The following is a 55,268-nucleotide window of genomic DNA, read 5'->3' as shown; positions in this document are numbered from 1 at the left end:
TACGCACTACGCGCCGTGCGGCACGGGCCAGGATAAACAGCGCCCGATCCACCCGGGCACGCAGCAATTCACCCGCCTCAGTCAGGAACATGCCGGTGCTCTTGCGCAGAAACAGCGGCGTGCCGATGGCTTCTTCAAGCTTGGCCAGCGCCTGGGTTATCGCCGGCTGGGAAAGGAAGACCTTCCCGGAGGCGGCCGAAATACTGCCGGTAGCGGCAACTTGGGCAAAGGCGCGCAGGTGACGGAGGTTCAAACGGATCACAGGAGGGTCCCTTCATCGAGCCAAAACTAGTGTAGCAAAAACTTATGGGATCGGCGTCCCATTGAAATGGCAATTGCGAGCGAGAGGGGAGAAAAGAAAGCAGTATTTGTTGGAGGAGAGCCGACTTGACTGCGAATAGGACGGCATTGGTGATCAGCGCCCACGCGGCTGACTTCGTCTGGCGTTGCGGTGGTGCGATCGCGTTGCACCAAAAGTTGGGCTACGATGTAACCGTGGCTTGCCTTTCGTTTGGAGAGCGCGGGGAAAGCGCCAAGCTGTGGAAGCAGGAAGGCACTACGCTGGAGAAAGTCAAGGCTGCGCGGCAAAAGGAGGCCGAGGCAGCCGCCAAGGCGCTTGACGTCCACGATATCCAATTCTTCGACTTGGGCGACTACCCGCTGGATCTCGGGGCGGAGGCACGCGAGCGCACGGTGGATCTCATTCGGTCGGTGCAGCCGGCCTTCATGATGAGCCATTCCATGTGGGACCCGTACAATACGGACCATATGAACACGACGAAATTCGTGCTCGAGTGCCGCATGGTCGCGCAGGCCTGGGGGCACAAGCCGGGAGACAAGGTGCTCGGCGCGCCGCAGCTCTATCTGTTTGAGCCGCACCAGACCGAGCAGATGGGCTGGAAGCCCGACGTGTTCCTGGACATCACCGAGGTGTGGGACAAGAAGCGCGCCGCAATCGAGTGCATGGAAGGCCAGGAGCACTTGTGGGCGTACTACACGAATGTAGCGGAGAACCGCGGCAACCATTTCCGCCGCAATTCCGGCGGACAGGCAGGCGGCCGGCCGGCAAGATACGCTGAGGGTTTCCAGTCGGTGTTTCCTCGAACGGTGGATGAGCTCTGATGGCCGGTTCCACGATGGGAGCGGGCGTCGTCGTCCAGCATATCGAGCGTGCCGAGCAGGCCGTTATTGACGGCCTTGGCGAATGCGGAGTCGCTACCGTGCATGAGGCACAGGGTCGGAAAGGTTTGCTGGCAGCCCATATGCGCCCGATCTATTCCGGCGCCCGGATCGCCGCATCCGCGGTCACTATTTCCGCGCCCCCATGCGACAACTGGATGCTCCATGTCGCCATCGAACAGATCAGGGAAGGCGATATGCTGGTGCTCGCCCCCACTTCTCCGTCCGATGCCGGCTATTTCGGCGACCTGCTCGCCACTTCCGCAAAGGCACGTGGCTGCCGGGGTCTTGTGATTGACGCTGGTGTTCGCGATGTGCGCGACCTGACGGAGATGCGGTTTCCCGTCTGGTCGAAGGCAATCTTCGCGCAAGGCACGGTGAAGGAGACGCTCGGGTCCGTCAACGTTCCGGTTGTATGTGCCGGCGAGCTTGTCAATCCGGGCGATGTCATCGTCGCCGATGACGATGGCGTTTGCGTCGTGCGGCGCGAGGAAGCCGCATCGGTGCTGGAAAAAGCGCTCGCCCGCGAGGCCAAGGAGGCGGAAAAACGCGCGCGTTTCGAGAAAGGCGAACTCGGCCTCGACATATACGGAATGCGCGAGCGCCTTGCCGAGAAGGGCCTGAAATATGTCTGACGGCATTCGCGCCATGTGGATGCGCGGGGGTACTTCGAAGGGCGGCTATTTCCTTGCCGACGACCTTCCTTCCGACGCTGCCGAGCGCGATGCTCTGCTGCTTTCGATCATGGGATCACCAGATCCTCGCCAGATCGACGGCATGGGCGGAGCGGACCCGCTGACCTCCAAGGTCGCCGTCGTCGCCAGGTCGGAGCGCCCGGGGGTCGATATCGACTATCTGTTCCTGCAGGTCTTTGTGGATCAGGCGCTGGTGTCGGCCTCACAGACCTGCGGAAACATTCTGGCCGGCGTCGGCCCATTCGCCATCGAGCGCGGGTTGGTGGCGGCGTGTGACGGCGAAACGCCGGTCACGATATACAATGAAAACAGCGGTCAGGTGGCGGTGGCGCGGGTTGCGTCGCCCGGCGGGCGCGCGTGTTACGAAGGTGGGGCGCATATCGACGGTGTGCCCGGGCTGGCAGCTCCCATTCCCATCGAATTCAAGGATACAGCGGGCTCCAGTTGCGGCGCGCTGCTGCCAACCGGACATGCCGCCGACATGGTGGAAGGCGTTCAGGTCACCATGATCGACAACGGCATGCCCTGCGTCCTCATGGCGGCGCGGGACATGGGTATTTCCGGACGCGAGACGCCGGCTGAACTGGAAGCCAATTCTGCCTTGCGCGAAAGGCTGGAGGCGATCCGGCTTGTCTGCGGCAGGAAGATGAATCTCGGCGACGTCTCCGAGCAATCCGTGCCGAAAATGACGATGATTTGCGAGGCGCAAACGGGCGGTGCCATTTCCACGCGAACCTTCATCCCGCATCGCTGTCACAAGGCTATCGGGGTGCTCGGCGCGGTCAGCGTCGCCACGGCCTGCCTGACCGAGGGCTCCGTCGCCTACGAGATGGCCAAGCGGGGCGAAGGCAGAGAACGCAACCTTTCCATCGAGCACCCGACCGGCGAAATGACGGTCATCGCATCACTGGACGAAGTGGGTACTGTTCGATCCACTGCCATATTGCGTACCGCCCGCAAGCTGATGGACGGCATTGTCTTCCCCGCGCCATAGACGGGTGCCGAGGGCCGTTCGTGGGTTGCCGTCAGCCCATGCATCTGTTCGAAGTAAGGAAGAGCCTAGTATAATTTTCAGTTGAACGATGCCGCCTGAGAGAAAAACTTACCGATAAGTAATTTGACGTCCAAATAGCCCGCTTTTAACGTACAATTTCCTCTCGAGCGCTAGGAGATATCCATGAGACGTTTGTCGGCAAAGGACTTTCACCCTGGATTGCTAGAACTCTACGATTACTATGCTCATGGAAAGATCACCAAGCGCGAGTTTCTCGATCGCGCTGCAAAGTTCACCGTCGGCGGCATGACGGCGACAACGATACTGGCGGCGATGAGCCCAGATTACGCGTTGGCGCAGCAGGTGGAGTTCACCGATCCGGACATCGTTGCCGAGTATATCACCTATCCCTCTCCTGAAGGCCATGGCGAGGTACGCGGTTATTTCGTACGTCCCTCGGACGCTACAGGCGCTGTGCCGGGTGTCGTCGTGGTCCATGAGAACCGCGGGCTCAACCCTTATATCGAAGACGTGGCACGCCGTGTTGCGAAGACGGGCTTCGTGGCGCTGGCCCCCGACGGGCTGACCTCTGTCGGCGGCTATCCCGGCAATGACGACAAGGGGCGTGAATTGCAGCGGCAGATCGATCCCGAGAAGCTGATGAACGATTTCTTCGCGGCCATCGAATTCCTCATGGAGCATGATGCGACGACCGCAAATGTGGGCATCACCGGTTTCTGCTATGGTGGCGGGGTCGCAAATGCGGCGGCGGTCGCCTATCCGGAACTGGGCGCGGCGGTTCCCTTTTATGGACGGCAGCCGCGCCCCGAGGACGTTCCGCATATCCAGGCGCCCCTGCTGATCCATTATGCCGAGCTCGACACCCGCATAAACGAAGGCTGGCCGGAGTACGAGGCAGCCTTGAAGGAACACGGCAAGACCTACGAGGCCTATATCTATCCGGGCGTGAACCACGGCTTTCACAACGACTCGACACCGCGATATGACGAAGAGACGGCTGAACTCGCCTGGCAACGGACGGTGGATTGGTTCAGGCGCCATCTCTCCTGAGATCATAGCCCAACCCGAACGCGGGGCTGCCCCGATACGCGACAACCCTTCGGCCCGTGTTTAATAGAAGGTTCAATGCGGGGCGGGGTTGCCTGCCAATTTCCTTTGGGATTCAGCGGGTCGTGCGACCAGTCCCGTTACGTGCTGCATCGACGCTCCACGGCCCACCTCCTGCGAAAAAGAAATACAGGAAGATGAAGCTGAAGAGGATTGCTGCATCGCCTCCATTGTTAACCGGGAAGAAGTTTTGGGGCGCATGCGCCATGAAGTAGGCGACTGCCATATCACCCGACAGGATGAATGCGACCGGCCTTGTAAAGAACCCGAGCGCGAGTAGCACTCCGCCGATCACCTCGAGCCAGCCTTGAACGATCATCAGCGTCGGTAGCGTTCCCGACTCGGCGGCTGCCGGAAAATCAAACAGCTTCTGCGTTCCATGTTCGAGGAAAAGGAGCGCCGACATGATTCGCATGACACTTAGCCATTGCGGCGCCCAGGTCGAAATTCTATCGAAGCTCATTGCGTCACCTCCGTGTTCGGTATCGATGACTCCTTTCTTGATCTGACCTTTACCGTTGATCCCACCCGTCGGGATTGTGCAGGTCGGCCAGCGACCAATAATGCACGCTGGAAGGCTCCAAACCAAGCCCTGTGCACCTTCCCAGTTGCAAGGTGCAATTGCCGTTGCCGCCGGAAGCCGAGCCGGGCCTTCTCGGATTTCTGTGTCGAAAACGGAAGTCTTGCCCCACCTGCGACCTCCAATCGGTCAGGCTGAACCACGGCTCGACGGCCGGGTCGCGGTCGATACGGCGATGATGCCGTCAGCCCGTTCGGCCGGGCGATAGCGGTTCCATCGTTCTGACGAGGAGGGCCATCCATCGGTCTTCTCTTTGCCGGCTCGGGTTCGGCGTGAGCTTGTCTGGGGATCGGCAGCGAAAATATTCGATGAAGGAAGCGGAAGCGATACAGAAGGCCGCGCGGAGGGGCTGACCGGCTCGGAATCTGCCTCAGCCCTAGCAGCGACGACCTGGCTCTGAACGTCTTCATTACCGAGAGCAAAGAAGCCGGCCGCTTGCCGAAGACGTTCGCTGGCCTCGACATCCTCGTCGAGGCCACTGGTTCGGTACGCGCCTTTAGGTAGCCTTGCCGGCGGCAGCTTCAGGGCTTCGGATCAGCCTTCAGATAGGCGATAACATTGGCGATGTCCTCATCGCTCTTCAGGCCTGGGAAGGCCATCGTTCCTTTTGGGATGACCGCTTTCGGGTCACGCAGATACTCCGTCAGGTTCTCTTCGTTCCAGACGAGTCCTTCCTCACCTGCTTGGCGCATACTTTCCGAATAGCGGGATTCGAACGATTCCAGCGAGCCGGCCGTGCGGCCCACCACGCCAAGCAAGCTGGGGCCGACCTTGTTTCGGTCGGTCTCGGCTTCATGGCAGGCCCGGCATCTGTTGAATACCTGCTTGCCCGCCGCCGGATCGCCTTCTTGGGTCAATGCCGCGGTCGGTGCGAGCAACAGGGCTATCAGCCCGGCAGGAAAGATGTGAGAACGCAGTTTCATGGCGACGGTCCCTCCTTGCAAAAGCGGCGCGCCCGTCGGTTTCCTCCCTGCGGGGCGGCCTTCCTAAAAAAGCCATCCTACACCCGATAACGGCATGAACCGGCGGACGGTTCCACAGATCCTAAAGGGGAAACACGCCAAACCCGATCAACAATAGAGCCGCCAGGGCGACTGCAACCACAAGCAACGTTTTTGGGTCCATTGCACGACCTCCCGGCAGCATCGCCGCAGTCCTCCCGAACGCGGCGCGCGCCGTCGACAGGTTACAAAAGAATGCACTACGGCGCCAGCTTGCTCCCATCGGAACGCGAAAACCAAGGACAAGAGCCGTATCCTGTAGTAGTATGCGCACCACGGCAAAGGTTGCGGTATCGCGTGACCAGCCATTCGAGGCAGCGTGTACCGCGACCCACCGGATCTGATCTCGGAGGAGTGGTCATGGCAGGCTTTCACGTTATCGCAGGCGCCCAGAAAACCGTTGCGCATCCCAAGGTGCGCAATGTCGATTTCGCCGACATTCTCGATGCACTTCGCAGTGGTCTGAATGATTTTTGGGACAAGCCGTCCCACTATTTTTTCCTCTGCCTGATCTATCCCGTTGTCGGGGTTATCCTCATCACATGGGCGTCGAGCGGCAACGCGCTGCAGCTGATCTTCCCTCTGATCGCCGGCTTCGCCCTTCTGGGACCTTTCGCGGCAATCGGGCTTTACGAGATCAGTCGCCGGCGTGAACTCGGCATGGACACTTCCTGGAAACATGCCTTCAGCGTGCGCAATTCACCTGCCCTTCCATCCATTGTGGCTGTCGGGGTCATGCTGCTTGCAATTTTCCTGGTGTGGATCTTCACTGCCCAGGCGCTGTACACTTGGCTTTACGGCACCACGGTGCCGGAGGCCATCTTCGGTTTCATCTACGAGGTCCTGACCACGCAGCGAGGCTGGACGCTGCTTCTGGTCGGCAATCTGGTTGGTTTCATTTTCGCCCTGGTCGTCCTCAGCACCACGTCCGTTGCCTTTCCGCTGCTGCTTGACCGGGACGTGGGCGCCTATGCCGCCATCGAGACATCGGCCCGCGTCATGCTGGCCAATCCGCTGCCGGTGCTTCTGTGGGGTTTCATAGTCGCTGCCCTTCTGGTGGTCGGTTCGCTGCCGTTTTTTGTCGGCTTGGCGGTGGTCATCCCAGTGCTGGGTCATGCCACCTGGCATTTCTACCGCAAGACGGTGGTTTCGCCCGGCGGAAAGAAGAAGCGGTCGGCGGAATAGCGCCAGCACTTTTTGCCCGGGCCTGATCCAATTGCCGGTTACCCGCCGTTCGAGAACGCGTTCATGCGGGTGAGCGCGGTGTAGTCGGATTCGATTGCCATGATGGCGACGAAAACAAGCACGGCAATAGGTGGCAGCAGGATAGCGTAGGCCAGCGCCAGCCGCTCCCATACCATGTGCATGAACACGGCAACGATCAGCCCGGCCTTCACGATCATGAAGGCCAGGACCAGCCCCCAGCGCAGATAGCCCTCGAATCCGACATAATCGACCATATAGGAACAGGCGCTGAGCACGAACAGCCAGAACCAGACGACCAGATAGATGCGGATCGGATGCTGCTGGCCCTCGGCGTGCTCCGCAATGGCCGTCTGTGAGTAGCGTGCGTGTTCTGAATGGGAAGCCATGATTGTCCCTCACCACAGATAGAAGAATGCGAAAATAAAGACCCAGACCAGATCAACGAAGTGCCAGTAGAGGCCCATAATCTCCACATGCTCATAGTCGCCGGGTCGGCTGGTGAAAAAGCCTCGCCTGCCGTGATCGTAATCGCCGCGCCAGACCTTGCGCGCGACGATGAGGAGGAAGATAACGCCGAAGGTGACATGGGTGCCGTGGAAACCCGTGATCATGAAAAAGCTGGAGCCGAATTGCGCCGCGCCCCAAGGGTTGCCCCAGGGCCTGACGCCCTCGCTGATCAGCTTGGTCCATTCGAAAGCCTGCATGCCGACGAAGGTGGCACCGAGAAGGGCCGTCAGGACGAGCAGGATCACGGTCATGTTGCGGTTGCGCCGGTAGGCGTAGTTGACGGCGATGGCCATGGTGCCGCTCGACGAGATCAGCACGAAGGTCATGATGGCTATCAGGATCAGCGGAACATCCGCACCGCCGATATGCAGCGCGAAAACCTCGCTGGCGTTGGGCCACTCCACGGTGGTCGACATACGCGCCGTCATGTAGGCAAGAAGGAAGCAGCCGAAGATGAAGGTGTCGGAAAGGAGGAAGATCCACATCATGGCCTTCCCCCACGAAGCGCTCTTGAAAGCGCGCTGGTCCGATGACCAGTCGGCGACGACGCCGCTGAGACCCTCCGGCCGGGTTTGTTCGTCAGGCACACCGTTCAGTGTTGTCTCAGCCATTGCCCGATCCTCCCTCACGTCAGCAATTGCCGGCATATGGCAATCAGGTCCCCCGCCCACCCGGCCAGAAGGACGAACAGGCCGAGCCAGACGAAGAGCAGGAAATGCCAGTACATGGCGCACAGATCGACGCCGAGACCCAGCCGCTCCGTCACCTGCTCTTCGCTCCATGCCATCGCCGCTACGCGGCCGAGGCCCACCAGCCCACCCAGAATGTGCAGCCCGTGCATGCCGGTCAGCAAATAGAAGAAGCTGTTGGCCGCGTTCACATTCATGAAATGGCCGCCGGCCGACAGCTCCTGCCAGGCAACAAGCTGTCCGGCCAGGAAGACGAAGGTTGCAAGCCCCCCCGCGGCCAGTGCGAGCCGTGTCATGTCCAACCGACCCTCGCGCGCGGCATGCACGGCGCATTGCAGAGCGACGCTGGCGAGCACGAGGACGACCGTATTCACCCACAGCACGTTCGGCAGCGGCGGCGCCTGCCAGTCGGCATATTCCATGCGCATGAAATAGGCGCTGGAGAACAGCGCGAAGAGGCTTCCCACAACTGCCAGGAAGATGCCCAGCGCGATTTTCGCGGTCGGCATGCCCGCTACGTCCGTTTCCGGCAGCGCGGTGTGAACGCCATGTTCCAGCCAAGGCTTCGACATCAGCCGGTGGCGTGAAAGCCACCAGAAGGAGAAGCCTGCGACCACCAACAGGAAAACGAGGATGACGCTCATGCCGGCCTCACGCCCGCCCTTTGCGGTCCCGGATCGTTTTGCGCGATAAAGTCCTGCTGCGCGCCAGGGACCGAATAGTCGTAGGCCCAGCGATAGACCACCGGTCGCTCATCGCCCCAGTTGCCATGCGGCGGCGGCGTCGTCGGCGTCTGCCATTCAAGGCTGGTAGCCCGCCACGGATTGCCACCGGCCTCACGTCCGTAGCGCAAGCTCCAGAGCAAGTTGAACAGGAACACCATCTGCGCAAACCCGACGATCAGCGCGGCCACCGTGATGAAGGCGTTAAGCGTGTGCACGGAATCGGTCACGAAGGCGGCGTCGCCGAGCTCCGGATAGCGGCGTGGGACACCCACCAGCCCCACATAATGCATCGGGAAGAAAATGGCGTAGGCACCGATGAACGTCACCCAGAAATGGAACTGGCCCATCCCCTCGTTGAGCATGCGCCCGGTGATCTTGGGATACCAGTGATAGAGAGCTCCGAAGACCACGAGGATCGGCGCCACGCCCATGACCATGTGGAAATGGGCTACGACGAACATGGTGTCGGACAAGGGCACGTCAACCACCACATTGCCGAGGAAAAGCCCGGTAAGCCCGCCATTGACGAAGGTGACGATGAAGGCCAGCGCGAACAGCATCGGTACTGTGAGGTGAATGTCGCCGCGCCACAGTGTCAGCACCCAGTTATAGACCTTGATCGCCGTCGGGACCGCTATGATCAGCGTCGTCGTGGCGAAGAAGAAGCCGAACCACGGATGCATGCCCGACACATACATGTGGTGCGCCCACACGATGAAGGACAGCGCACCGATGATGACAATGGCCCACACCATCATACGGTAACCGAAGATGTTCTTGCGGGCATGGGTGCTGATGAGGTCCGAGACGATGCCGAAGGCCGGCAGTGCCACGATATAGACCTCCGGATGGCCGAAGAACCAGAACAGGTGCTGGAACAGGATTGGGCTGCCGCCGCCATAGCTCAACTGCTGGCCCATCTCCACCAGCGCCGGCATGAAGAACGAAGTGCCGAGCAGGCGGTCGAACAGCATCATCACGCAGGCCACGAACAGCGCCGGGAAGGCCAGAAGCGCCATGACCGTGGCGGTGAAGATACCCCAGACGGTGAGCGGCATGCGCATCAGGGTCATCCCGCGCGTGCGGCCCTGGATTACCGTCACCACATAGTTCAGCCCGCCCATGGTGAAGCCGATGATGAAGAGGATGAGCGAGACCAGCATCAGGATGATGCCGGCACTCTGGCCGCCAGGCGTGCCGGACAAGATCGCCTGCGGCGGATAGAGCGTCCATCCCGCGCCCGTCGGTCCGCCCGGCGCAAAGAAGCTCACGACCAGCACTAGCACGGCCAACAGGTAAATCCAGTAGCTCAGCATGTTGACATAGGGGAACACCATGTCGCGTGCGCCGACCATCAGCGGGATCAGATAGTTGCCGAAGCCGCCGAGGAAGAGTGCCGTCAGGAGATAAATCACCATGATCATGCCGTGCATGGTCATGAACTGGTAGTAGGCCTCCGGCGTGATGAAATCGAACGTGCCGGGAAAGCCGAGTTGCAGGCGCATCAGCCAGGAAAGCACCAATGCCACCAGGCCAATGGCGATGGCCGTGCCGGAATACTGTATGGCGATGACCTTGGCGTCCTGCGAGAAGACATAGGTCGTCCACCAGCTCTTCGGATGGTAGAGCTCAAGCTCGGGCACTTCCGCAGGTGGAACGCCCTGTTCCGCGTGAGGTGTGGCATCAACCATCGCGTCACCTCCTTGTTACATCGCCGCGCCGCAGTTCCTCCCGCCATTAAGGCAGGGGAGGGGATCGGTGCGCGGTGGGGGTCTCATGCAGATCACGGTTCCACTCCGTCCGCCGAACCGAGCGTCGAGGGAGCGGAAAGCTGGGCGAAGGTGGATTGTCCCTCGAGCCACGCCTCGTAGTCCTCATCCGTATCCACAACCACGAAACCGCGCATATAGGAGTGACCCGTGCCGCAGAGCTCGGCGCACAGTACCTCGAAGGTTCCCGTTCTCGTCGGGGTGAACCAGAAATAGGTGATCATGCCCGGAACCATGTCCATCTTGGCGCGGAACTCGGGCACGTAGAAGTCGTGCAGTACGTCGATCGAGCGCAAGAGCATTTTTACCGGCTTGTCTTGGGGCAGATGCAGATCGGCCGCCTCGATCACCACATCGTCCTGACCGTTCGGGTCGTCCGGGTCGATACCTAGCGGGTTCTCGTAGCTGACGAGCCGGCTGTCGGATTTGCCGAGCCGGCCGTCCTCGCCGGGCAGCCGATAGCTCCACTGCCATTGCTGGGCGACGACCTCGACCTCGGTCGCGTCGTCGGGCACGGTGATGAACTGCGACCAGACATAAAGGCCGGGCGCCAGCATGGCCGCTACGCCCACCGCAGTGACAATGGTCAGCCACCATTCCAGCTTCTTGTTCTCGGGATTGTAGTCCGCCTTGACGCCTTCGCGATGGCGGAAGCGGAATACGCAATAGGCCATGAACAGAACCACGGCGGCAAAGACGATGCCGGTGATCCAGAATGTGATGACGAGAGTGTGGTCGATATAGTTCCAGTTGGAAGCGATGGGCGACCACCACCATGGGCTCAAGATATGGAACAATATCGAGCCCACAACCACAAGGACGAGTATCAGCGCAACCGCCATCCTCCGTTCCTCCCGGCCTCCGCGGATCCTCCAACCCGTCGGAAAGCCGCACTCATCATAGACTGAAACGGGGGGAGATTGCCAGAGCCTGGCGATTTCCGGCGGCTCCAACCGCTACCATGACGGAAATGTCGGAGACGAAGACTGGCATCCTATAGTCTAATTCTCCCGAGGCCCCTTGAATTGGGAGTGCTCCTGAGAGCCCAGAGTCATCAGGAAAGCGCGGCCTTGGAAACGTGGAGCGGTTCGGCAAGGCCGGGCAGGGCGGTTATGGTTTGGCGGCTTGGGCGCCTGTTCTTGCCGGGGCTACTCGAAAAAATCCCTATTGGCCTGGATGAGGCTCGACAGGGCGCCGAGGATCGAGCGCAGATGCACCCGCGTCGCAGCCAGCGCTGAGCCGGTGTCGCGCTCGCGGATCGCATTCAGGATCGCACGATGTTCCTCCAGCAAGCAGGTCATGTGCTTGACATCGCTAAGCGAAAACACCCGAAGCCGGTCCAGCGCCGCCTTCTCGCGCACCAGCAGCGTCTCGGCGCGGGCAAAGCCCGTGGCGCGCGCCAGCATGATGTGGAACAGGTCGTCCTGCTCCTGGAACTCCAGCAGGTCGCCGCAGGCGACGCAGCGGCTCTGGGCGTCGAGAATACTGGTCAGCGCGCTTGCTGCCGTGTCGCGCAGGCCGATCTCGCAAAGCCGCTCCACATTCGCCAGTTCCAGCCCTTCGCGGATGAACTGCGCCTCGCGAATGCGCACCTCAGACAGGCGCGAGACATAGTTGCCTCGGCTAGGAAGGGTCACGATCAGCCCGTCGGCGCGCAACTGCGTGAAGGCTTCGCGCACAGGGGTTCGGCTCGCACCGAAGCGCTGGCCGATCTCGCTTTCCGAGATCAGGCATCCCGGCGGCAGCTCGGTTTTCAGAATTGCCGATTTGAGCGCCGAAAAGATCTGCTCGCCGGCCGGCCGGCCCAGGTCGAGCGGTGGAAAGGCGACGGCCAAGAGGTCGGTTGCGGTTTCGTCGGTCCGGGAATTTTCGCTCATGCTTGAGGCTCATTTCCTGTGGTTCCCAGGTTTTGTGAATCCTGGTCGCGCAGACCCGGTATACCGGTATCCTGGACGGTTGACAACCGGCATACTGGTATGCAAGATGATCCTGATCTACGAAACGGGGAGGATATGTTTCCGTGGTCGAAAGCGATCGATTGACCTGCGCGCTGGTGGGCACGGGTATGGTGGCCCGCACTCATCTGGCCGCCCTCCGGGCTGCCGCGCCGCGTGTCCGGCTCAAGGGGGTGGCAGCCCGCCGCATGGAAAGCGCGCGCGCCTTTGCCGAAGCGGCGGGGGGCGAACCCTTGCAGGTCTACCCGGATATCGCCGCCATCGCCGCCGACGATGAAGTGGATTTCGCCGTTATTGCCACGCCGCCCGATGCCCGAGTGGCATTGGTTGAGCCGTTGGCCCGCGCGGGCAAGCATATCCTGCTGGAAAAGCCTGTGGGCCGCACGTCTGCCGAAGCAGAAGAGGTTGTGCGGATTTGCGAGGAGGCGGGGGTGGCGCTCGGCATCTTCTTCCAGCACCGGATGAGGGCAGCCTCGCGCAAAGCTGCCGAACTGGCGGCCTCGGGCGATCTGGGCGCGTTTGGCCTGGCCGAGATCACCGTGCCCTGGTGGCGCGAGCAGGCCTATTATGACGAACCGGGGCGCGGCAGCTATGCGCGCGATGGGGGCGGGGTGCTGATTTCGCAGGCGATTCACACGATCGACCTGGCGCTCGGCCTTGCCGGTCCGGTTGCCGAGGTGCAGGCCATGACCGCGACGTCGCGCTTTCACCGGATGGAATCGGAGGACTTTGCCACCGCGGGGCTGCGCTTCGCAAACGGCGCCGTGGGCTCGCTGGTAGCCAGCACCGCCAGTTTCCCCGGCGGGGCCGAAACCATTACGCTGCATTTCGACAAAGCCAGCCTGCATCTCGGCTCCGGAGTCTTGACCGTACGCTGGCGCGACGGACGCGAGGAAAGCTTCGGTGCCACCGCCGGCACCGGCGGCGGAGCCGACCCGATGGCGTTTACCCATGAATGGCACCAGGCGATCATCGAGGATTTCGCAAGTGCCCTGGCCGACGGGCGCCCGCCTGTCGCTTCGGGCCGCGCGGCGCTGGCCGCTCATCACTTGATTGACGCAATTGCCCGCTCTGCTTCGACGGGCCGCATCACGGAAGTATCTGAATGACAAGACCCCTCAAAATTGCCGCGCTTGGCATCGACCACCGTCACATTTTCGGGATGGCGGGCAACATGATGGCCGAAGGCGCCGAGTTTAAATGCTGGTGGACCGAGGGCGAGCCCGAGACACTCGCGAGCTTCGTCAAACGATTCCCCGACGTGCCTCGCGTGGCCAGCAAGGACGAGATCCTGAACGACCCCGAGATCGACCTGATCCTGATTTCCTCGATCCCGCGCGACCGGGCCGAATTGGCCATCGCCGCGATGGAGGCGGGAAAGGACGTGATGGTGGACAAGCCCGGCTGCACCACCATGGCGCAGCTCGATGCGATCCGCGAGACGGTGGCGCGCACGGGCCGGATCTGGACCATCGACTTTTCCGAGCGTTTCGAGGTGCCCGCCGTGACCCGCGCCGCAGAGCTGGTGGCCGAGGGAGCCATTGGCCGCGTGGTGCAGACCTTGGGGATGGGGCCGCATCGGCTCAACCGTCCGACCCGGCCCGTCTGGTTCTTCGAGCGCGAGGCCTATGGCGGCATCCTGACCGATATCGGTAGCCACCAGATCGACCAGTTCCTGTTCTTCACCGGTTCGACCGATGCCGAAGTGACCATGGCCAATGTCGCCAACTACGCTAATCCCGACGACCCGGGCCTGCAGGATTTCGGGGAGGTGGCGCTCAAGAGTGACAAGGGACACTGCTATATCCGGGTCGATTGGTACACTCCCGACGCGCTGCCTACCTGGGGCGACGGGCGACTGACCATTCTTGGAACCGAGGGCTATATCGAACTGCGCAAATATGTGGATGTGGGGGGTGCCGAGGGCACCGATCACCTGATCCTGGTCAATGGCGAGCGTTGTGAGAAGATCGCCTGCGCCGATGCCGGATTGCCCTATTTCGCGCGACTGACCGCTGATATCCGTAACCGTACCGAAACCGCAATGACACAGGCCCACGCCTTCAAGGTTTGCGAACTGGCGCTCAAGGCGCAGGCCATGGCGGAAGGGGCGGGCGTATGATCCGGGTTGCAATCGTCGGTGCCGGGATCGGTGCGCAGCATCTGGCGGGCTACCGCTCGCTACCCGCGCGCTTCGAGGTGCGGACATTCTGCGATCTCGACACCGACCGTGTCCGGAGCGTCGTTGGCGAGGATGACAGCATCACCGTGACGGGCGATCTCGACGCCGTTCTGGCCGACCCGGAGATCGATCTGGTCGACGTCTGTCTGCCGCCGCATCTGCATTTTCCCGTCTCGGAGAAGGCGCTGACTGCCGGCAAGCACGTGGTGTGCGAGAAGCCGCTGGTGCGGTCGCTGGCCGAAGCCGACGCGCTGATCGAGGTCGCCCAGAAGACCGGGCGGCAGGTCTTTCCAGTATTTCAGTATCGCTATGGCAAGGGCACGGCACAGCTGAAGGCGCTGATCGATGCGGGTCTTGCCGGCAAGCCTTTTGCCGCCAGCCTCGAAACCCACTGGAATCGTGACTCCGTTTATTACGCCGTGCCATGGCGCGGCACCTGGGCAGGGGAATCGGGCGGTGCTGTGCTGGGCCATGCGATCCACAACCATGATCTTCTGTGCAGCGTATTCGGACCTATAGCGGAGCTGTCCGCCAGCACCGCCACCCGCGTGAACGCGATCGAGGTCGAGGACTGCGGAGCGATCCTGATGGTGCATGAGAACGGCGCGCTCTCGACGAGTTCCATCACGCTCGGCGCGGCTATGGACACGACCCGCCTGCGCTTTGCCTTCGAGGGCCTGACGGCCGAGAGCGGCACCGCACCCTATGCGCCGGCCGAGGGTGGATGGCGCTTTACCGCCCGCGCTCCCTACGATCAGGCAGCCATCGACGAGGTTCTTGCCGGACTGCCCGTCTCGCTGGCGGGGTTCGCAGGTTTTTTCGACGCCATTGCCGACGCGCTGGAGGGGCGCGGCGGTCATGAGGTGACATTGGCGGACGGACGGCAGTCCATTGAACTGGTGACCGCCGTCTACCACGCCACACGAACGGGGCAGCGCGTATCACTGCCGCTGAGCAGGGCTGCCCCGCTCTACGAGAGCTGGCTGCCTTAACCGGGGCCATGGATCCCCAACTGGAAGACCTGCAAATCAGGGAGGAGAACGGAATGAAACACAAAATTTTGGCGACAACGGCATTCGCGGCCGTGTTCAGTGCCGGGGCGCTGAGCGCCAGCGCACAGGAAATTCGAATCATGTGCACATCGGACGGTGCCGAATGCGAGGTGCTGGACGAACTGACCACCCGCTTCGAAGCCGATCATCCGGGCGTCGATGTGGTCATGGACGTGGTTCCTTATCAGGCGGTTCTGGAAAGCCTGCCGGTGCAATTGGCCGCAGGGACCGGCCCGGACCTTGCCATGGTGACCGATCTGGGCGGGCTGAACCCCTATTACCTGGATCTGGCACCCTACGTGGACCGCGACTATTGGGAGTCCAGCTTCGGCGACGTGCTGGGATGGTATCGCGCCAGCCCCGATGACGACGGCATTTACGGTCTGCACATGTTGCTGACCATCACCGGCGCCTACATCAACCGCACCTTGTTCGAACAGGCGGGTGTTGAAGTGCCGGGCCCGGATGCCTCCTGGGACGACTGGGCCGAAGCTTCGCGGGCGGTGGCCGAGGCCACCGACACCACGTTCCCTATGGCGATGGACCGCTCCGGCCATCGGATCGCCGGGCCGGCGATTTCCTACGGAGCCAAGATCTTTGACGAGGACGGCGAGCCGATCCTGGTCGATGACGCTTTCACGGCCTATGTGCAGAAATTCGTCGACTGGCATGAGGACGGCACCATGGCGCGCGATGTCTGGGCTGGACAGGGCGGCGACAGTTACCGTGACGCGGCGCAGGAATTCATCAATGGCGAGCTGGTCTACTACTACTCGGGAAGCTGGCAGACCGGCCGTTTCGATGAACAGATTGGCGACTTCTTCGACTGGCAGGTCGTGGGGTCCCCCTGTGGCGAAGGCGGCTGCACCGGTATGCCGGGCGGCTCGGGCCTTGTCGGTTTCAAGCAGACCAAGCATCCCGAGATCGTGGCGGCGCTGATGGACTATCTCGCACAGCAAGAGATCTATGCTGAGTTCTCGGGGCGCACCCGAAATATCCCCGCGCATCGCGCTGTGGCGTCGGCAGGCGCAGACTATGAGGGCGCGTCCGAACCGGCCGCTACCGCGCTGAAAACCTGGGGCGCTCAGGTGGGGCGTGTCTCTCCGATCGCCTTTGCCTATCAGGGCTATCGCAACAACCGCGCCATGTTCAACATCACGGTGCAACGTGCGACCCAGGCCGTCGTCGGCGAACTAACAGTCGAAGAGGCCATGGAACGCGCCGAAGCAGATCTGGCCGCTGTGCTGGCCGAAACCAAGTAAGACCGATAGCTGCAAGCGACCGGCGGGGCCCGAGGACTTTCGGGTCCCGCCACAGCACAGAACGGGCATCGGAGGGCTCGGACCATGTACAGCACTGTCGCACCGGTGATGCGGATCATCGAGATTCCTTTCGCCTTCGTGCAGAGCCGTCTCGGTATCCAGCGGCTTGCCTGGCTGTTTCTCGCGCCCAACCTCATTCTCTTCGGCGTCTTTGCGTTTTTGCCGATCATCTTGAACTTTCTCTATGCGCTGACGGGGGGCGATCAGGTATTGCTCAACGACCGGCCCTTTGTCGGCGGCGCGAATTTCCAGAGCCTCGCCAACTGCGAGAATGTTTTTGACCCCAATTCCTGCGAGCGTGACCTGTTCTGGCGCGCGATCTGGAACTCCGTCTGGTTCGTGGTGCTGCAGGTGGGCCTGATGGTCGGTTTCTCACTGCTGACGGCGCTGGTTCTGAACCGCGATATCCGCGCGCGCGGCTTCTTTCGCGGTGTCTTCTTCTTCCCGGTGCTGCTCTCTCCCGTGGTGGTGGCGCTGATCTGGAAATGGATCCTGCAGCGCAACGGCTTGCTGAACGCAGGACTGGAGGTCATGGGCTATGAACGTGTGCTGTGGCTGTTGGACCGGCATTGGGCTTTTGCCTGGTCGGTGTTCCTATCGGTCTGGGCGCATATGGGATTCTATACACTCATCCTGCTGGCCGGGCTGCAGGCAATTCCACGCGATGTCTACGAGGCCGCGCTGATGGACCGCGCGAGCCCCTGGCGGACATTCCGCAAGATCACTTTGCCACTGCTCGCCCCCACCATGCTGGTGGTGCTGGTGCTGGCGCTGATCAAGGGCGTGCAGACCTTTGACGAGATCTACGCCTTCACCGGCGGCGGTCCCGGTTCTGCAACCACCTTCATCATTCAATATATTTACCAGACTGGTTTTGCCGGAGCACCGCGCCTCTTCGGACTGGCTGCGGCCGCCTCGATCCTGCTGGCGCTGGTACTGGCCTTGCTGACCGCCGTGCAGCTCTGGGCCAACCGGAGGAATGTCGATGGGTAAGATCGTGTCTTTCATGACCCGCACCCGCGCTGGAAAAGGCCAGATGGACTGGACCGACTGGCTGACCTACGGCTATCTCTGCATGGGCATCCTCTTGATGTTCGGTCCGGTGGTCTGGCTGGTGTTGTCCTCGTTCAAGACCGAGGCCGACCTGCAGCGCTTCCCGCCGCGGCTTCTGCCCTATGCTCAGGAAACGGTCGAGGTCGAGGGCTATGACGAGCCGCTGGCGCTGTTCGATATCGTGGGCGGCGACCATGAGGGCAGGAAACTGGCGCTTATCCGCCGCGTGGGGCTGGTGGCGCAGATGATCGACCCTGCCGCGCCCGACGAGAGGCTGCGCGTCAATGTGGCCGACTGGCAGCCAATCGAGCGGGTTTCGCTGGCGGTCGAGAACTACACCCTACTGTTCGAGCGCTTCAACTTCCTGCGCTTCCTGTGGAATTCCACCTTCATCACGGTGATGGCCACGGCGATCATGCTGCTGGTGAACTCGATGGCGGCCTTTGCGCTCTCGAAATATAAGTTCCGCGGCCGGACCACGGTTTTGATACTGGTGATCGGCACGTTGATGATCCCGCAGACGGTGGTTCTGGTACCGCTCTTTCTGATCACGCGTGAATTGGGAATGCTGAACAGTCTCTGGGGCGTGATCATTCCCGGCGCAGCCACGCCGACAGGGGTGTTTCTGCTCAGGCAATACATGATCACCATACCCGACGAGATCCTTGACGCCGCGCGGATGGACAAGGCCAGCGAGTGGAAGATCTTCTGGCGCATAATCCTGCCGCTCTCGGCGCCCGCCATCGCAGTGCTGGCGATCCTTGCGATCATGTGGCGCTGGAATGATTTCCTCTGGCCGCTGATCGTTTTGAGCGAGACCGAGAACTTTACGCTGCAACTGGCGCTCAATTCGTTCCAGGGCGAGATGTCCACGCAATGGAGCAACCTGCTGGCGATGACCGTGCTCACGCTTCTGCCGATCGCGCTCGTTTTCATGTTTTTGCAGAAATACATCGCCACCGGCATTGCGTCGACCGGCGGCAAATGACCGGGGAAGGGAGGGTCTGACATGGCCAGTATCCAACTGAAGGATGTCCGCAAGAGTTACGGCGCTGCAGAGGTGATCAAGGGCGTCGATCTGGACGTCAAGCATGGTGAGTTCTGTGTTTTCGTGGGGCCGTCGGGTTGCGGCAAGTCCACGCTTTTGCGAATGATTTCCGGGCTCGAGGAGATCACGGGCGGCGAGATCGCCATCGGTGGCGAGGTGGTCAACAACATCGCCGCCGCCGACCGGGGTCTTGCCATGGTGTTCCAGTCCTACGCGCTCTACCCGCATATGACCGTGCGCCAGAACCTGAGCTTCGGGCTAGAGAACATCAACACGCCCAAGGCCGAAATCGCCGAGAAAATCGGCTCGGTCGCTAAGATGCTGCAGATCGATCAGCTTCTGGAACGGCGTCCCAAGGACCTGTCCGGCGGCCAGCGTCAGCGCGTGGCCATCGGGCGCGCCGTGGTGCGCGAACCCAGGGTGTTCCTGTTCGATGAACCCCTGTCCAATCTCGACGCCGAGCTGCGCGTCGACATGCGTGGCGAGATCGCGGCGCTACACCGCCGCCTCGGCAACACGATGATCTATGTCACTCATGACCAGGTCGAAGCCATGACCATGGCCGACAAGATCGCCGTGCTGCGCCTTGGCGAGGTGGAGCAGTTCGGCGCGCCGCTGGAGCTCTATAACCGGCCGCGAAACCTGTTCGTGGCGGGCTTCATCGGCTCGCCCAAGATGAATTTCCTCGCGGGCCGGATCGACGAAGGGGACCGCGGTGTGCTGGTCCTGCCCACGGGTGAGCGCGTGGCGATTCCCGAGGACGGGTTCGGTCACCGGCCGGGGCAGGAGGTCACGCTGGGCATCCGCCCGTCCGAGATGCAGCCGGCCGCAGACGGTCCTGTCACCATCGAAGTGCGCAGCGTTGAGCAACTGGGCGGTGAATCCTACCTCTACGGTGTGATGAACGACGGCACAAAGGTGACCGTGCACAGCCCGGGCCAGACAGGTGTGCGCATTGGCGAGACGATTGCGCTCGGCCTGCCGCCGACGCGGATACACCTCTTTGACACGCAGGGCGGCCTCAGCCTACGAGCGGATTAAGACCCCGCAAAGGGGCTTCGGGAAAGGACGATAGATGAAACAGACCTGGCGGTGGTTCGGACCCGCGGATGAGATCTCGATTGCCGAGATCCGCCAAACCGGGGCCGAGGGGATCGTATCGGCGCTGCACCATATTCCGCCCGGCGACGTCTGGACACCCGATGAGATCGCCCGGCGGCAGGATCAGGTCGCGCGGCCGGACGGCAAGCCGTCGGGGCTGGCGTGGGACGTTGTCGAAAGCTTGCCGGTTTCGGAGGCAATCAAGACCCAGACCGGCCCGGTCAAGCCGCATCTTGATGCCTACCGCGAAAGCCTGCGCAATCTAGCGGCCGCCGGTATTTCCACGGTCTGCTACAATTTCATGCCGGTGCTCGACTGGACCCGGACCGAGCTGTCGGCGCCCATGCCCAATGGCGGGCGCGCAATGCGCTTCGATCTGGTGCAGTTCTGCGTCTTCGACCGTTTTATCCTGAACCGGCCCGGCGCGGGCGAAGACTACCCCGAGTTTCTGCTGTCCGAAGCCGAGGCAGTCTTTGCCGGGATGTCCGACGCCGCCCGCGCGCAATTGGCCGACAACATCGTGGCCGGACTGCCGGGCGCCAACGATACGTGGACACTGGAGGATGTTTGCCACCATCTGGGCACGTATGACGCTATCGACGCTGACCGGCTGCGCGGGCACCTTGTAGATTTCCTATCAAAGGTCGTGCCGTTGGCTGAGGAGCTTGGGATCCGCCTTTGCTGTCATCCCGACGATCCGCCGTTCTCGCTGTTGGGGCTACCGCGCGTCATGTCCTGCGAAGACGACTATGCCCGCGTGATGGAAGCCGTCGACAGCCCCGCGAACGGCATCACCTTCTGCACCGGTTCGCTCGGCGTAGCCGAGGATTTCGATGGCGCGCGTTTCGTGACCCGGCTGGGACCGCACATCCACTTCGTCCACCTGCGCAACACCCGCCGGGTTGGCGCCGGCGTCGACGGGCGGCACAGTTTCTTTGAATCCGAGCATCTGGACGGCGATACCGACATGGTGGCCACGATTCGAGCGCTGCTTGCCGAAGAGGCACGACGCAGGGCCGAGGGCCGCGCCGACTGGAAGATCCCAATGCGGCCGGATCACGGGCAATCGCTGCTTTCCGACCTCGACCGCCCCGTGATGCCGGGCTATCCGCTGATTGGGCGGCTCAGGGGATTGGCCGAGCTGCGCGGCGTCATGGCGGCGCTCGGAAATTGAGGTGCGGCTGCTTTCGATCACGGTAAACAACCGGAGTTTGGCCTGACACGTTCTGTTGTTGGAGCGCGCCATGATCCAATGATGGCCCGACCATAACTCTTGCGGGAGCGCGATTAGGAGTCGGGAGCTTTGGAAGCTGGGCTCTAGGCTTTACGCCGGCTACCAGGAACATCGCCGGCTCCAATGCGTTGTAGTGCTGGAGGTCGAAATGGTGTGGATCATTTGGCTCGGCGCCGTTCTTGTTATTCTCGGACTGCTCTACTCAGCGCGATCTGTCATCTTTCGTGGTCGCATGAGTGACCCTCACTCGTCGCCGTCAGCAGCACGGACGCTTGAGCCTAAACGCAGCGGCATTCGGATGTTTGGCCTTAAGGACCATTGGCCTGGACTTGCGCTGATCGTGGTCGGCGCGGTCATTCTGCTGTTCGGATTTTTCGGTCTCCGCGCATTATAGTGTGTTCTGGAGCCGAGGTTGGACTGTTGCGCGTAAAACTGCCCGATTATGCCTGCGATTTCGGGTTTCAATGCAACCCATGTTCCCCGCCCTCGGAACTGCTCGTTGAACGCAGTTCCCAATCATAAATGCAGGGCCGAATACTAATCGGACCAGGGGTTTTCCTTCCGCGCAGAATCACATGAAAACAGCGGTACGCCGGATCATGGACAGTGCCCGATCGATCAGACCAGATGCTGTTTTAGCTCACCAAGCTTGTAGGCGACCTCTGTCCGGTTCGTTGCTTTGAGCTTTTTCATGATATTGCGAATATGAACCTTCACGGTGCTTTCGCGTATGTTGAGCTCATAGGCGATGATCTTGTTCGGCTTGCCCTGCCGAAGCGCTTCCACGACCCCTATCTCGCGGCGCGTGAAGATCGCGTGCAAAAGCTGCGCTTTCTTGATCTTGTCATCGATCAAGTGACGCATGGCCAGCACGCTGCTGGCAGGAATAAAAGTTCCGCCTGACATGGCCAGCGCGACTGCTTCGATGCAGACATTGATGCCAACCGAAGCCGGTATGTAGCCGCGCGCTCCATATTCAAGCGCCATCAATATCTGTTCCAGCTTTTCGTTATCGGCCAGAACAACGACCGGAACGGGGTGGAAGTCGGCGGAAAGTTCCCGGATCTGTTTGGCGATGCCGCCTTCCATCACATTCTGCTCGCCAACATTCAGGAGTATTGCCCCTAGCGGGGGATATGTTTTCTCTTTATCTCTCCATTCGGTGACCGAGCCAACGGCAACGATGTCCATTCCAGGTTCGTGGCTGATCAGCGCTCGGCGCAGGTATTCGCATCTGAGCCTCGTGCTTCCCATGAGCAGAAGACACGCTGTTCGCTCCTTCCGCTTGTCGGCGGGTTTTACGCCTCGGTACAGTTTCGCTTCAACCGTCCGCTTTTCTTGATGGAGGCAAAGAAGTAAACCGTCATCAAGATTAAGAGCCCTTTTGTTCATGCCGAAGCCCACCTCTCCTAATAAGGATTCTTGGGGGAGTCGCGCGAACTATCTTGTGTCTCTACGCCTTTGATGATTCTGATGGCGTATACTCCACCGACACTGGTAGTGCTTTCTCAGCAAATAGTATTTGAGAGCAATTACCATGTGACGCAAGCGCCCCTGCCAAATCCAATCTCATCCAAATCTTAGCCAATGAGACCGCGTAGGGCGTTAGCACCGCGTACTAAAAGTTATCGCAGCGTACATAAATTCGGTTTAGATGCCGCGCAATGAGCCGGCACACCTCTTTGCCATAAACGCGGCCGTCTCTCAGAGTGAAGATGTTGAGACGGATCCGACTGAAGGGGCTCAGGTCGGCCGGTTACTTTTCTCCCGCCGCCCGCCAAGATCGCATTGTCGCGCCAATCGAGCCGACAACCTGCCGCATCCGTGTCAGGATGGATCAAACGGTTGGCGTGGACGTTGGGCGCCGAAAGCTGTGCGACCGAAATGCCGGCCGCGGATTTTCGCTTTGCCGTGAGTTCCATAATACATATTACGCTACTTACCCATAAATCTGGCAGACAGGCAAGTTGGAGATACGACAGATGCCTCAGCCCATCTTCCTGGTCTTTTCTACGAAGGAAGGAGGTTGGCGTTCGGTTTTCCAAGAGCATATTCGACTTCCAAGGCGTAGCTGGAGGGGATGAAAAAGCCGGCCCAGAGCAAGATCATGCCGCCCCCCCCCCAAACTCCCGAATGCCAGGTTCGCCGAAAGCCCAGTGACAGCAGGAATAGTCATACAGCCGACGGATGTTGCCGCTCTGCAGTGATCTGGCCTTCCGGCGCCGTGCGGACGCTCTGGAACGCGAGCGGCAAAGGAGGGAGATTTGCGCACCCGGTACAGTTGCCCAACGGCGATGATTGTTATATGTAACACATAACAGCCGTGGGAGGGGTGTGATGGCGGCATATGCGCCGGGTGAAGTGATCAAGCAACTTGCACTGGAAGTCGGTGCAAGCGCTGCACTTGTTGGCACCGATGTCCCGGACCGCAACCGGATCGATTGGAGTTTCCTTCCCGCAAGCACACCTTTGGCAGTATTTCGGCCCTCCACCACCGAGGAGGTCTCCACGATCCTCCGAACCTGCCATAAGGCCGGGATCGCCGTTACGCCACAGGGAGGATTGACCGGTCTTTGTGGCGGGGCGCGGCCGCTCGATGGTGGTGTTGGCCTGTCAATGGAGCGTATGACCGGCATCGACCAGATCGATGCCGACGGCATGACGATGACCGTGAGGGCGGGCACTCCGCTCGAGACTGTCCAGCAGGCGGCTGAGGAGGCAGGACTCTTCTTCGCTCTCGATCTCGGCGCGCGCGGTTCCTGTGCGATCGGCGGCAATCTCTCGACCAATGCGGGTGGCAATCGCGTCATCCGCTACGGCATGGCGCGTGAGTTGGTGCTCGGCCTCGAGGTCGTGCTGCCTGACGGCACCGTCTTGCCGATGCTAAACAGGATGCTGAAGAACAATGCCGGCTATGATCTGAAGCAGCTTTTCCTCGGGGCCGAGGGCACACTCGGCGTCATCACACGCGCCGTGCTGCGCCTGCATCCGAAACCGGGATGCGTGGCGGCCGCGCTTTGCGTGGTTACCGGTTATGACAAGGTGCTTGAATTGCTTGGCACCGCGCGTAGGAGCCTCGGACCGTTCCTTTCGGCTTTCGAGGTGATGTGGGCGGACTATTGGCATCAGGCGACCGAGCGGGTTCCGGGCGGCAAGGCGCCGGTGTCGATGGGCGACGGGACCCATGTGGTGCTCGTCGAGATGCAGGCGCTCGATGACGAGATTGACGTCGTGCGATTCGACGCCTGGCTGGAGCGACTGTTCGACGACGGTGCTATCGAGGACGGTGCCGTCGCCCGAAGCCTGACCGACATTGCCGATTTCTGGGGCACGCGCGACGCCGCGGCCGAATTCGCCAATCCTGATGTGATCGGGCCTCATATCTCGTTCGATATCGGCCTGCCGATCCGGCGGATCGAAGAATTCGTAAATCGTTCCAAGCCCCTGCTGCTGGAACAGCTCGGCTGTCATTCTGTACACTATGGTCATGTCGGCGACGGCAACATTCACATCGTTGCGTGGGTGCCTGGCGCGGCCTCGCAGCCGCTGCCAGCGGTCAGCGAGATCGTCTACGGGATCGTCCGGGATCTCGGCGGCACGGTTTCGGCCGAGCACGGAATCGGTTTGCTGAAGAAGCCGTATCTGAAGTTCACAAGGGACGAAGCCCAGATCGACCTTATGCGGCGGATCAAGCGCTGCGTCGATCCGAACGGAATACTCAATCCGACGAAGATCTTTGACTGACCCTGTCGCGACATACGTCGTGGAGGGCCAAACCCTGGGAGGAGAAAAGCATGAACTCGAACAGACGTAGCATTTTATCTCTTGTAGCCGCAGTGGTGCTCGGCGCGAGCCTTCCGGCTGCAGCGCAGGATTGGCCAAGTGGGCCGGTCACCCTGATCGTGCCCTGGAGCGCAGGAGGCGGCACCGACGCGACCGCGCGCATGATCGGCACGCTGCTGGAAAAGGAGCTGGGTGTGCCGGTGCCGGTCGTGAACCGCACGGGCGGGTCCGGTGTGATCGGCCATTCCGCTATTGCCGAAGCGGCACCGGACGGGCAGACGATCGGCATCGCGACGTTGGAAATCGGCTCTATGCACACTTTGGGCCTGACCGATCTCACCTACAAAGCCTATACGCCGATCGGCCTCTACAACTCGGACCCCGCAGCGATCTTCGTCCGCACGGACTCCGGTTTTGACGACATCCAGGGCCTATTGGCGGCGCTGGAGTCGGCCCCCGATCGCGAGTTCAAGGCGTCGGGTTCGGCGCAAGGCGGGGTGAACCATCTGGCTCTGGCCGGAATGCTTCTGGCAGCAGGCCTACCCGTCGAACGGGTCGCTTGGGTTCCCTCGGAGGGCGCGGCTCCGGGCCTGCAGGACCTGGCCGCCGGCGGCGTCAAGATCGCAACCGCGTCGCTACCGGAAGCAGCAGCGCTGATGTCGGCCGGGCTGATCAAGCCGCTCGCTGTATTTGCGAATGAGCGCCTCGACTCGGCACCGGACCTGCCAACATTCACCGAGGCGACCGGCCATGATTTCGCGCTCGGATCCTGGCGTGGCGTAGTTGCTCCCGCCGGCGTTCCCGACGACATCGCTGCCAAGTTGGTGGAAGCCGTCGGCAAGGTTGTCCACGATCCAGAGTACATGACTTTCATGAAGGATCGTGGCTACGCCACCCAATGGACTCCATCGGGTGAATTCGAGGCTTTCATGGGAAGTTCGGATAAGGCGCTCGCGCAAAGCCTCAAGGCCGTTGGTCTGGCGAAGCAATAGGATTCGCAAGGGGGGGGCAACTGCCCTCCCCTGATGTCGGCTTCCAGGGAGGCTTGGACGCGATGAAGTTTCACGACAGCCTGATTGGGGCAATTCTGCTTGCCTTCGGATTCTGGGTGGTGGTGACCGCCCTGGGGTATCCGCAAATGCCCGGTCAGAGCATCGGACCGGGAACTTTTCCCAGCGTGCTGGGCGCCTTGTTTATCGCCGGAGGAGCGCTTCTGACGATTTCGGGGCTGCGCACGCGGGGCACGACGTTACTCGATATTGATCCCGGCTGGCGGCATGCTGATCGGCTCGCCGCAGCTCTGCTGGCAACTGTCGGGGCCGTACTGCTTGCTTTGGTGTTCGAGAGCGTTGGCTTTCCGCTCGGTGGCTTCGTGCTGGTTACTGCGCTGTTCGTCCTTTCGGGATACCGGCATCCGATCTGGATCGGGGTGTCGGCGGTTTTCGTGCTGGCGGTATATCTGTTGATGACTCGCCTTCTCTACGTGCCCCTGCCGGCCGGACTTCTGAAGGGAATTCTGTGATGGTCCTTCAGCATCTCGACGCGGCGTTGGAGCTCGTTCTGACTTGGGACATGTTCGTCGTCATGTTGTCGTGTGCGCTCTTCGGCCTGTTTGTCGGGGCGGTGCCTGGGCTTTCGGCAACCATGGCGACGGCCTTGCTGGTCCCTCTCACATTTTTCATGGACCCCGTGCCAGCCATCGCCGCCATTGTTGCCACAGCGGCGATGGCAATCTTCGCTTCCGACATTCCGGCCGCCCTGATCCGCATCCCGGGGACGGCGGCATCGGCAGCCTATGTCGACGATCTCAGCGCCCTGACGCGCATGGGCAAGGTCGGCCGCGCTCTCGGCATTTCTGTCGCGGCCTCGGCCATCGGCGGCGTTTTCGGTTCGCTTGTCCTGATGTTCGCCGCGCCGCAACTGGCGCTGGTGTCACTGAACTTCACGTCGTTCGAATATTTCTGGCTGGCGCTTCTCGGCCTTTCCGCGGCAGTGATGCTCGGTTCGGCATCGATTCTGAAGAGCCTGATCTCGCTCGGTCTCGGCCTCATGATCGCGAGCGTCGGCATGGACACGACGTCGGGCCTGCCACGCTTCACCTTCGGACTTCCCTCGCTTCTGGATGGCGTGGCGTTCGTGCCCGCGCTCATCGGCATGTTCGCCATTCCCGAGCTGATACGCACTTTCGTCCATCGCGACACCGTGCCATCCGTCGCTCCGATCGGCAACCCGTTGGTGCTGTTCCGAGGGCTTGGCGGAGTCCTGTGGCGGCACAAATGGAACCTCGCGCGAAGTTCGACGATCGGCACGACCATCGGCATCCTGCCCGGTGCCGGATCGGACATCGCAGCGTGGATCTCCTATGCGGTCTCCAAGAAATTCTCGAAGTTTCCGAAGACCTATGGCAAAGGTAGCGAGGAAGGGCTGGTCGATGCATGCGCGGCAAACAATTCGGCGCTTTCCGGCGCCTATGTGCCGGCCCTAGTCTTCGGCATCCCAGGCGACAGCATCACGGCCATCGTCATCGGCGTGCTCTACATCAAGGGTCTCAATCCAGGACCGATGGTCTTTCTGACGAGCGGCGACAAGATCACGGCGATTTTCCTCGTGTTCCTGTTGGCGAACTTGCTTATCGTGCCGCTGGGACTGTTGGCCGTTGCCCTGGCGGCGCAAGTCCTTCGGGTCCCCAAACTCGTGCTTGCACCACTGATTCTCTGTTTCTGCATCGTCGGTTCCTATTCGATCGACGCCAGTGCTTCGGGGATCGTCATCATGGTGGTTCTTGGCGTTCTGGCCTATCTGATGGAAGAGAACGGCTTTCCTGTTGCTCCGACGATCCTTGGGATCGTCATGGGGCTCCTCGTCGAACAGAATCTGGTAACCTCTTTGATCAAGTCAGACGGTTCGTTCGTCGGCTTTGTCGAACGCCCCATCGCAGCCGGGCTCGCACTTGTGGTCGCGATAGTCTGGACAGTGCCGCTCTGGCTATGGTGGAGGCAAGGACGGAAACGATCCGAGGAATTGCACACATGAATGTTCGCAGGATCAAACCGCCGCGTTCACTTGCGGAGATCGCGGCCGATCAGATTCGGAACGCGATCGTGACCGGTGCATTCAAGCTCGGCGAAAACATTTCCGAGGATCGTCTCGTCGCACAGATGGGAATCTCCCGCACGCCGATCCGGGATGCGATGGCGATCCTGTCGCGCGAAGGGCTGGTCGTCGTGCGACCCAAGCGGGGGTCGTTCGTATTCGAGACTTCGCTGGAGGATCTCGGTGCGATCTGCGAGTACCGGCAAATGCTGGAGGCGCAGGGAACGCGGGCGGCCATGCGGGCGGATCGAACGGGGTTCCTCGATACTCTTAACACCCTCGTCGAGCAGATGGAGATTGCGCTGTCGCAGGGTAAGGTCGTGGAGTATGGCCAACTCGACAGCGCATTCCATCAGGCGGCTTTCGATCACTGCGGCAATTCCTATCTGCGCGATTCCTACGCTCTGGCAGCAGGCCGCATTGCCGCTCTGCGCGCCAACATCACGGCGCCCTACAAAGCGCGGCGTGCGGAGTCGATGGCCGAACACCGAAAGATGTTGGACATGCTCACGAGGGAAGACTTCGCCGCTTACGATGCGGCGCTCGCGGTGCATGTGCAACGGACGGCAGATGTCTACCAGAAGGCGCTGGCGGAGGGGCATCTGGGACCGGTGCGAGATTCTTCCAAGAGGTTAGCTACATGATCGCCAAAGCACCGACACCGCTCATGTCCGGAGCGGCCCGCCTGAGGGAACAGTTGTCGCGAGGGGAATTGGTGGCCGCACCCGGCGCGCCGGATTGTCTGACCGCGCGATTGGTGGAGAATGCCGGGTTCACCGCAGTCTATATGACGGGCCTGGGGGCGACGGCCATGCGCCTGGGACAGCCGGACCTCGGGCTCATGACGCAAACCGAGATGGCCGCTCACGCCCGCGCCATGGTTCGTGCGGTCCGGATTCCCTTGATAGCGGATGCGGATACCGGCTACGGCGGACCGCTCAATGTGCGTCGGACGGTTGAAGAATACCTGCAGGCCGGCGTGGCCGCCCTGCATTTGGAAGACCAGGAAAGCCCCAAACGGTGTGGGCAACTGGCCGGAGTCCGCATCGTTCCAAGGCGCGAGGCGGAATTGCGTATCGCCGCGGCAGTTGCGGCCCGTACGGAAGCAAACGCCGATCTGGTCATCATCGGACGCACCGACGCACTTCAAGCCGAAGGTCTTGAAGCGGCGCTTGACCGGGCGCGAAGCTATCGTGACCTGGGTGCCGACCTCGTCTTTGTCGACGGCGTAAAGACCCGCGCCGAGGCCGAGGGGATTGCGCGGGGACTGGAGGGACCCAAGGTTATCTCCCAGGTGGACGGAACCGATGCCTCCACGCTGACCCGCGCCGAATTGGCCGAAATGGGATTTTCGATCGTGCTCTATGCGGTGACCACACTTTTTGCCGCATGCAGCGCCATCGAACGGGCGCTGGCACATTTATCCTCGGCGGGATCGCCCGACGGTCTCACCGGACAGATGAGCTATGCCGAATATTGCAAAATCGTCGGTCTCGATCGTTTCCAGGCGTTTGCGCATGACCATGAAGCTCAGGATCGCAGGTGATAGCAACTACTCCATGGAACCGGGCTGTGCACAGCACATGCTCCACATGCTGGAGGCTATGATCATCCACCGGCGAACCGTGGAGCATCGTCGCGCTGACTGGCCTCCCCTTCCCGCTCCTTGGTAACGGGCGGCGGGCCGGAAAGCGCCATCTCGCCAACATAGGCGCTGGGAAGATTATGTTCGGCCTCGTGCTCCGTCTGGAACCACTGCTTGTATCGATAGAGAACGAGATGGTCGCGGCCAAGCGCCCGCAGAAGGCCGTACATCATCACCAGGATAACGAAGGCAAAGGGGAATCCTGCCACGACAGCCGCCGCCTGCAAGGCCGCCAGGCCGCCTGCCGCCAGCAGTATGGCAGCGATCACCCCTTCCGTGGTCGCCCAGAACAGGCGCTGCACCTTCGGCGGGTCGATATGGCCGCCAGCCGTCAGCATGTCGATGACGAAGCTGCCGCTGTCCGAGGACGTCACGAACCATACCACGATCATCACGATGACGACCGCCGTCACCAGACGCGTCAGCGGAAAGTATTCGAGCAGCTTGAAGATGGCGTTGCCGTACCCCTGGCGCGTTGCCTCGATCAGACCCGGATCGCCGGCAAGTTCCATGTGGATGGCCACGCCGCCGAAGGCGGTGAACCAGAAGAACAGGATGAAGACGGGAATGAACAGGACGCCGAGCGTGAATTCGCGCACGGTGCGCCCGCGGGAAATGCGGGCGATGAAGATGCCCACGAACGGCGCCCACGATATCCACCAGGCCCAGTAGAAGATCGTCCAGTTCACCTGCCAGTTGGTACCGGAATAGGCCTCGCTCCAGAAGCTGAACTGGACCAGATTGCCGATGTAGTTACCGACATTTTCGATGAAGCTGTCGAGGATATAGAGCGTCGGCCCGGTGATCAGGATGAACGCAAGCAGCACGAAACTGAGTTGGATGTTGAAGTTGCTTATACGTTTGATGCCGCTGTCGAGGCCGAGCATGACCGAGACGGTCGCGAAAGCGGTGATGATGGCGATCAGCACAATCTGGACAAAGAGGTTGTCCGGTATGCCGAACAGGCTGTTGAGCCCGGCGCCGATCTGCATTACGCCCAGCCCCAGCGTGGTGACGATCCCGAACATGGTGCCGAAGACAGCCAGAATGTCGACCGCGTGTCCCCATGGCCCGTAGATGCGCTCGCCGATCATTGGGTAAAGCGCGGAGCGTATCGAGAGCGGCAGGCCCTTGCGGTAATGAAAATAGGCGAGGGACAGGCCGACGATGCAGTAGAGCGCCCAACCGTGAATACCCCAGTGCAGGAACGACAGAACCATCGCCTGCTCGGCCGCCTGCACGCTTTCGGGCTCCGCCATCGGCGGCGAAAAGAAGTGGAACAGCGGCTCGGCGACTGCCCAGTAGAGTAGGCCAATGCCGATACCGGCGCTGAACAGCATCGCCGTCCACGAGAAGAGCCCGTATTCCGGCGCTTCCGTCTGCGCGCCGAGGCGAACTCTTCCGTAAGGTCCGAAAGCCAGGTAAAGGCTCATCAGAACCGCCAGATTGGTGACGAGGATGAGAAACCAGCCGAAGTAGTCGGCGATAGCCGTCTGCGCCCCCGTGAAGAGCGACGCCGCCGTTTCGGTAAAGACGGCACCGAAGATGATGAACCCTACTATCAGAAGAGCCGAGACTGAAAAAACCGGTATGCTCACGTGGGGAAAAGGCCCGAGCGGGCCCACTCTCACTTGATGGGTCATGTCTGTGCCTCCATGGGTATGCCGCTTCGTGCGGCTTCTGCCTCCGTTCGTCGCGCCGCTCGACCGGGCTTCCTCGATCGCTAATGCGGCAAAGAACGTGCCGTCCGCACCCGAAGCAGACAGCTAGGCGTGTTTATCGTTCCCCGTGTTTTCCCGTGCTGCTGGCCGCAAGGCGGGTGGGCTGCCGGCAGCGCCGATTACTCCCCGCGTGGGAAGCGCTGATTCTCCTCGATCTGATTGAGATCCATATGATTGCGCATATAGCGCTCCGAGGCCTTCTGGAGCGGTTGGAAGTCCCACGGGAAATAGGCGCCGTTCCTAAGTGCAGGGTAGACGACCCAGCGGCGCGCCTGGCTTTCGCGCACCTCTGCGTCGAAGCGGGCCATGTCCCATCTGAGGCGGACTTTGGCCATGAATTCGGCTACCCTCTCGGCATGTACCGGATCGGCGGCGAGATTGGTCATCTCCGACGGATCCGATTCCAGATCGAAAAGCTGCGGCGGGTCGAGTTCGCAGTGGACGAACTTCCAATGTCCCTCCCGAATGGCAACCAGTGGCGCGTGGGACCCCTCTGCCGCATATTCCATCAACACAGGTTCCGAGCGGCCTTCGCCGCACATGAGCGGCACCAGTGACATGCCGTCGGTCCACGGCATGATCGCGCTCATGTCGATACCCGCGAGGGCGCAGAGCGTCGGCAGAACGTCGAGATTGGAAACTGGCGTTCGGTGAAGACCCGGCACGACGCCCGGCCCCGCTATCATCAACGGGACGCGCGATGACCCTTCGAAAAAGCTCATCTTGAACCAGAGCCCGCGCTCGCCGATCATGTCGCCGTGGTCGGAGCAGAAGACGATGATCGTGTCATCGAGCATCCGCGTGCGCTCGAGCGTGTCGATCAACTCGCCGATCTTGTCGTCGAGATAGGAGATGTTGGCGAAGTAGCCGCGCCGGGCGCGGCGCACGTCCTCGGACTTGATATCGAAGGAAGCGTAGTCGCTTGCCTTGTAGAGACGCTGCGAATGACGATCCTGCTGGTCGTAAGGGATGAACCCGATTTGCGGTTCGAGCTGTGCACAGTCCTCGTAGAGATCCCAATACTTGCGCCGAGCGACATAGGGGTCGTGCGGATGGGTGAATGAGACAGTGAGGCTCCACGGCCGGCGCCCGGTGTCTTGGGAAGTGCGAGAGAACTGGTAGAGCTTCTGCACGCCGTGGAAGCAGACTTCGTCGTCGAATTCCATCTGGTTGGTGATCTCGGCTACGCCGGCGCCCGTAACGGAACCCAGATTGTGGTACCACCAATCGATGCGCTCGCCCGGCTTGCGGTAGTCCGGCGTCCAGCCGAAGTCGGCTGGATAGACGTCGGTTGTCATGCGTTCCTCGAAGCCATGAAGCTGATCGGGACCCACAAAATGCATCTTGCCGGACAGGCAGACATGATAGCCGGCCGAGCGCAGGTGATGCGGATAACAGGGAATATCGGACTTGAACTCGGCCGCGTTGTCGTAGACGCCCGTGCGCGAAGGCAACTGGCTGCTCACGAACGCCGCGCGGCCGGGCGCACAGAGCGGCGAAGCGGTGTAGTTGTTGGCGAATCGGGCCGAACGAGCTGCGAGCGCTCTCAGGTGCGGCGCATGGAGAAAATCGGCCGGGCCGTCGGGAAAAAGCGTCCCGTTGAGCTGGTCCACCATGATGATGAGGATGTTGGGACGGTTCATCACGCGCAGTGGTCTCCGCGGTAGACTTGAACTGGTGAATGGTCCGGTGCCACGGTCGAAAGGTCGTGGCACCGGCTCCGCTCCGGGAGCCTAGAGGCCGAGGGATGCTCTGACAGCTTCGAGCCCGGGCTTGCCGTCGAGCGTTGTAACCTTCGCGAGCCAGGGCTCGATCACCTCTGGGTGCGCCTTCAGAAATTCCACCGCCGCAGCACGAGCTTCTTTGCCCTCCTCCAGGATCTTGCCCATCATCTCGTTCTCCATATCAATGGTGAAGACGAGATTGCGGAAGAACTGTGCGGCATTGGGGCACTGCGCGGACCAGCCGGTGCGCGCCAGGGTGAATACTTCAGCGCCCCCATAGTTCGGCCCGAAATACTCGTCGCCTCCGGAAAGATAGGTGATGTCGAAATTGGTATTCATCGGGTGCGGTGCCCAGGCCAGGAAGACGATCGCCTGCTCCTCCCGTTCGGCACGCGCGACCTGGGACAGCATTCCCGTTTCACTGGATTCGACTAGACTCCAATCACCCAGGCCGGAATGATCTGAATCGATCATCCGCTGGATGTTCTCATTTGCGGGCGCGCCCGGCTCGATGCCGTAGATCGTTTTGTCGAAAGCGTCGGCATGGGCATCGAGATCCTTGAAATCGCGCACGCCCATCTCGGCCACATAATCGGGCACGGCCAGGGTGAACTTCGCCCCGGTGAGGTTCTTGACCAGTACCTCGACCGCGTTCGTGGCGTTCAGTTCGTCCACGAATTTTTGTTGCGCCGGCATCCAGTTGCCAAGGAAGACGTCTATGTCCTTGTTCTTCAGCGACTGATATCCCACCAGCACCGACAGGATTTGAACCTCGGGTGCGTAGCCGAGTTCTTCCAGGAGGGTTGAAGCGATGGCGTTGGTCGAGTTGATGTCCGTCCAGCCCGGGTCGGAAAGGCGGATGGACTTGCAGCTTTCCGGGTCGGCGGCCAGCGCCGGAGCACTAAGCAAAAGATAGGCGGCCGCTGCAAGGCCGAAACAACGGTGCGTTGTCATGGCGTGGTTCCCCTGGCTCTATTTGTTTTTGATTGTTTCCATTAAACGCGCAAATTGGGCTATCTTTAAAGCCGCTGATTTTCGATCACGATCATAAAGGTTATTTATGACTCGCCGACCGCTGGACATAGGCTGGCTTCGCATCTTCGACGCGGTTGGAAGGCTTGGCAGCCTCACCCGCGCGGCGCAGGAGCTGGGGCTGTCACAGCCAGCGGTGAGTTATCAGATCAGGCGCATCGAGGAGCAGCTCGGAGTATCCCTGTTTCACCGCGCGCAAAGCGGCAGCCGGCTTTCGGAGTCCGGCGATATACTCTTTCGGGCGATCCACCCAAGCGTGGAGAGCATTGACAGGGCCGCACACGATATCCGCCGCAATGCGCGCATACCGGCCGTCCGGATATTCACGGACTACGGCTTCGCCGCCTTTTGGCTGATGCCGCGCGTGGCAGAATTCCGCAGTCTGCGTCCCCAGGTGGAAGTGCATATCGTCGCTTCACAAAGTCTGGAGGACGAACTGGAAAGTGATGCCGATGCGGCGGTGCTTTTCGGTGCGAAGGATGATTTCCCCGACGACGCGCGTCTTCTGATGCCGGAGCGCGTCGTCCCGGTTTGCGCTCCTGGTTTTCTCGACCGTTTCGGCCCGTTCGAGAAGGCTGCGGAGCTTGCCAAGGCGCCCCTGCTCCACCTGGAGACATCCGGAAAGCCGCGCTGGCTCACCTGGACGACATGGCTTGCCACGCACGGCGTGAGGCGGGAACCCACGCAGGGCGATCTCGGGCTAAACACCTATGGCTTCGTGATCCAGGCGGCGCTTGCGGAGCAAGGGATCGCGCTGGGCTGGATCGGCCTGGTGGATCAGCATCTCACCCGCGGCAGCCTGGTCACTGTCGGCCCGGAAGTCACGCGCGCCGACCGCGGCTACTGGCTTGTACCAAGCCCTTCATCCAGCGGTGCAACGTCAGCGCTGATGGATTGGTTGGTGAATGAAGCCTGAGACGAGACGTTGGCCGGCGCGAATGAGCGCTAGCTCCTGAGAGCACAGTTGCCGCCCGCATCCGGTGTAACCAGGGACGGGATTGGCGAAACCTCTGAATTCGACCACCCAGCGCGTCGCCGCCGGCCCGGGTCGGCCGGCGGAATGGAAAGCAAAGCCCTGTCGATAATCGATGGGACAAAATCCAGTATGATGGCGCTGCCATTGCGAGTCAGTCGCGGGAGATGTCAGTTCGCGGCCGGAACGGGGCAGCTCAGATCGCCTTCCTCGCAGTTCAGATACCCCTCGAAGTCTTCGACACGAGACTGCGTCAGGCCGTCCATACACAACGCAATGAGCATTGGCATGACGCTTCCTTCGGCCGCTCCTGCAGTCTGGAAACTACACTCCGCGTCGCGAAATTTGATCCAATTGCGCTGTGCTTGAACGAGAAGCTTCTTGGCGTCCGCATCGTCCGACAGACGGGCTTCGATCTGCTTGTAAAGCTTATTGAGCTTCTTGTCGGATTCCTTAAACGCCGCATTGGAGCATTCGTTCATAGTGGCCTGATCCTTGGCATCGGCGCATTTGTCCTGGGCAATGGCTAAGGCTGGCATAGCCAGAATCATGGCAGCGGTCGGTATTGCGATTCTCATCGACTATCCCTCCGTCAAAGGTACCTGTTTTGCAGATGCCCACACCTGGCCAATGATCACTTCAAATGTCCGTCGCCGCCACGATCAGCCGTTGCGAAATCCCTCATGACCTGATTCAGGAATTCGTTGCGACTCGCGCGACCATCCTTGTTGGCGTCAATGGCGGCGAGCTGCTCCGGTGTGAACACCTCCGTCACTTCACTCTCGACAAGAACACCGTCCCCATTCCTGTCGAGCCTGACGAAGCTTTCAGTCATGAAGGTCTGGTACTCCCCCTGGCTGACGCCCCCGTCATTGTCGGTGTCGAGCTGGTTTAGATGACCTTCATGCATCGCTGATGCCTGCTGTGCCGCCGCCAGACCGGTTCCGGCTAGAAGGGTGATTGCAGCGGCAAGAACTATCTTGTGCATCGAATGTACTCCCTCTCCTAGCGACATGCCAAACGATTGCCGAGATAACCGCCGCCGCCGATTCCGGCCGCTTCGGCCAGCACAGTACCAGTGCCACCACCGATTGTGCTGCCTATCAATGCGCCAACAACAGCGCCGCCAACAGTGCCGGCGATGCATCCGAACTCGTGATTGCGCGCTTGAACCTGTGGGTCCGGGCTGGCTTGGCAGCCCGCCAACAGCATGGCCGCGCCGGCGAAACCAATTACATTCCGTTTGATCATTCCCTCACCTGTCAGTTCGTGTCGCGCCCCGTGCGGCTTATCGTTTGTCCCTGATTCATCGCTTCGCAGAGGGACATAGCCGAACACGCCCACACGTAGGATGAAGCACAGAAACGGTAATGTTTCACCGAATGCGGCAAGAAAAATAGCAACTATTTGATAGATGATAGATTCTTGATAGAGCCGGCAGTCAAATCGCCAAAAAATCGGCTCACTATATGAAATATTATGAAATTTTTATTGAGACGCTACCAGTAATAACCACTTCTTAGCCATCCGATGGCAGAAGTATGATTAGTTTCTTGAATTTCGGAGGAAGTTGCTAGAAAATCACCTACCGCGGCGGTTGTCGAAGATTGTTTCGAACGGGGTTTGCCGCAGTCGGCTTTGACTAAGCCATCTCGCTGAGGCGTAACCAGGGGGCGAGGGTGACTCAAACTGTTGGCAGCCTACTGAGCAGTGTTCCCGACGAATGGGGACCCAAATTCGAAACAACCAGCGGAGCCGCAACGCGCACGCTGACGGGACCCAATTCAATCGCTTTCAACGCGCCTTCTCACATGGCGCTGGTGATGCTGACGCCACAACCCGGGCGGGAGGTGGCGCTCAATTCGGACAGAAGATCACGGTTTCTGGCTCCAGTTGGCACACTCGAGATTGTTCCTTGCAACGCCGAGCTTTTTGCGCGCTGGAAGGTGCCAAAGGAAAATCTTTTATTGGCCTTGGCGCCCGAACAACTCAACAAGCTGGCGGATCTGGAATTCGAGCGGAAAGATTTTGAATTCTGCCCTCCGCCAACCGGACATGTGGATGAGAAGGCACTTTTGCTGGCGCAGTTGGTCCGGGATGAATTTCAGAAAGGGAAGTCGCTGAATCCTCTCTATATGGATTCCCTGCTTACGGTCTTCTCCACCTACCTCCTGCGCAATTATTCGACCCTTCAGGATTGTCCTGCAGCCCCGCACCGGGGTGGGCTTCCGCCCAAAGCCTGGCGGGATGTTCGGGATTACATCAGGACCAACATCGGTGAACGTTTGTCGATCGAACAGTTGGCATTGCTCGCCGGTCTATCGCCAAGCCATTTTATACGCGCCTTCAAGCAGACGTCTGGCCAATCACCCCATCAATACATCCTCACGACCCGCCTCGAACTGGCCGAGCGTCTTGTGATTACAACGGATTTGTCCCTATCGCAGATCGCCGGCATCACCGGGTTTGCAAGTCACAGCCACCTGACAGCGTCCATGCGGCGCCACAAATTCACGACGCCAAGCACCCTGCGCCGCGGACGTATTCTGCGTAGAGCAGGGACACAAAGATGATCCCGAAGGAGGCGCGCATAATCAAGCTCGCTAACGATGCGACTCTGATCCCTGCTTTGTTGGCTTTCGCCGTCTGCACAACCGATGAGGCAGGTCCGCAGGAAGGCCGGCAATTCCATCCAGTACCGAAATCCAAAAATGCGGAGAAGGCAGAATGACGCCAGCAAGAGGCTTTGGGTTAGTTGCATACACTTCAATTCTGGCAGCCCTTGGCGGTTGCCAGGCGCTCGACGATCTGGATCGCGAGGCCTACCAGAGAGCATGCGACAATCTTGGCATCCAGCGCGGAACGCCAACCTACGACCAGTGCATGCTGCAGCAGCAGGCGCTGGACAACGAAGACAATCAGCGCTTCCTTGATCGTGAAGTAGTCAAAGGGGTGCTTTGAGCAATGGGTTTCGGCCCGGAACCAGAAGATTGTGCATCTTTTGTGCGCCCACATGGACGCACGGCGCTTTAGCGGCAAGTCGTCGACAGATGCCGATGGCGTCGCCGGTGCAATCGTCCGGACCGTCGGTAACCGATGCCGGGAGGTTATCTCAACCAGGTTTGCCGCTTTGTCGACAACGAGATCTCCGGTCAGAGACGCCGCCTGTGATCTCTCAATCTGATCGAGTGAAATGAACAATCCGAATTGTACCCTGCGCCTTGCAATGGCGCTTTTTGTCATGGTCCTGTGTACCGGGGCATTTGCACAGGATACCGGTCCCGACCCGGCCGGTGAGGGCGCCAACGTCTCCTTTTCTCCATCCGGGAGCACGCACGGCATCGAAAGCATTCTCGATCAACTCTCCGAACCTGATGGAGAGGATGTTCAGCCCCTGGTGGAGTTGCTTGAGCCGGCAAATACGAATAGCCCCAGAGACACCATCATCAGCTTTCTCGAACTGACCCAGCGATATTACGTCTTGCTGCGGCAGGACACATACACGCAAGAGGACACAGCAGAGCTGCGGCATCTGTATGACGAGATGCAGTGGTTCTTTGACCTCGGGAACGTCGCACCATCGCTGCGGCAGGACGTCGCCGTGAGTTCCGCCGTCTATCTTCGTGAGGTGATCGATCGGATAGGCTTGCCCCCGGTCAATCAAATTCCCGACCGAGGGCAGATGCTCACCGCAATTGATGACGGCCATTCGCCAGCTTGGAAGATCGGGAACAGTCCTCTGGAGATCGTAAGGATCGACGAGGGGTCGAATCAGGGAAGATATCTGTTCAGCGAGGAAACGCTTGAGAGTATCGAAGACTTATACTGGCAACTGAGATCGTTCCCCTACCGCACCAGGGCCGCCGAAGGCTTCTACGAAGCATCCTTTCTGACACCCAACCCCACACTCCAGGCATGGACGGACGGACTGCCGGACTGGTTGCACAAGGACATCCTGGGACAGACCCTTTGGCAGTGGATCGCCATGATTACTCTTTTTGTCCTGGCGATTGTGGCGATCTGGCTTCTATCGTCGGTCCTCAAACGCCTGACGCGGCACGCGACGCCGCTCATGAAGAATTCGATTCTGCTTCTCGTACCACTTGCCGCTGCGATCATCAGCTACGGGCTGTATGACCTGATCGGTGACAAGATATTCATCACCGGCCTGGTGTTTCAGAGCGCGGTCTACGTCATCTACGGCATGGCGCTCATAGCAACGATCATCTTCATTTTCTCGCTTGGCACCGTGATGATCGATCTGTCTGCCGCCACCGAATACGCCAAGCGGCGGCCGTCCGACATTCATCTCATGGCTCTTGGCATTCGCGTCGTCAGCATCGTCGCGATTATCGCCATCTTGCTGCAAGGGATGCGCCTCATGGGCTTCTCGCTGGCTACGATCGTCGCCAGCGCCGGTGTCACCGGTCTGGCTGTCGCTCTTGCCGCGCAAAACACGCTGAAGAACGTTTTCGGGAGCCTAATGCTGCTCCTGGATAAACCCTTCGAGGTCGGTCAGCGCATCAAGATTCGGGGTTACGACGGCATCGTCGAAGACATTGGAATGCGCTCGACCCGACTGCGCTTGCTCACTGGACATCTCGTCAGCATCCCCAACGAAAACGTTGCCGAGATGGACATCGAAAATGTCGACATGCGGCCTTCTATCAAACGCCAGGTCAACCTTCCCCAGCCTCGCGATGCACCTCTAGAGAAAATCCAGCGCGCGATGACGATCCTGGAGGAAATCCTGGCTGTGCCCAATTCCGGCGTGGCGAAAGCAGAGGGACAGCCATCAGCACGGCATCCGAATGAAGCGATCAATCATCCGGACCAGCCGCCGCGCGTCTTCTTCAACGAGATCAACCCGGATTCTCTCAACATCATCGTCACCTACTCGTACAGCCCGCCAGATCACACGGCCTATCTCGAGCACGCTCAGATGATCAACCAGGAAATTCTACGCCGCTTTCGCGAGGAAGGCATCCAAACGTGATCTCGAAAGTGGACACCCGTTTTCAGGGTCCTGCTCCGAAAACGCGAAGGATCGGGAGGACGGAATCTTTTTCGGTGAAGATTCTTCATATGAACTGGAAGGGGAGAAAAATGAAATGAGGCCTGTTCCTGTAGCGATCGCGACAACCATGCTGCTGGCATGTTCCCCATCTGCAACGGCACAGGGTGACATGGGCTTCGACCTTAGCGTCACGCTCTCCAAAAAAGCAGCCGCCAGGCTTGCGGCGGAAAAGGAGGAGATCGCTGCCTTTGCCTCTTACTATGGCGAGCCGAAGCCCGGTGCCGAGAAGCACGCCGACGAGATCGGCCAAATCAGCGTTTCAACAGAAGACGAATGGGTTGAGATTCCGGGCACCGGCGGACACGCCCACATCAGTGGCGCAAAGGTCGACAAACGAACGCTCAAATGGGTTGAGGGCGACGTCATGGTCAACGTCAATGTAGTGTCGGCGCGCAAGAGCAATCCGGACAATATCCTGGACTGCGATATTGTCGACGGCGCAGTTGCGGCTGTCAGAAAGTCACCGATTACGCTTCACTGTTATCTGAGCGAAGAAAAACATCCGGACACAAAGATAAAACCATAAGGTTCTATTGGGAGCGGCATGCGGTGGCCGCGGTCGCGCCGGCGCAGCTGTCGATCGTGACCGTGCCGGCTGTGCCCTGCAGAATCGCGATCGCCGGGCCCGGATACCGGCAGATCCGGATTTACAGTCATCCTTCGGCCCGTGTGGGAACGCGTCCGACGGAGGAGCGCATGCCGACAATATAACCTCTTGAGCGCATTGCCGAGATCGCTTTGCACTACCTTTCGGAATAGAGCTCGACGATTTCCACGCGCCGGTTCCGAGCGCGTTCCTCTTCGGTCCGGTTCGTCGTCACCGGGGCCACCATGCCGGCGCCGGCGGGTGTGAGGCGCCCGGTGTCGACGCCGTATTGAGAGACCAGTGTATCGACAACAGCCTGGGCCCGACGCTGGGATAGTTCTAGGTTATAGCCGAAATTGCCGATTGAATCCGTATGGCCAACGATGACAACGTTGAGGGCCGTATTGTCCTTGAGAAGGCGGGCGAGTTCGGCGATCTGTGCATCGGACTCCGGCTGCAGAGCAGCCGAATCGAAATCGAAATAGATGCCGTAGACGGCTATGCGTCCATCCTGTGCAAAGGCCTCTTCCATTGCCGAGGCCTCGACCAGGGTAATCTGGTCGCTGTCCATCTCCTCGGCTTCAACCACCGTAACTGCGACATGCGGAACGACTGCCGTGCCGGATCCGGTTTCCACCGACAGGAGCGCGACGTGAACGCCTCCTTTGCGGGCAAGCAGGTAGATCGATGTGTTCCAGGTGGTCGGCATGCCGATACTGCCCCTGGCCTCGTTCCAAAACGATGAAACGCCTCCCCCGCCAGCGCATTCCGCTCTTGTGCAGAAGACGACAGTCTCAAATCCATTCTTCTCCAAGGCTTGCTGATAGTTTCGCATAACTTCGAGTGCGGATCGTCCAGCGGGACCCTCATACCGGATTGAGGTCACAGTGCCTGCCAAATTCATCACCCAGGATTCCGGCGTACGGGCTTTGCCATCCGGCACGACCTGGTCGGGCAGCGCGATTTCGTCATAGGCGCGCTGGTCGTAGTAAGAGATCTCCGCCCCGGTATAACGTCCGACAAGAGGATGGTCGCTCGCTCCGGCAATATCCTGTGCGAGCGCGCTGGTAGCTGCTGCCAAAACAGCGGTGAAGGCGACAACCAACGAAACTTTCAACGGCATCATATGCACTATCCCTTCGTTATCTGGCGATCGTTCCAACCACAAGCGAACCATAATCACCGAATTCCCGCTCGATAAATGAGCCGAGGATCGACACCCCAAACGCGTTGCCCTTTTCGACGTCGGACGCCCGGCCCCATGCTTGAATCGCCCCATCTACCACCATCGGGGAAAGGTGATGCATGGATTCCGCGACGTCAAACGTTAAGGGAGACCGGCCACATTCCATATGATCGTCTTACTCGTCTGCCGGACGTCTCCTGTGAAGGATGGGCGATACGTTCAACTCATGAGAAAGCTCAGCCGCTCGTCGGTACGGGCCGGGGCAATTTCAAGGATCTCGGCGCTAACCACATTTTCCTCGACGAACGGGTCTTCCTTCACCCGCGCCTGAAGCTCAGGAAGTGATGTGTCGTGCGCTAGGATTGCGCCACCCGCATTGGGCTGGAGACTGCCGACGACGAGGAAAATACGGTCTTCGATGCCGCGCTGGATCCATGCCTTGTGCGCCTCCACGAATTGGGGAGCGCGGGCCTTGTTTTCGGAGAATCTGAGCAAGACGACAAACATGATCTGGCTTCCTTCGAAATTGGCCGATGGACGTCCACGATTACGGCGAATCGGCTTTTTGTGTGCATGCCTCTAGCCAGGCGCACATCTGGTCGACCTCGCTATGAATGAAATCCTCGTCGCGAAAGGCATTGGCCAACATCGCAACGCCTTGGCTGCGGGCGAGAACGTGCATCGCCAGCGTGTCGGCATCCGCCGCGAAGCCGAGCAACGCAAACTGGTGGCGCAGCCAGTTTCGAAACAGCGTGAAAATCTTATTGGCCTCCGACTGTGCGACATGATCGAGCTTGGCCAGTTCGGCGCAGAGTGTGCCGACGGGGCAGCCATAGGCCATGATCTTCGCGCGGTTCACTGTGATAATATGGATGAAACTGCGGATACGCTCGGCGGGATTATCCCCCTTGGCCTCCCAACACTCGAGCATCTGTTGGGTGTTGGCCAAGCGCAGCGCAATCACGGCATCAAGGATGTCGTCCTTGGTCCTAAAATGATAGTAGAAATTCCCGCGTGAGATCTGCACGGCCTCGGCAATGTCGGCAAACGTGGTATGCTCGTATCCCTGCCGGTAGAACAACTCATCAGCCGACTCGACGATCTGCTCACGGGTTGTCTTGCCGCTCATGCAATCCGCCTCCACTGCCGAGCGGCATCGGCCTTCCCGCTCAAAGCCGAGTGCCACCTGATACGATGGGTAAGCCTGTTCCGCGACACAGAGAGGGCGACCGTTCCTGCAGACAAGATGGGCTCCTCTGATTGGGCTTACCAAATTAGGACAAGTGACCTACAACGCAGGTTAGGACAAGTGACCTACGCCGTCAAGCGTAATGAAACCACCTTGACGGGCATCCTTCCGCGCCAGCTTGTTCACTATCAAATGGCGGCTCAGAGCGGCTACATGATGCTTCCGGACATCTCCATCCTCTAGCTGTATGCCCGTCCTAGGGGTTTGATACCTTCCTCCACGCTTCCTGAGCGGCTTCGGATGCCCAGAGTTCGAACAAGTTGACGCGCCACGGATCGAAGGATCTTCGCCGATGGATAGGCCGAGGTAGTCTGGATACGCACGGGCGGCTTACGAGGTCTGCGTGCGCCATGAGGAATTCCTGCGCTGAACGGAAGGCACTTTGAAGTGTCCAGCAATGATCCGCATATCTGTTTCTCCGTCACGGGCATGAAAAATGGAAGCCGATCGTTTGAAAATCTGCGCGCAAAATGTACCAGACCGAACCGTCCGGGTTTCGGTTGGGCTCTTAGACCCGCCGCCCGGTTTCGGCATCAAAGAGGTGCACTGATCGGGCGTCGATGGCCAGGGGAAGCGTGTCGCCGGGGGTGACTTTGACGCTGCCGGGGAGTCGGGCAACGAGCGCGCTGCCCGCGCCGTTGGCGCCGCTCAGGCTGCCATGTGCGAGTGTATCGGCGCCGAGGGTCTCCACCGCCGTTACGGAGAGTTCGAGCGCCGCCTCGTCCGATGCGGCCAGCTTCAGATGCTCCGGGCGCACGCCGAGCAGGACCGGGCGCTCGGTTTCCGCCAGTTCTGCGTCGCCGAATGTCAGCCTTCCGCCCCCTTCCAGGGCAAATATCGAACCTTTGGCAGTGCCTTCCAGCATGTTCATCGCCGGTGAACCGATGAAACCGGCGACGAAGCGCGTGGCCGGCCGTTCATAGACCGCCATCGGCGTGTCGATCTGCTCGGCAATCCCTCCATTCATCACCACCAGCCGGTCGGCCAGCGTCATCGCCTCCACCTGGTCGTGCGTGACATAAAGCGATGTCGTGCCCACCGAGCGCTGCAACTGCTTGATCTCGAGCCGCATCTGCACGCGCAGCTTGGCATCGAGGTTGGACAACGGCTCGTCGAAGAGGAAGACCGCCGGGTCGCGCACCAGTGCCCGGCCCATGGCGACACGCTGGCGCTGCCCGCCGGACAGCGCACGCGGCTTGCGGTCGAGATAGGGCTCGAGCTGCAGCATGGCCGCCGCCTTGTCGACACGCGCGCGGATTTCCTCCTTCGATTGGCCGGCGATCTTCAGCCCATAGGCCATATTGTCGAAGACACTCATATGCGGATAGAGCGCGTAGTTCTGGAACACCATGGCGATATCGCGTTCGCGCGGCTCCAGCTCGTTGACCACGCGGCCACCGATATCGATCGTCCCCCCGGTAATGCGCTCCAGCCCCGCAACCATGCGCAAAAGCGTCGACTTCCCGCAGCCGGATGGCCCCACGATGACGATGAATTCGCCGTCGGCCACGTCGATGCTCACACCGTGAATGACCTCGGTGTTCCCGTAGCTCTTCCTGATGTCGCGGATGGAAATCGTCGCCATTCCGATTCTTGTCCTTCTATTTTTCGGTCTCGACGAGGCCTTTGACAAACAGCCGCTGCATGAACAGTACGACGGCCACCGGGGGCAGCACCGCCAGCATCGCCGCCGCCATGGTCACCGGCCAATTGCCGTAGTCGTCGGCGGTCGGCATCATCTGCTTCAGCCCCATGACAATGGTGTTCATCTCGGGCTTCGTGGTGATCAGCAGCGGCCACAGGAACTGGTTCCAGCCATAGATGAAGAGGATGACGAACAGCGCCGCGATGTTGGTCACCGACAAGGGCAGCAGGATGTCCTTGAAAAAGCGCCACGGCCCCGCCCCGTCGACGCGCGCGGCCTCCAGCAGCTCGTCGGGCACCGTCAGGAAGAACTGGCGGAACAGGAAGGTCGCGGTTGCGGACGCGATCAGAGGCAGGATCAGTCCCGAATAGGTGTTGAGCAGGCCGAGCGAGGCGGCGACCTCGTAGGTTGGCACGATGCGCACCTCGACCGGCAGCATGAGCGTCATGAAGATGGCCCAGAAGGCCAGCATGCGGAAGGGGAATCGGAAATAGACGATAGCATAGGCCGACAGGATCGAGATGGCGATCTTGCCGACGGCGATGCCCATGGCCATGACCAGCGAGTTGAACAACATCCGCCCCACCGGCACATGGACGCCGGATGTCAGCGCGCGTGTGTAGTTCTCGATGAAATGCGGCCCGGGCACAAGCGGCATTGGCGGCCGGATGACTTCGAAATGTGTCAGCGTTGAGCCGACGAAAGTCAGATAGATGGGAAAGCAGACGATGACGATGCCGGTGATCAGCACCAGATGCACCATGTTTGTCCCGACGCCCCGTTTCTCAACCATGCCCGTTCCTCAGTAATGCACGCGCCGCTCAATGTAGCGGAACTGGATTATTGTCAGCACGCCGACCACGAGCATCAGGATGACGGATTGCGCCGCCGACGAGCCAAGGTCCTGGCCGACGAAGCCATCGGAATAGACCTTGTAGACGAGGATGGTGGTCGACCGGCCCGGCCCGCCCGCCGTCATGGTGTGGATGATGCCGAAGGTCTCGAAGAAGGCGTAGACGACATTGACGACGAGCAGGAAGAAGGTAGTCGGTGAAAGCAGCGGAAAGACGATCGTGCGAAAGCGGTGCCATTTGCCGGCTCCGTCGATGGCCGCCGCCTCGATCAGGCTCTTCGGGATCGCCTGAAGCCCGGCCAGGAAAAACAGAAAATTGTAGCTGATCTGCTTCCACGCCGCCGCCAGGATGACCAGCGTCATGGCATGCGTGCCGTCCAGCACGGGATTCCAGGGAACGCCGACCGCCTTCATGTAGAATGCCAGGACGCCGATCGACGGCTGGAACATGAACAGCCACATGACGCCCGCCACCGCCGGTGCCACCGCATAGGGCCAGATCAGCAACGTCTTGTAGGTGCTGGCCCCCTTGATGACCTGATCCGCAAGCACGGCAAACAGCAGCGCCATCGACATCGACACCAGCGTCACGAAGAACGTGAACACCGCCGTTGTCGTGAAGGCTTCGAGGTAATAGCGGTCGTTGAACAGGTACTCGAAGTTGGACAGCCAGACGAAGCGCGAGCTCAACCCGAACGGATCGGGCAGCAGAAGCGACTGGTAGAGCGCCTGCGCCGCCGGCCAGAAGAAGAATACGATGGTCACGACCAACTGCGGCGTCAGCAGCAGATAAGGCAGGAGCCGATGGTCGAAGGTTACGCGTTTTTCCATATCAGGGTATGCGGCCTACGGCCGGCAGGTCATCCCACCGGCCGTAAACCTTGTCCGTCAGCGTGCCGACTGTTCAAAGCGGCGCAGCAGCTCGTTGCCGCGCGACACCGCCTCGTCGAGCGCCGCCTTGGCGTCCTTCTGGCCCTGCCAGACAGCTTCCAGTTCCTCGTCGATGACGGTGCGGATCTGGTCGAAATTGCCGATCCGGATGCCCTTGGAATTGGCTGTCGGCTCCTTGCCGGTCATCTGCTTGATGGCAACGTCCGTGCCGGGGTTCTCTTCGTAGAAGCCCTGCTCCCTGGTCAGCTCGTAGGCTGCATGGGTAATCGGCAGATAGCCGGTGTCCTGATGCCATTGCGCCTGCACTTCCGGGCTCGACAGGAAGGTCAGGAACTTGGCGACGCCGGTATATTCTTCCGCCTCGTGGCCTGACATCACCCAGAGCGAGGCACCGCCGATGATGGTATTCAGCGGCGCGCCCTCCACGTCCGGCCAATAGGGCAGGTTTGTCACGGTGAAGGGGAAGTCGGCTTCTGCCTTGACGCCAGCATAGCCGGCCGACGATTCGGTGAACAGGGCACATTCGCCTGAGCGGAAGCGCGCACCGCCCTCGTTGCGGCGGCCCGAGTAGCTGAACAGTCCGTCCTTTGCCCAATCGGCCAGCTTGGAAATATGCTTGACCTGTAAATCGCCATTGAAGACGAGTTCGGTGTCGATGCCCCCGAAACCGTTGGCCTGTGTCGCGAAGGGCACATCATGGTAAGCGCCGAGGTTCTCCAGATGAACCCATGACTGCCAGGCCGTCGTGAGGGGACAGGCGGAGCCCGATTCCTTCAGCTTGACGAGGATTTCTTCCACCTCGGGCCAAGTTGCGGGCTTGGACTCGGGATCAAGGCCGGCCGCTTCCAGCGCATCCTTGTTGAGATAGAGAACCGGCGTGGAGGAATTGTAGGGTAGCGACAGCATTTCACCCTCGGCGGTCGTATAATAGCCGGTTACCGCCGCCAAATAGGCGCTCGCGTCGAAGGGTTCCTCGGCTTCCGCCATCACTTCGTAAACCGGCTTGATAGCGCCCTTGGCCGCCATCATGGTTGCCGTACCTACCTCGAAAACCTGCAGAATATGCGGCTGCTCACCGGCACGGAACGCGGCGATGCCGGCATTCAGCGCTTCCGAGTAGTTGCCCTTGAGGGTGGCAACGACCTCGTACTCGCTCTGACTTTCGTTGAACTGAGCCACCTGCGCATCGAGCAGTTCGCCCAACCGGCCAGACATGGCGTGCCAGAACTGGACCTGCGTCTGCGCCTGCGCCGCGCCCATCATGGCTGGAAGCACCACCGTCAAGGCGGTCGCCGCGGAAAAGATTGTCCGAAAGTTCATGATTGTTCTCCCTGGTTCCTGTATCGCCGGATTGAAGACCGGTCTCTATTGGTCGGCTTATGTAACGCCCGGATGACATCACTTGGCAGATGCGTTGTCCATCTAATTCAGCCCGACATTTCCAGTGAACTGATGCCGTTGGCCTTTTGTGCCGCTACGGCCTATACAGCCTTCTGCACGATGATTCCTGACGGGAGGCGGGGGTGGGATGAGTTTCGTGGCTGACCTGGCGGCGGCGGCAATCATGTTGTTTGCGCGCTTCATAACCGCAGTTCGCGGGGTCTGGCAGGGTATTGAGCCCGTGCCGCTCCAGCGGGTCTACTTCGCCAACCACGTTAGCCACGGCGACTTCATTCTCCTGTGGACAGTGCTGCCGGACCGTATGCGCCGCACCACGCGGCCCGTCGCCGGCGCGGACTACTGGCTGAAATCGCCGATCCGGCGCTTCATCGGGCGCGACGTCTTCAACGCCGTTTTGATCGACCGCAATCGCGAGACGCGCACCAATGACCCCATTGCGCAGATGGCGGAAGCGCTCGACAGCGGCGCGTCGCTGATTGTCTTCCCCGAAGGCACACGCAACGAGACGGGCTCCCCTCTCCTGCCCTTCAAAAGCGGGCTTTACCACTTGGCCAAGGCGCGCCCGGCCGTCGATCTCGTGCCGGTCTGGATCGACAATCTCAATCGTGTCATGCCGAAGGGCGAGTTCGTGCCCGTACCCCTGATCTGCACCGTCACTTTCGGCGAGGCACTGCATATGAGTGTGGACGAGACCAAGGACGATTTCATTGCACGCGCCGAAATGGCGCTGTTGTCGCTGTCTCCGGATCAAGGCGCGCGCATGAGACAATCCCTTCGCGGTCTCGCGACCGCTCCGTCCTCGGCAACCCGGGGCAACGGTCAATGATTGCCCTGCACGCCGATCTGATCAAACTCCTCACCGGGCTTGCCGCGGTTCTCGTCGCTGCATCGATCGCCGGCTACGTGTTGCAGCGCAGGCTGTCGCCGGATGGCTCCAATACCGTCATCCAAAACCTCAACGACCGGGTGAAGGCCTGGTGGGTGATGGTTGTCCTGATGGGGCTTGCCCTTCTCTTCGGGCGCGTCGGTATCACGCTTCTCTTTGCCTTCGCCTCTTTCGCAGCACTGCGCGAATTCGTCACCTTGACCGACACGCGGCGCAGCGATCATTGGGCGCTGGCTTCTGCCTTTTTCGTCATTCTGCCGGTCCAGTATTACCTGATCTTCACCGACTGGTACGGGCTCTATTCGATCTTCATTCCCGTCTATGCCTTCCTCCTGATGCCCATCATCGCAGCCTTGCGCGGCGATACGGACCATTTCCTGATTCGCGTCGCCGAGGTGCAATGGGCGCTGATGATCTGCGTCTTCTGTGTCTCCCATGTGCCGGCCCTGCTCAGCTTGCAGATCCCCGGCTATGAGGGTCGCAACCTGCTGCTCATCGCCTTTCTGGTGGTGGTCGTGCAATCGAGCGACGTGCTGCAATATGTCTGGGGCAAGCTTCTCGGCCGCACGAAGATCGCCCCCGACCTCTCACCGTCGAAAACGGTCGAGGGTTTTGTCGGCGGGGCATTGAGCGCGACGTTGGTCGGCGCTGGCCTCTCCTGGATGACACCGTTCACGCCCGTGCAGGCGGGGCTCTTGTCGCTTGTCATCGTGCTGATGGGTTTCCTTGGCGGGCTCGTGATGTCGGCGATCAAGCGTGACCGCGGCGTCAAGGATTGGGGTCATCTGATTGCCGGGCATGGCGGCTTCATCGACCGGCTCGATTCGGTGATCTTCTCCGCGCCGATCTTTTTCCACCTCGTCCGCTACGGGTGGTCGCTGACGTGAGCGCGCCTCTAGCCTCACTAGCCAGAAGCAGCGGCGTCCACATGGCCTTTGCCTTCCTTGCCATGGGCGGCTGGGCGGTTTTCGCCAACCGTACGCATCCCATGCCGAGCCCCGTGCTTGCGGGTCTCGTGCAAGGACTCCTGTCCGCTTTGATCACCCTTTTCCTGAAACGCAACGTGGAAAGGCTGGTCGCCCGTTTCGCTGGAATTTCGGGGCTCGCGCTGCCGCCGCTTTTCGCCTGCCTCACCTCGCTGGTCCTGCTCACCTCCATCCACACGCTGGCCGGCACGCCGGAGATCCCGGCGACGATCGCATTGCCCCTTACCGTCGCCACCAGCTACGCCGCCCTTTACACCTATACGTTGTGGAGAGTCCGAGCATGAGCGGGACCGAGAACCGCCGTCCGCTGGCCAGCCGGGGCACCGGCTGGGCGAAGACGCTGACCCGCTGGCTTGCCGCAACCTCGATCACGCCGAACCAGATCTCCATGGCAAGTATGGTCTTCGCGTCCCTGTCGGGCGCCGGCTTCTGGCTGGCGGGAAGCGCCGACGGGATCCAGCGCCCCGTCCTTCTCATCCTGGCCGCGCTGTTCTGCCAGATGCGGCTCCTGTGCAACCTGTTCGACGGCATGGTGGCCATAGAAGCCGGCAAACATGCGTCGGACGGCGCGTTCTGGAACGAGTTTCCCGACCGCATCGCCGACATACTGATCCTGGTCGGCGTCGGCTACGCTGTCGGCTTGCCGACACTTGGCTGGGCAGCGGCCGGCCTCTCCATCCTGACCGCTTATGTGCGCGAGCTTGGCCGCGCCTGTGGCCAGCCGGCGGATTTCTCCGGCCCGATGGCGAAACCGCACCGCATGGCCGCCGTCACCGCCGCCGCGGCATTGTCGCTATTGGAACCCTTATGGGGCGGGCGCAACGATGCGCTGACCGCCGCCTTGTGGGTGATCGCAATCGGCGCCGCTGTCACCGCGCTCCGCCGCTCGGCCCGGCTGGTGCGGAAATTGCGGCGCTGATCCCTCGCCACAGAGCAATTCCAGGAAAGGTGGAACCGGATTTGCGACCGAAATTGCGACCGGAATTGCATAGATCAAAGAGTTAGCGGCAGGTGAAACGGCATTCCTTCGAATGCTTCCGCGCCACGGCCGATAGACTGGACCGCCCGCACCATGCGCCCGTTGCGCTGGAGCAACCGGTCGGCATGGGCGACGATCAGAATATTTGGCGTGGCACTTGGTGCGCGGGCGCGCAGCATCTCAGCCAGTTCCGCCTCGTCCCGCTCGGGCATCAATGCGGCCGCGATGGTGTAGGCGGCGGCGGTCGAGCGGCTGATACCGGCCTGGCAATGCACCACCAGCGGCGACCGGCGCTCCCATTTCCGCGCGAAATCGAGCATAGTTCGCACATGATCGCCCGAAGGCACGATCAAGTCCGGCCGCGCCTCGCAAATATCGTGCATGACGAGGTGCAGGTGGCTGATCGAGGCAACCCCCGGCGGCCGCTCGAACACCGCATCCGGGGACAGGAGCGTGATCAGATGGCTGGCGCCAGTGGCCTCAAGCGTCCGCACCAGTTGCGTTTGCGGGCAGACATGGATCATCGTCCTTCTCCCTTCCGCCAGTTCTCTAGCGCTTTCTCCAGACGCGAGAACTCCGCCTCGCCGCCCGGCAGCCCGATGCGCAGCGCCTCGGGCCGGTTCGCGAAATTGCGCAGGAAAATACCGCGTCCGCCCAGGAAGTCGAACAGATCAGGCGCCGCCTGGTTGAGTACATAGCGGAACAAATCGGTGCCGCCGGAAACCGGAAACCCATATTGTTCCAACAGTCCATCGAGCCGCGCCGCTTCCACGCGCAGCGTCTCGCGCATCGCCACCTGCCATTCTTGGTCCTCCAGCGCGCGCAAGCCGACCTCCACTGCCGGTCCAGCGACAGCCCAAGGCCCCAGCCAGGCGGCGAGCCTTTCGGCTACCGCAGGGGCGGCAAGCGCGAAGCCCAGGCGCAGCCCGGCTAGGCCGAAGAATTTCCCGAAGGAGCGCAACACGACGATGCCGCCCTTCCCGACATCGCCCGCGAGACTTTCACCGAGCGGCCCGAGATCCATGAACGCTTCATCCACGATCAGCAGTCCGCCCTTGTTCGCAAGATGCGCCGCCAGTTCCAGTAGCCGATTGCGCGGCACGATGCGCCCGTCCGGATTGTTGGGATTGACGACCACCGCAAGTTCTGCCTCGAAAAGCTGCTCGAAGCGCTCCACCGCCTCCACCCGGTGCCCGGCCAGCGCGGCGGTACGGGCATGCTCGGCATAAGTGGGCGAAAGCACCCTCGCCGCCCCGGGCTCGACCAGCGAAGCCACCAGCGGCAGCAGGATCTGCGTGCCGGGCGCGGCGGCCACATGCCCGGCGCTTTCCGCGCCATAGGCGCGCGCGGCGGCAGCCGCCAATTCCTTCGCCCGCGCTTCCTCCGGCAGACGCCGATAGGCGGTGGCGGGCAGGTCGAAAAGCGGATAGGAGTGCGAATTGATGCCGGTGGACAGATCGAGCCACGGCGTCGGCGCGTGCGGAAACAGCGCCGCCGCCCGCCCCAAGCTGCCGCCGTGATCGGTCACCGCCTGCCCCGCCTCACGCAGATGAAGCTTCATGTTCGCCCTCATCGCTTTTCTCGCTCTGCTCGCCGAACTGACTATCGGTTATCCCGACCGGCTTTACCGGCTGATCGGGCATCCCGTCACCTGGATCGGTCGCCTGATCGCCGCGCTCGATGAAGGGCTGAACCGTGAGGAGGACGCGCCGTCGCGCCGCAGGCTGATGGGCATCGCCTGCCTTGGCATCGCCCTGGCCGCCACCGGCGGCGCGGCCTTCCTCCTGCAAAGCTTCCTCGACGGCTGGGCCGGCCTGATCGCCGCCGCGCTTGCAGGCAGTACGCTGATCGCGCAGCGCAGCCTCGGCAGCCATGTGGCGGCCGTCGCCGCCGCCCTGGAGAAGGACGGCATTGAGGCCGGACGCAAGGCTGTATCGCAAATCGTTGGGCGCGACCCGCAGAGCCTCGACGAGGCCGGTGTCGCCCGCGCGGCCATCGAAAGCCTGGCGGAAAACGCCTCCGACGGGGTGGTGGCGCCGGTATTCTGGCTGGCGATCGGCGGCCTGCCAGGCGGCGCGCTCTACAAGGCCGCCAACACCGCCGACAGCATGATCGGCCACCGCACGCCTCGCCACGCCGATTTCGGCTGGGCGGCGGCGCGCTTCGACGATCTCGTCAACCTGCCGGCCTCCCGCCTGACCGCCCTGCTCTTCACGGCCGCGGCCCTCTTCGTACCCGGCGCTTCCCCTTCGGGCGCCTGGCGCGCCATTTGGCGCGACGCGCGCCACCACCGCTCGCCCAATGCCGGCTGGCCGGAAGCGGCGATGGCCGGCGCGCTCGGCCTGGCCCTCGCCGGCCCGCGCCGCTATGGCGGCGTCCTGGTCGATGATGCGCTGATGGGCGAAGGCGGCCGCCGCGAGGTAAACGCTGCCGATATCAGGCGCGCGCTCAGGCTTTACCGGACGGCCGACCTGCTGTTGATTGCACTCATTGGCGCCGCCGCTTTGCCGTTTGCCGTGCATGGCTAGGACGTCCTAAAACTCGATGCCCTGCTGCGCTTTCACGCCTGCGGAAAAGTGATGCTTTTCCTGTCCCATTTCCGTCACCAGGTCAGCCGCCTCGACCAGGGCCGGCTTGGCGTTGCGGCCGGTGACGACCACGTGAAGGTCCGGCCTGCGTGCCTGAAGCGACGAGACGACCTTCTCCAGATCGAGATAGTCGTAGCGCAGGGCGATGTTCAGTTCGTCGAGCACCACGAGGCTGATCGAGGGATCGGCCATCAGCGCCTCGGCCTTTTCCCACGCGCGTTCGGCGGCGGCGATGTCGCGCTGCAGGTCCTGGGTCTCCCAGGTGAAGCCCTCGCCCATCGTGTGCCATGAGACGCGGTCGCCGAATGCGGCGAAAGCATCCTTCTCGCCGCTGTGCCAGGCGCCCTTGATGAACTGCACGACGCCCACCCGCTTGCCATGGCCCAGCATGCGCAGCGCCAGGCCGAAGGCGGCGGTCGTCTTGCCCTTGCCGGGGCCGGTATTGACGATCAGGAGACCTTTCTCGACGGTCTTCTCTCCCACCTCGGCATCCTGCACGGCCTTTCGCTTGGCCATCTTGGCCTTGTGGCGCTCGGCTTCCTTTTCGTCGATTTCACGCATGTCATTTCACCTTCATCGGCAGGCCGGCGACCATCAGCGTCACCTCGTCGGCGGCGGCCGCCACCTGCTGGTTCAACCGGCCGGCCGCATCGCGGAAGCGGCGAGCCAGCGCGTTTTCGGGCACGATGCCCAGCCCGACCTCGTTGGAGACCACGACCCATGGTCCGCGCGGCGCGGTCAGCGCCTGCAAGAGCCGCCGGCTTGCCGCCTCCACATCGTGCTCGCCCAGCATCACGTTGGTGAGCCACAAGGTCAGGCAATCGATCAGCACGGGCTGTCCGTCCGGCACGCTTTCGAGCGTCTCGGCAAGCGCTATGGGCGCATCCAGCGTGTGCCAGCGCCCGTCGCGGCGGGCGCTGTGTTCGGCAATGCGCGCGCGCATCTCATCGTCATAGGCCTGCGCAGTGGCAATGTAACACCATGGCGCGGGATGCGCTCCGATCAGCCTTTCGGCATGCGCGCTCTTGCCGGACCGCGCGCCACCCAAGACGAAGCTGAGCGTGCTGCGATCCGGCCCTGAATCAGGCCCCAAATCAGACAAGACCTGCGCGCGGCGCGCCCAGCCGCGCAGAAAAACGCGTCCGCACGAACCCGGCCACAGCCCCCAGAACCAGCCAGAACACGAGGTTCGTCACGGTAGCCGCCACCACGAAACGGTGATGCAATTCGGCTGGCACTGGAGTCTCGTAGCTCGCCGGTTGGGGCGCGCCGACGACATGCGGAGCCACGATCAGCGCCACGCCGATCAGCGCCATGAGCGGCGAAGCGCGGAACGCGATCAGCGCGAGGCCAGCGGCGGTGAGGGCCACCGTGGCGATCCACCAGACCTGCCGGGACAACAGATCGGCCGCGGGCATGGCCGGCAATTCGGGCGGCAGGCCCAGCCCCGGCGCGAGAGTGAAGACGGCAAAGCCGGCAAGACCCCAGAACAGGCCTTGCCGCCAGTTGGCGAGCCCGCCGGCGAATTCCGACGCAACCAGCACCAGCAG

Annotated in this window: 59 protein-coding genes (2 of these 59 running past the window's edge); 30 read left to right on the top strand and 29 right to left on the bottom strand. The window is 61.1% G+C overall.

Annotated features, from left to right (window positions below; all coding sequences use genetic code 11):
- Window positions 1–262, bottom strand: partial view of a LysR family transcriptional regulator gene (locus N1058_RS09460; RefSeq protein ID WP_265517273.1) — the beginning only. It extends 998 nt beyond the left edge of the window; only the first 262 of its 1,260 coding nucleotides appear in the window; its start codon is at window positions 260–262; its stop codon lies off the left edge, out of view.
- Between the two features lie 125 nt (window positions 263–387).
- On the opposite strand from N1058_RS09460, the gene N1058_RS09455 reads away from it, so the two are divergent.
- From N1058_RS09455 to yghX, 4 genes are all read left to right on the top strand, one after another.
- Window positions 388–1,122: a PIG-L deacetylase family protein gene (locus N1058_RS09455; RefSeq protein WP_265517272.1), complete on the top strand. Its 735-nt coding sequence runs from the start codon at window positions 388–390 to the stop codon at window positions 1,120–1,122.
- A complete protein-coding gene (locus N1058_RS09450; RefSeq protein ID WP_265517271.1) occupies window positions 1,122–1,814 on the top strand; it encodes a 4-carboxy-4-hydroxy-2-oxoadipate aldolase/oxaloacetate decarboxylase in 693 nt (230 codons plus the stop codon). Before N1058_RS09455 ends, N1058_RS09450 begins: the two co-directional genes overlap by 1 nt.
- The gene (locus N1058_RS09445) at window positions 1,807–2,868 is read left to right on the top strand and encodes a 4-oxalomesaconate tautomerase (RefSeq protein ID WP_265517270.1); all 1,062 of its coding nucleotides are present in this window, start codon (window positions 1,807–1,809) and stop codon (window positions 2,866–2,868) included. Before N1058_RS09450 ends, N1058_RS09445 begins: the two co-directional genes overlap by 8 nt.
- Window positions 2,869–3,051: 183 nt before the next feature.
- A complete protein-coding gene (gene yghX, locus N1058_RS09440; protein ID WP_265517269.1) occupies window positions 3,052–3,939 on the top strand; it encodes a YghX family hydrolase in 888 nt (295 codons plus the stop codon).
- A 112-nt stretch (window positions 3,940–4,051) separates the two neighbouring features.
- Here yghX and N1058_RS09435 read toward each other — a convergent pair whose 3' ends face one another.
- Together N1058_RS09435 and N1058_RS09430 are read right to left on the bottom strand one after the other, a co-directional pair.
- The gene (locus N1058_RS09435) at window positions 4,052–4,459 is read right to left on the bottom strand and encodes a DoxX family protein (protein WP_265517268.1); all 408 of its coding nucleotides are present in this window, start codon (window positions 4,457–4,459) and stop codon (window positions 4,052–4,054) included.
- Window positions 4,460–5,097: 638 nt separating this feature from the next.
- Complete coding sequence (locus tag N1058_RS09430) at window positions 5,098–5,499, bottom strand: c-type cytochrome (protein ID WP_265517267.1); 402 nt, start codon at window positions 5,497–5,499, stop codon at window positions 5,098–5,100.
- Window positions 5,500–5,937: 438 nt separating this feature from the next.
- Between N1058_RS09430 and N1058_RS09425 the strand changes: the two genes are divergently transcribed.
- Window positions 5,938–6,762: a DUF2189 domain-containing protein gene (locus tag N1058_RS09425; RefSeq protein WP_265517266.1), complete on the top strand. Its 825-nt coding sequence runs from the start codon at window positions 5,938–5,940 to the stop codon at window positions 6,760–6,762.
- Window positions 6,763–6,800: 38 nt separating this feature from the next.
- Here N1058_RS09425 and N1058_RS09420 read toward each other — a convergent pair whose 3' ends face one another.
- The 6 genes from N1058_RS09420 to N1058_RS09395 all read right to left on the bottom strand — a co-directional run bounded on the left by N1058_RS09420 (window position 6,801) and on the right by N1058_RS09395 (window position 12,350).
- The gene (locus N1058_RS09420) at window positions 6,801–7,169 is read right to left on the bottom strand and encodes a cytochrome C oxidase subunit IV family protein (RefSeq protein ID WP_265517265.1); all 369 of its coding nucleotides are present in this window, start codon (window positions 7,167–7,169) and stop codon (window positions 6,801–6,803) included.
- Between the two features lie 9 nt (window positions 7,170–7,178).
- Entirely contained in the window at window positions 7,179–7,901 is a 723-nt protein-coding gene (locus N1058_RS09415) for a heme-copper oxidase subunit III family protein (RefSeq protein WP_265517264.1), read from the bottom strand.
- Between the two features lie 14 nt (window positions 7,902–7,915).
- The gene (locus N1058_RS09410) at window positions 7,916–8,623 is read right to left on the bottom strand and encodes a cytochrome c oxidase subunit 3 (RefSeq protein ID WP_265517263.1); all 708 of its coding nucleotides are present in this window, start codon (window positions 8,621–8,623) and stop codon (window positions 7,916–7,918) included.
- The gene (locus N1058_RS09405; RefSeq protein WP_265517262.1) at window positions 8,620–10,395 is read right to left on the bottom strand and encodes a cbb3-type cytochrome c oxidase subunit I; all 1,776 of its coding nucleotides are present in this window, start codon (window positions 10,393–10,395) and stop codon (window positions 8,620–8,622) included. Before N1058_RS09405 ends, N1058_RS09410 begins: the two co-directional genes overlap by 4 nt.
- Window positions 10,396–10,487: 92 nt before the next feature.
- A complete protein-coding gene (gene coxB / locus N1058_RS09400) occupies window positions 10,488–11,315 on the bottom strand; it encodes a cytochrome c oxidase subunit II (protein ID WP_265517261.1) in 828 nt (275 codons plus the stop codon).
- A gap of 306 nt (window positions 11,316–11,621) precedes the next feature.
- Window positions 11,622–12,350, bottom strand: coding sequence for a GntR family transcriptional regulator (locus tag N1058_RS09395; protein WP_265517260.1), 729 nt, complete (start codon window positions 12,348–12,350; stop codon window positions 11,622–11,624).
- Between the two features lie 188 nt (window positions 12,351–12,538).
- Between N1058_RS09395 and N1058_RS09390 the strand changes: the two genes are divergently transcribed.
- The 9 genes from N1058_RS09390 to N1058_RS09350 all read left to right on the top strand — a co-directional run bounded on the left by N1058_RS09390 (window position 12,539) and on the right by N1058_RS09350 (window position 21,814).
- A complete protein-coding gene (locus N1058_RS09390) occupies window positions 12,539–13,537 on the top strand; it encodes a Gfo/Idh/MocA family protein (protein WP_265517505.1) in 999 nt (332 codons plus the stop codon).
- Window positions 13,534–14,550 (top strand): Gfo/Idh/MocA family protein, encoded by a 1,017-nt coding sequence (locus N1058_RS09385; RefSeq protein WP_265517259.1) that lies wholly within the window; start codon window positions 13,534–13,536, stop codon window positions 14,548–14,550. Before N1058_RS09390 ends, N1058_RS09385 begins: the two co-directional genes overlap by 4 nt.
- The gene (locus N1058_RS09380) at window positions 14,547–15,602 is read left to right on the top strand and encodes a Gfo/Idh/MocA family protein (protein ID WP_265517258.1); all 1,056 of its coding nucleotides are present in this window, start codon (window positions 14,547–14,549) and stop codon (window positions 15,600–15,602) included. The genes N1058_RS09385 and N1058_RS09380 overlap by 4 nt, the downstream gene beginning before the upstream one ends.
- Before the next feature lie 53 nt (window positions 15,603–15,655).
- A complete protein-coding gene (locus N1058_RS09375; protein WP_265517257.1) occupies window positions 15,656–16,924 on the top strand; it encodes an ABC transporter substrate-binding protein in 1,269 nt (422 codons plus the stop codon).
- A gap of 84 nt (window positions 16,925–17,008) precedes the next feature.
- Window positions 17,009–17,977, top strand: coding sequence for a carbohydrate ABC transporter permease (locus N1058_RS09370; protein ID WP_265517256.1), 969 nt, complete (start codon window positions 17,009–17,011; stop codon window positions 17,975–17,977).
- A complete protein-coding gene (locus N1058_RS09365) occupies window positions 17,970–19,025 on the top strand; it encodes a carbohydrate ABC transporter permease (RefSeq protein ID WP_265517255.1) in 1,056 nt (351 codons plus the stop codon). The genes N1058_RS09370 and N1058_RS09365 overlap by 8 nt, the downstream gene beginning before the upstream one ends.
- Window positions 19,026–19,046: 21 nt before the next feature.
- Window positions 19,047–20,126, top strand: a complete 1,080-nt coding sequence (locus N1058_RS09360) for an ABC transporter ATP-binding protein (protein ID WP_265517254.1) — start codon at window positions 19,047–19,049, stop codon at window positions 20,124–20,126.
- A 34-nt stretch (window positions 20,127–20,160) separates the two neighbouring features.
- Complete coding sequence (gene uxuA / locus N1058_RS09355) at window positions 20,161–21,360, top strand: mannonate dehydratase (protein WP_265517253.1); 1,200 nt, start codon at window positions 20,161–20,163, stop codon at window positions 21,358–21,360.
- A 208-nt stretch (window positions 21,361–21,568) separates the two neighbouring features.
- Complete coding sequence (locus N1058_RS09350) at window positions 21,569–21,814, top strand: hypothetical protein (protein WP_265517252.1); 246 nt, start codon at window positions 21,569–21,571, stop codon at window positions 21,812–21,814.
- 224 nt (window positions 21,815–22,038) lie between these two features.
- Here N1058_RS09350 and N1058_RS09345 read toward each other — a convergent pair whose 3' ends face one another.
- Entirely contained in the window at window positions 22,039–22,812 is a 774-nt protein-coding gene (locus N1058_RS09345) for a helix-turn-helix transcriptional regulator (RefSeq protein WP_265517251.1), read from the bottom strand.
- Between the two features lie 945 nt (window positions 22,813–23,757).
- Here N1058_RS09345 and N1058_RS09340 point away from each other — a divergent pair.
- The 6 genes from N1058_RS09340 (at window position 23,758) to N1058_RS09315 (ending at window position 29,842) form a co-directional block, all read left to right on the top strand.
- Window positions 23,758–25,164, top strand: coding sequence for an FAD-binding oxidoreductase (locus N1058_RS09340; RefSeq protein ID WP_265517250.1), 1,407 nt, complete (start codon window positions 23,758–23,760; stop codon window positions 25,162–25,164).
- Window positions 25,165–25,214: 50 nt separating this feature from the next.
- Window positions 25,215–26,195: a Bug family tripartite tricarboxylate transporter substrate binding protein gene (locus tag N1058_RS09335; RefSeq protein WP_265517249.1), complete on the top strand. Its 981-nt coding sequence runs from the start codon at window positions 25,215–25,217 to the stop codon at window positions 26,193–26,195.
- 62 nt (window positions 26,196–26,257) lie between these two features.
- Entirely contained in the window at window positions 26,258–26,725 is a 468-nt protein-coding gene (locus tag N1058_RS09330) for a tripartite tricarboxylate transporter TctB family protein (RefSeq protein ID WP_265517248.1), read from the top strand.
- Window positions 26,725–28,236, top strand: a complete 1,512-nt coding sequence (locus N1058_RS09325) for a tripartite tricarboxylate transporter permease (RefSeq protein ID WP_265517247.1) — start codon at window positions 26,725–26,727, stop codon at window positions 28,234–28,236. The genes N1058_RS09330 and N1058_RS09325 overlap by 1 nt, the downstream gene beginning before the upstream one ends.
- Entirely contained in the window at window positions 28,191–28,940 is a 750-nt protein-coding gene (locus tag N1058_RS09320; protein ID WP_338040653.1) for a GntR family transcriptional regulator, read from the top strand. The genes N1058_RS09325 and N1058_RS09320 overlap by 46 nt, the downstream gene beginning before the upstream one ends.
- A complete protein-coding gene (locus N1058_RS09315) occupies window positions 28,937–29,842 on the top strand; it encodes an isocitrate lyase/PEP mutase family protein (RefSeq protein WP_265517245.1) in 906 nt (301 codons plus the stop codon). The genes N1058_RS09320 and N1058_RS09315 overlap by 4 nt, the downstream gene beginning before the upstream one ends.
- 62 nt (window positions 29,843–29,904) lie before the next feature.
- Here the strand turns inward: N1058_RS09315 and N1058_RS09310 are convergent, their stop codons facing one another.
- The 3 genes from N1058_RS09310 to N1058_RS09300 all read right to left on the bottom strand — a co-directional run bounded on the left by N1058_RS09310 (window position 29,905) and on the right by N1058_RS09300 (window position 34,340).
- Window positions 29,905–31,584, bottom strand: coding sequence for a BCCT family transporter (locus N1058_RS09310; RefSeq protein WP_265517244.1), 1,680 nt, complete (start codon window positions 31,582–31,584; stop codon window positions 29,905–29,907).
- Window positions 31,585–31,781: 197 nt separating this feature from the next.
- Window positions 31,782–33,305 carry a choline-sulfatase gene (gene betC, locus N1058_RS09305; protein WP_265517243.1) on the bottom strand — a complete coding sequence of 508 codons (1,524 nt, stop codon included), beginning with the start codon at window positions 33,303–33,305 and terminating at the stop codon, window positions 31,782–31,784.
- Window positions 33,306–33,395: 90 nt separating this feature from the next.
- A complete protein-coding gene (locus N1058_RS09300) occupies window positions 33,396–34,340 on the bottom strand; it encodes a choline ABC transporter substrate-binding protein (protein WP_265517242.1) in 945 nt (314 codons plus the stop codon).
- Between the two features lie 106 nt (window positions 34,341–34,446).
- Between N1058_RS09300 and N1058_RS09295 the strand changes: the two genes are divergently transcribed.
- A complete protein-coding gene (locus N1058_RS09295) occupies window positions 34,447–35,334 on the top strand; it encodes a choline sulfate utilization transcriptional regulator (RefSeq protein ID WP_265517241.1) in 888 nt (295 codons plus the stop codon).
- Window positions 35,335–35,561: 227 nt separating this feature from the next.
- On the opposite strand, the gene N1058_RS09290 is transcribed toward N1058_RS09295, so the two are convergent.
- Genes N1058_RS09290 through N1058_RS09280 form a run of 3 tightly spaced genes read right to left on the bottom strand, consistent with a single transcriptional unit; the run spans window position 35,562 to window position 36,603 of the window.
- The gene (locus tag N1058_RS09290; RefSeq protein ID WP_265517240.1) at window positions 35,562–35,969 is read right to left on the bottom strand and encodes a lysozyme inhibitor LprI family protein; all 408 of its coding nucleotides are present in this window, start codon (window positions 35,967–35,969) and stop codon (window positions 35,562–35,564) included.
- A 56-nt stretch (window positions 35,970–36,025) separates the two neighbouring features.
- Entirely contained in the window at window positions 36,026–36,379 is a 354-nt protein-coding gene (locus N1058_RS09285) for an EF-hand domain-containing protein (protein WP_265517239.1), read from the bottom strand.
- A 17-nt stretch (window positions 36,380–36,396) separates the two neighbouring features.
- Entirely contained in the window at window positions 36,397–36,603 is a 207-nt protein-coding gene (locus N1058_RS09280) for a hypothetical protein (RefSeq protein WP_265517504.1), read from the bottom strand.
- Window positions 36,604–37,070: 467 nt separating this feature from the next.
- Here N1058_RS09280 and N1058_RS24120 point away from each other — a divergent pair, with 467 nt between their 5' ends.
- Together N1058_RS24120 and N1058_RS09270 are read left to right on the top strand one after the other, a co-directional pair.
- Window positions 37,071–37,964, top strand: a complete 894-nt coding sequence (locus N1058_RS24120; protein ID WP_265517238.1) for a helix-turn-helix domain-containing protein — start codon at window positions 37,071–37,073, stop codon at window positions 37,962–37,964.
- Window positions 37,961–38,122 (top strand): hypothetical protein, encoded by a 162-nt coding sequence (locus N1058_RS09270; RefSeq protein WP_265517237.1) that lies wholly within the window; start codon window positions 37,961–37,963, stop codon window positions 38,120–38,122. The genes N1058_RS24120 and N1058_RS09270 overlap by 4 nt, the downstream gene beginning before the upstream one ends.
- A gap of 35 nt (window positions 38,123–38,157) precedes the next feature.
- Here the strand turns inward: N1058_RS09270 and N1058_RS09265 are convergent, their stop codons facing one another.
- On the bottom strand, window positions 38,158–38,592 hold the full coding sequence (locus tag N1058_RS09265) for a hypothetical protein (RefSeq protein ID WP_265517236.1): 435 nt from the start codon (window positions 38,590–38,592) through the stop codon (window positions 38,158–38,160).
- Here N1058_RS09265 and N1058_RS09260 point away from each other — a divergent pair.
- Together N1058_RS09260 and N1058_RS09255 are read left to right on the top strand one after the other, a co-directional pair.
- Window positions 38,585–40,387, top strand: coding sequence for a mechanosensitive ion channel family protein (locus N1058_RS09260; RefSeq protein ID WP_265517235.1), 1,803 nt, complete (start codon window positions 38,585–38,587; stop codon window positions 40,385–40,387). The genes N1058_RS09265 and N1058_RS09260 overlap by 8 nt on opposite strands.
- 115 nt (window positions 40,388–40,502) lie before the next feature.
- On the top strand, window positions 40,503–40,994 hold the full coding sequence (locus N1058_RS09255; protein ID WP_265517234.1) for a hypothetical protein: 492 nt from the start codon (window positions 40,503–40,505) through the stop codon (window positions 40,992–40,994).
- Between the two features lie 217 nt (window positions 40,995–41,211).
- Here the strand turns inward: N1058_RS09255 and N1058_RS09250 are convergent, their stop codons facing one another.
- From N1058_RS09250 to ugpB, 7 genes are all read right to left on the bottom strand, one after another.
- Window positions 41,212–42,180, bottom strand: a complete 969-nt coding sequence (locus N1058_RS09250; RefSeq protein ID WP_265517233.1) for an OmpA family protein — start codon at window positions 42,178–42,180, stop codon at window positions 41,212–41,214.
- Between the two features lie 279 nt (window positions 42,181–42,459).
- Complete coding sequence (locus N1058_RS09245; protein ID WP_265517232.1) at window positions 42,460–42,747, bottom strand: YciI family protein; 288 nt, start codon at window positions 42,745–42,747, stop codon at window positions 42,460–42,462.
- A 40-nt stretch (window positions 42,748–42,787) separates the two neighbouring features.
- A complete protein-coding gene (locus tag N1058_RS09240) occupies window positions 42,788–43,369 on the bottom strand; it encodes a TetR/AcrR family transcriptional regulator (protein WP_265517231.1) in 582 nt (193 codons plus the stop codon).
- 628 nt (window positions 43,370–43,997) lie between these two features.
- Window positions 43,998–45,074 (bottom strand): sn-glycerol-3-phosphate import ATP-binding protein UgpC, encoded by a 1,077-nt coding sequence (locus N1058_RS09235; RefSeq protein WP_265517230.1) that lies wholly within the window; start codon window positions 45,072–45,074, stop codon window positions 43,998–44,000.
- Between the two features lie 16 nt (window positions 45,075–45,090).
- Window positions 45,091–45,927 carry a sn-glycerol-3-phosphate ABC transporter permease UgpE gene (ugpE, locus tag N1058_RS09230; RefSeq protein ID WP_265517229.1) on the bottom strand — a complete coding sequence of 279 codons (837 nt, stop codon included), beginning with the start codon at window positions 45,925–45,927 and terminating at the stop codon, window positions 45,091–45,093.
- Between the two features lie 9 nt (window positions 45,928–45,936).
- Complete coding sequence (gene ugpA, locus N1058_RS09225) at window positions 45,937–46,818, bottom strand: sn-glycerol-3-phosphate ABC transporter permease UgpA (RefSeq protein WP_265517228.1); 882 nt, start codon at window positions 46,816–46,818, stop codon at window positions 45,937–45,939.
- A 57-nt stretch (window positions 46,819–46,875) separates the two neighbouring features.
- Window positions 46,876–48,198, bottom strand: coding sequence for a sn-glycerol-3-phosphate ABC transporter substrate-binding protein UgpB (ugpB, locus tag N1058_RS09220; RefSeq protein WP_265517227.1), 1,323 nt, complete (start codon window positions 48,196–48,198; stop codon window positions 46,876–46,878).
- Window positions 48,199–48,406: 208 nt separating this feature from the next.
- Here ugpB and N1058_RS09215 point away from each other — a divergent pair, with 208 nt between their 5' ends.
- The 4 genes from N1058_RS09215 to N1058_RS09200 are packed head-to-tail and all read left to right on the top strand — an operon-like array spanning window position 48,407 to window position 51,070.
- The gene (locus N1058_RS09215) at window positions 48,407–49,105 is read left to right on the top strand and encodes a lysophospholipid acyltransferase family protein (protein ID WP_265517226.1); all 699 of its coding nucleotides are present in this window, start codon (window positions 48,407–48,409) and stop codon (window positions 49,103–49,105) included.
- Complete coding sequence (locus tag N1058_RS09210) at window positions 49,102–50,052, top strand: phosphatidate cytidylyltransferase (protein WP_265517225.1); 951 nt, start codon at window positions 49,102–49,104, stop codon at window positions 50,050–50,052. Before N1058_RS09215 ends, N1058_RS09210 begins: the two co-directional genes overlap by 4 nt.
- Window positions 50,053–50,093: 41 nt before the next feature.
- Window positions 50,094–50,435, top strand: a complete 342-nt coding sequence (locus tag N1058_RS09205) for a hypothetical protein (protein ID WP_274709218.1) — start codon at window positions 50,094–50,096, stop codon at window positions 50,433–50,435.
- Complete coding sequence (locus N1058_RS09200) at window positions 50,432–51,070, top strand: CDP-alcohol phosphatidyltransferase family protein (RefSeq protein WP_265517223.1); 639 nt, start codon at window positions 50,432–50,434, stop codon at window positions 51,068–51,070. Before N1058_RS09205 ends, N1058_RS09200 begins: the two co-directional genes overlap by 4 nt.
- Before the next feature lie 74 nt (window positions 51,071–51,144).
- Here N1058_RS09200 and N1058_RS09195 read toward each other — a convergent pair whose 3' ends face one another.
- Complete coding sequence (locus N1058_RS09195) at window positions 51,145–51,654, bottom strand: tyrosine phosphatase family protein (protein WP_265517222.1); 510 nt, start codon at window positions 51,652–51,654, stop codon at window positions 51,145–51,147.
- Complete coding sequence (gene cobD, locus N1058_RS09190) at window positions 51,651–52,691, bottom strand: threonine-phosphate decarboxylase CobD (RefSeq protein ID WP_265517221.1); 1,041 nt, start codon at window positions 52,689–52,691, stop codon at window positions 51,651–51,653. The genes N1058_RS09195 and cobD overlap by 4 nt, the downstream gene beginning before the upstream one ends.
- On the opposite strand from cobD, the gene cbiB reads away from it, so the two are divergent.
- A complete protein-coding gene (cbiB, locus tag N1058_RS09185) occupies window positions 52,690–53,658 on the top strand; it encodes an adenosylcobinamide-phosphate synthase CbiB (protein ID WP_265517220.1) in 969 nt (322 codons plus the stop codon). The genes cobD and cbiB overlap by 2 nt on opposite strands.
- 6 nt (window positions 53,659–53,664) lie before the next feature.
- Here the strand turns inward: cbiB and cobO are convergent, their stop codons facing one another.
- The 3 genes in view from cobO to N1058_RS09170 are tightly spaced (at most 1 nt apart) and all read right to left on the bottom strand, a layout consistent with a single transcriptional unit that may run on beyond the window.
- On the bottom strand, window positions 53,665–54,279 hold the full coding sequence (gene cobO, locus N1058_RS09180; RefSeq protein WP_265517219.1) for a cob(I)yrinic acid a,c-diamide adenosyltransferase: 615 nt from the start codon (window positions 54,277–54,279) through the stop codon (window positions 53,665–53,667).
- Between the two features lies 1 nt (window position 54,280).
- Window positions 54,281–54,820, bottom strand: coding sequence for a bifunctional adenosylcobinamide kinase/adenosylcobinamide-phosphate guanylyltransferase (cobU, locus tag N1058_RS09175; RefSeq protein ID WP_265517218.1), 540 nt, complete (start codon window positions 54,818–54,820; stop codon window positions 54,281–54,283).
- Window positions 54,813–55,268, bottom strand: the 3' portion of a protein-coding gene (locus N1058_RS09170; protein ID WP_265517217.1) for a CbtA family protein. 291 nt of this gene lie beyond the right edge of the window; 456 of the gene's 747 nt are visible here — the last part of the coding sequence; its start codon lies beyond the right edge, outside the window; the stop codon is at window positions 54,813–54,815. The genes cobU and N1058_RS09170 overlap by 8 nt, the downstream gene beginning before the upstream one ends.

This window comes from Nitratireductor luteus (genome assembly GCF_026162365.1).
Taxonomy (GTDB): Bacteria; Pseudomonadota; Alphaproteobacteria; order Rhizobiales; family Rhizobiaceae; genus Chelativorans; species Chelativorans luteus.
The sequence above is the reverse complement of the archived record's forward strand: the minus strand, read 5'-3'. Positions and strand labels throughout refer to the sequence as shown.

Coding starts and splice junctions, on each gene's coding strand:
- N1058_RS09450 (WP_265517271.1), top strand. CDS start 1,122: ATGGCCGGTTCCACGATGGGAGCGGGCGTCGTCGTCCAGCATATCGAG.
- N1058_RS09445 (WP_265517270.1), top strand. CDS start 1,807: ATGTCTGACGGCATTCGCGCCATGTGGATGCGCGGGGGTACTTCGAAG.
- yghX (WP_265517269.1), top strand. CDS start 3,052: ATGAGACGTTTGTCGGCAAAGGACTTTCACCCTGGATTGCTAGAACTC.
- N1058_RS09435 (WP_265517268.1), bottom strand. CDS start 4,459: ATGAGCTTCGATAGAATTTCGACCTGGGCGCCGCAATGGCTAAGTGTC.
- N1058_RS09430 (WP_265517267.1), bottom strand. CDS start 5,499: ATGAAACTGCGTTCTCACATCTTTCCTGCCGGGCTGATAGCCCTGTTG.
- N1058_RS09425 (WP_265517266.1), top strand. CDS start 5,938: ATGGCAGGCTTTCACGTTATCGCAGGCGCCCAGAAAACCGTTGCGCAT.
- N1058_RS09420 (WP_265517265.1), bottom strand. CDS start 7,169: ATGGCTTCCCATTCAGAACACGCACGCTACTCACAGACGGCCATTGCG.
- N1058_RS09415 (WP_265517264.1), bottom strand. CDS start 7,901: ATGGCTGAGACAACACTGAACGGTGTGCCTGACGAACAAACCCGGCCG.
- N1058_RS09410 (WP_265517263.1), bottom strand. CDS start 8,623: ATGAGCGTCATCCTCGTTTTCCTGTTGGTGGTCGCAGGCTTCTCCTTC.
- N1058_RS09405 (WP_265517262.1), bottom strand. CDS start 10,395: ATGGTTGATGCCACACCTCACGCGGAACAGGGCGTTCCACCTGCGGAA.
- coxB (WP_265517261.1), bottom strand. CDS start 11,315: ATGGCGGTTGCGCTGATACTCGTCCTTGTGGTTGTGGGCTCGATATTG.
- N1058_RS09395 (WP_265517260.1), bottom strand. CDS start 12,350: ATGAGCGAAAATTCCCGGACCGACGAAACCGCAACCGACCTCTTGGCC.
- N1058_RS09390 (WP_265517505.1), top strand. CDS start 12,539: ATGGTGGCCCGCACTCATCTGGCCGCCCTCCGGGCTGCCGCGCCGCGT.
- N1058_RS09385 (WP_265517259.1), top strand. CDS start 13,534: ATGACAAGACCCCTCAAAATTGCCGCGCTTGGCATCGACCACCGTCAC.
- N1058_RS09380 (WP_265517258.1), top strand. CDS start 14,547: ATGATCCGGGTTGCAATCGTCGGTGCCGGGATCGGTGCGCAGCATCTG.
- N1058_RS09375 (WP_265517257.1), top strand. CDS start 15,656: ATGAAACACAAAATTTTGGCGACAACGGCATTCGCGGCCGTGTTCAGT.
- N1058_RS09370 (WP_265517256.1), top strand. CDS start 17,009: ATGTACAGCACTGTCGCACCGGTGATGCGGATCATCGAGATTCCTTTC.
- N1058_RS09365 (WP_265517255.1), top strand. CDS start 17,970: ATGGGTAAGATCGTGTCTTTCATGACCCGCACCCGCGCTGGAAAAGGC.
- N1058_RS09360 (WP_265517254.1), top strand. CDS start 19,047: ATGGCCAGTATCCAACTGAAGGATGTCCGCAAGAGTTACGGCGCTGCA.
- uxuA (WP_265517253.1), top strand. CDS start 20,161: ATGAAACAGACCTGGCGGTGGTTCGGACCCGCGGATGAGATCTCGATT.
- N1058_RS09350 (WP_265517252.1), top strand. CDS start 21,569: ATGGTGTGGATCATTTGGCTCGGCGCCGTTCTTGTTATTCTCGGACTG.
- N1058_RS09345 (WP_265517251.1), bottom strand. CDS start 22,812: ATGAACAAAAGGGCTCTTAATCTTGATGACGGTTTACTTCTTTGCCTC.
- N1058_RS09340 (WP_265517250.1), top strand. CDS start 23,758: ATGGCGGCATATGCGCCGGGTGAAGTGATCAAGCAACTTGCACTGGAA.
- N1058_RS09335 (WP_265517249.1), top strand. CDS start 25,215: ATGAACTCGAACAGACGTAGCATTTTATCTCTTGTAGCCGCAGTGGTG.
- N1058_RS09330 (WP_265517248.1), top strand. CDS start 26,258: ATGAAGTTTCACGACAGCCTGATTGGGGCAATTCTGCTTGCCTTCGGA.
- N1058_RS09325 (WP_265517247.1), top strand. CDS start 26,725: ATGGTCCTTCAGCATCTCGACGCGGCGTTGGAGCTCGTTCTGACTTGG.
- N1058_RS09320 (WP_338040653.1), top strand. CDS start 28,191: ATGGTGGAGGCAAGGACGGAAACGATCCGAGGAATTGCACACATGAAT.
- N1058_RS09315 (WP_265517245.1), top strand. CDS start 28,937: ATGATCGCCAAAGCACCGACACCGCTCATGTCCGGAGCGGCCCGCCTG.
- N1058_RS09310 (WP_265517244.1), bottom strand. CDS start 31,584: ATGACCCATCAAGTGAGAGTGGGCCCGCTCGGGCCTTTTCCCCACGTG.
- betC (WP_265517243.1), bottom strand. CDS start 33,305: ATGAACCGTCCCAACATCCTCATCATCATGGTGGACCAGCTCAACGGG.
- N1058_RS09300 (WP_265517242.1), bottom strand. CDS start 34,340: ATGACAACGCACCGTTGTTTCGGCCTTGCAGCGGCCGCCTATCTTTTG.
- N1058_RS09295 (WP_265517241.1), top strand. CDS start 34,447: ATGACTCGCCGACCGCTGGACATAGGCTGGCTTCGCATCTTCGACGCG.
- N1058_RS09290 (WP_265517240.1), bottom strand. CDS start 35,969: ATGAGAATCGCAATACCGACCGCTGCCATGATTCTGGCTATGCCAGCC.
- N1058_RS09285 (WP_265517239.1), bottom strand. CDS start 36,379: ATGCACAAGATAGTTCTTGCCGCTGCAATCACCCTTCTAGCCGGAACC.
- N1058_RS09280 (WP_265517504.1), bottom strand. CDS start 36,603: ATGCTGTTGGCGGGCTGCCAAGCCAGCCCGGACCCACAGGTTCAAGCG.
- N1058_RS09270 (WP_265517237.1), top strand. CDS start 37,961: ATGATCCCGAAGGAGGCGCGCATAATCAAGCTCGCTAACGATGCGACT.
- N1058_RS09260 (WP_265517235.1), top strand. CDS start 38,585: ATGAACAATCCGAATTGTACCCTGCGCCTTGCAATGGCGCTTTTTGTC.
- N1058_RS09255 (WP_265517234.1), top strand. CDS start 40,503: ATGAGGCCTGTTCCTGTAGCGATCGCGACAACCATGCTGCTGGCATGT.
- N1058_RS09250 (WP_265517233.1), bottom strand. CDS start 42,180: ATGATGCCGTTGAAAGTTTCGTTGGTTGTCGCCTTCACCGCTGTTTTG.
- N1058_RS09245 (WP_265517232.1), bottom strand. CDS start 42,747: ATGTTTGTCGTCTTGCTCAGATTCTCCGAAAACAAGGCCCGCGCTCCC.
- N1058_RS09240 (WP_265517231.1), bottom strand. CDS start 43,369: ATGAGCGGCAAGACAACCCGTGAGCAGATCGTCGAGTCGGCTGATGAG.
- N1058_RS09235 (WP_265517230.1), bottom strand. CDS start 45,074: ATGGCGACGATTTCCATCCGCGACATCAGGAAGAGCTACGGGAACACC.
- ugpE (WP_265517229.1), bottom strand. CDS start 45,927: ATGGTTGAGAAACGGGGCGTCGGGACAAACATGGTGCATCTGGTGCTG.
- ugpA (WP_265517228.1), bottom strand. CDS start 46,818: ATGGAAAAACGCGTAACCTTCGACCATCGGCTCCTGCCTTATCTGCTG.
- ugpB (WP_265517227.1), bottom strand. CDS start 48,198: ATGAACTTTCGGACAATCTTTTCCGCGGCGACCGCCTTGACGGTGGTG.
- N1058_RS09215 (WP_265517226.1), top strand. CDS start 48,407: ATGAGTTTCGTGGCTGACCTGGCGGCGGCGGCAATCATGTTGTTTGCG.
- N1058_RS09210 (WP_265517225.1), top strand. CDS start 49,102: ATGATTGCCCTGCACGCCGATCTGATCAAACTCCTCACCGGGCTTGCC.
- N1058_RS09205 (WP_274709218.1), top strand. CDS start 50,094: ATGGCCTTTGCCTTCCTTGCCATGGGCGGCTGGGCGGTTTTCGCCAAC.
- N1058_RS09200 (WP_265517223.1), top strand. CDS start 50,432: ATGAGCGGGACCGAGAACCGCCGTCCGCTGGCCAGCCGGGGCACCGGC.
- N1058_RS09195 (WP_265517222.1), bottom strand. CDS start 51,654: ATGATCCATGTCTGCCCGCAAACGCAACTGGTGCGGACGCTTGAGGCC.
- cbiB (WP_265517220.1), top strand. CDS start 52,690: ATGTTCGCCCTCATCGCTTTTCTCGCTCTGCTCGCCGAACTGACTATC.
- cobD (WP_265517221.1), bottom strand. CDS start 52,691: ATGAAGCTTCATCTGCGTGAGGCGGGGCAGGCGGTGACCGATCACGGC.
- cobO (WP_265517219.1), bottom strand. CDS start 54,279: ATGCGTGAAATCGACGAAAAGGAAGCCGAGCGCCACAAGGCCAAGATG.